At 63.7% G+C, this 57671-nt stretch carries 38 protein-coding genes and 1 pseudogene (1 of these 39 only partly in view); 32 read left to right on the top strand and 7 right to left on the bottom strand.

Going from position 1 to position 57671, the window contains the following annotated elements:
- Window positions 1–1039: 1039 nt before the first annotated feature.
- Window positions 1040–2158, top strand: a complete 1119-nt coding sequence (locus tag HH310_RS30025) for an acyl-CoA dehydrogenase family protein (RefSeq protein WP_169179058.1) — start codon at window positions 1040–1042, stop codon at window positions 2156–2158.
- A 344-nt stretch (window positions 2159–2502) separates the two neighbouring features.
- Window positions 2503–3621: an IS630 family transposase gene (locus HH310_RS30020; RefSeq protein ID WP_312034411.1), complete on the top strand. Its 1119-nt coding sequence runs from the start codon at window positions 2503–2505 to the stop codon at window positions 3619–3621.
- Between the two features lie 10 nt (window positions 3622–3631).
- Here HH310_RS30020 and HH310_RS30015 read toward each other — a convergent pair whose 3' ends face one another.
- Window positions 3632–4135 (bottom strand): helix-turn-helix domain-containing protein, encoded by a 504-nt coding sequence (locus tag HH310_RS30015; RefSeq protein ID WP_169179056.1) that lies wholly within the window; start codon window positions 4133–4135, stop codon window positions 3632–3634.
- 1070 nt (window positions 4136–5205) lie between these two features.
- Between HH310_RS30015 and HH310_RS45000 the strand changes: the two genes are divergently transcribed.
- Window positions 5206–5337: a hypothetical protein gene (locus HH310_RS45000; protein ID WP_282438569.1), complete on the top strand. Its 132-nt coding sequence runs from the start codon at window positions 5206–5208 to the stop codon at window positions 5335–5337.
- Between the two features lie 171 nt (window positions 5338–5508).
- Complete coding sequence (locus HH310_RS30010) at window positions 5509–6612, top strand: NAD(P)/FAD-dependent oxidoreductase (protein WP_312034410.1); 1104 nt, start codon at window positions 5509–5511, stop codon at window positions 6610–6612.
- Between the two features lie 322 nt (window positions 6613–6934).
- Here HH310_RS30010 and HH310_RS30005 read toward each other — a convergent pair whose 3' ends face one another.
- The gene (locus HH310_RS30005) at window positions 6935–7111 is read right to left on the bottom strand and encodes a hypothetical protein (protein ID WP_169179054.1); all 177 of its coding nucleotides are present in this window, start codon (window positions 7109–7111) and stop codon (window positions 6935–6937) included.
- Between the two features lie 181 nt (window positions 7112–7292).
- On the opposite strand from HH310_RS30005, the gene HH310_RS30000 reads away from it, so the two are divergent.
- Window positions 7293–8186, top strand: coding sequence for an alpha/beta fold hydrolase (locus tag HH310_RS30000; protein ID WP_396027553.1), 894 nt, complete (start codon window positions 7293–7295; stop codon window positions 8184–8186).
- 442 nt (window positions 8187–8628) lie between these two features.
- Here HH310_RS30000 and HH310_RS29995 read toward each other — a convergent pair whose 3' ends face one another.
- On the bottom strand, window positions 8629–9051 hold the full coding sequence (locus tag HH310_RS29995; RefSeq protein ID WP_169179052.1) for a nuclear transport factor 2 family protein: 423 nt from the start codon (window positions 9049–9051) through the stop codon (window positions 8629–8631).
- Between the two features lie 783 nt (window positions 9052–9834).
- Here HH310_RS29995 and HH310_RS29990 point away from each other — a divergent pair.
- From HH310_RS29990 to HH310_RS29970, 5 genes are all read left to right on the top strand, one after another.
- A complete protein-coding gene (locus HH310_RS29990) occupies window positions 9835–11229 on the top strand; it encodes an FAD-binding oxidoreductase (RefSeq protein ID WP_312034409.1) in 1395 nt (464 codons plus the stop codon).
- Between the two features lie 123 nt (window positions 11230–11352).
- Window positions 11353–11661 (top strand): hypothetical protein, encoded by a 309-nt coding sequence (locus HH310_RS29985; RefSeq protein WP_169179051.1) that lies wholly within the window; start codon window positions 11353–11355, stop codon window positions 11659–11661.
- A 303-nt stretch (window positions 11662–11964) separates the two neighbouring features.
- Entirely contained in the window at window positions 11965–12297 is a 333-nt protein-coding gene (locus tag HH310_RS43310; protein ID WP_211192780.1) for a cupin domain-containing protein, read from the top strand.
- A 312-nt stretch (window positions 12298–12609) separates the two neighbouring features.
- Window positions 12610–13242, top strand: coding sequence for a TetR/AcrR family transcriptional regulator (locus HH310_RS29975; protein WP_169179050.1), 633 nt, complete (start codon window positions 12610–12612; stop codon window positions 13240–13242).
- A 657-nt stretch (window positions 13243–13899) separates the two neighbouring features.
- Window positions 13900–14526 (top strand): LUD domain-containing protein, encoded by a 627-nt coding sequence (locus HH310_RS29970; protein ID WP_169179049.1) that lies wholly within the window; start codon window positions 13900–13902, stop codon window positions 14524–14526.
- A 1289-nt stretch (window positions 14527–15815) separates the two neighbouring features.
- Here the strand turns inward: HH310_RS29970 and HH310_RS29965 are convergent.
- Window positions 15816–16664 (bottom strand): helix-turn-helix transcriptional regulator, encoded by an 849-nt coding sequence (locus HH310_RS29965; RefSeq protein WP_169179048.1) that lies wholly within the window; start codon window positions 16662–16664, stop codon window positions 15816–15818.
- A 141-nt stretch (window positions 16665–16805) separates the two neighbouring features.
- On the opposite strand from HH310_RS29965, the gene HH310_RS29960 reads away from it, so the two are divergent.
- A complete protein-coding gene (locus HH310_RS29960) occupies window positions 16806–17825 on the top strand; it encodes an aldo/keto reductase (protein ID WP_169179047.1) in 1020 nt (339 codons plus the stop codon).
- Between the two features lie 150 nt (window positions 17826–17975).
- On the opposite strand, the gene HH310_RS29955 is transcribed toward HH310_RS29960, so the two are convergent.
- Complete coding sequence (locus tag HH310_RS29955) at window positions 17976–19019, bottom strand: methyltransferase (RefSeq protein ID WP_169179046.1); 1044 nt, start codon at window positions 19017–19019, stop codon at window positions 17976–17978.
- Window positions 19020–19158: 139 nt separating this feature from the next.
- On the opposite strand from HH310_RS29955, the gene HH310_RS29950 reads away from it, so the two are divergent.
- Window positions 19159–21027 carry an AfsR/SARP family transcriptional regulator gene (locus HH310_RS29950; RefSeq protein ID WP_169179045.1) on the top strand — a complete coding sequence of 623 codons (1869 nt, stop codon included), beginning with the start codon at window positions 19159–19161 and terminating at the stop codon, window positions 21025–21027.
- A 34-nt stretch (window positions 21028–21061) separates the two neighbouring features.
- On the opposite strand, the gene HH310_RS29945 is transcribed toward HH310_RS29950, so the two are convergent.
- Window positions 21062–21676: a TetR/AcrR family transcriptional regulator gene (locus HH310_RS29945; protein ID WP_169179044.1), complete on the bottom strand. Its 615-nt coding sequence runs from the start codon at window positions 21674–21676 to the stop codon at window positions 21062–21064.
- A 118-nt stretch (window positions 21677–21794) separates the two neighbouring features.
- On the opposite strand from HH310_RS29945, the pseudogene HH310_RS44260 reads away from it, so the two are divergent.
- The 4 genes and pseudogenes from HH310_RS44260 to HH310_RS29930 form a co-directional block, all read left to right on the top strand.
- Window positions 21795–22128: pseudogene (locus tag HH310_RS44260) on the top strand (transposase); the annotation flags it as partial.
- 340 nt (window positions 22129–22468) lie between these two features.
- A complete protein-coding gene (locus HH310_RS29940) occupies window positions 22469–23476 on the top strand; it encodes an alcohol dehydrogenase catalytic domain-containing protein (RefSeq protein WP_169179043.1) in 1008 nt (335 codons plus the stop codon).
- A gap of 93 nt (window positions 23477–23569) precedes the next feature.
- Window positions 23570–24697, top strand: coding sequence for a serine hydrolase domain-containing protein (locus HH310_RS29935; protein WP_312034408.1), 1128 nt, complete (start codon window positions 23570–23572; stop codon window positions 24695–24697).
- A 273-nt stretch (window positions 24698–24970) separates the two neighbouring features.
- Entirely contained in the window at window positions 24971–25921 is a 951-nt protein-coding gene (locus tag HH310_RS29930) for an MsnO8 family LLM class oxidoreductase (protein WP_169179042.1), read from the top strand.
- Window positions 25922–26004: 83 nt separating this feature from the next.
- On the opposite strand, the gene HH310_RS29925 is transcribed toward HH310_RS29930, so the two are convergent.
- Window positions 26005–27198: an MFS transporter gene (locus HH310_RS29925; RefSeq protein WP_169179041.1), complete on the bottom strand. Its 1194-nt coding sequence runs from the start codon at window positions 27196–27198 to the stop codon at window positions 26005–26007.
- Between the two features lie 124 nt (window positions 27199–27322).
- Between HH310_RS29925 and HH310_RS29920 the strand changes: the two genes are divergently transcribed.
- The 16 genes from HH310_RS29920 to HH310_RS29845 form a co-directional block, all read left to right on the top strand.
- The gene (locus HH310_RS29920) at window positions 27323–27643 is read left to right on the top strand and encodes a helix-turn-helix transcriptional regulator (RefSeq protein ID WP_169179040.1); all 321 of its coding nucleotides are present in this window, start codon (window positions 27323–27325) and stop codon (window positions 27641–27643) included.
- Between the two features lie 324 nt (window positions 27644–27967).
- Window positions 27968–28783, top strand: a complete 816-nt coding sequence (locus tag HH310_RS29915; protein ID WP_169179039.1) for an SDR family NAD(P)-dependent oxidoreductase — start codon at window positions 27968–27970, stop codon at window positions 28781–28783.
- Between the two features lie 107 nt (window positions 28784–28890).
- Entirely contained in the window at window positions 28891–30384 is a 1494-nt protein-coding gene (locus HH310_RS29910) for an amidase (RefSeq protein WP_248294558.1), read from the top strand.
- Between the two features lie 181 nt (window positions 30385–30565).
- Window positions 30566–31699, top strand: a complete 1134-nt coding sequence (locus HH310_RS29905; RefSeq protein WP_169179038.1) for a DUF418 domain-containing protein — start codon at window positions 30566–30568, stop codon at window positions 31697–31699.
- Window positions 31700–32018: 319 nt separating this feature from the next.
- Complete coding sequence (locus tag HH310_RS29900; RefSeq protein ID WP_312034407.1) at window positions 32019–32630, top strand: GNAT family N-acetyltransferase; 612 nt, start codon at window positions 32019–32021, stop codon at window positions 32628–32630.
- Window positions 32631–32955: 325 nt separating this feature from the next.
- Window positions 32956–33903, top strand: a complete 948-nt coding sequence (locus HH310_RS29895; protein WP_169179036.1) for an RICIN domain-containing protein — start codon at window positions 32956–32958, stop codon at window positions 33901–33903.
- 1077 nt (window positions 33904–34980) lie between these two features.
- A complete protein-coding gene (eccCa, locus tag HH310_RS29890; RefSeq protein WP_211192779.1) occupies window positions 34981–38919 on the top strand; it encodes a type VII secretion protein EccCa in 3939 nt (1312 codons plus the stop codon).
- A gap of 151 nt (window positions 38920–39070) precedes the next feature.
- Window positions 39071–40570 carry a type VII secretion integral membrane protein EccD gene (gene eccD / locus HH310_RS29885; RefSeq protein WP_169179034.1) on the top strand — a complete coding sequence of 500 codons (1500 nt, stop codon included), beginning with the start codon at window positions 39071–39073 and terminating at the stop codon, window positions 40568–40570.
- Window positions 40571–40573: 3 nt separating this feature from the next.
- On the top strand, window positions 40574–41965 hold the full coding sequence (gene eccB / locus HH310_RS29880) for a type VII secretion protein EccB (protein ID WP_312034406.1): 1392 nt from the start codon (window positions 40574–40576) through the stop codon (window positions 41963–41965).
- Between the two features lie 39 nt (window positions 41966–42004).
- Window positions 42005–42370, top strand: coding sequence for a WXG100 family type VII secretion target (locus HH310_RS29875; RefSeq protein ID WP_169179032.1), 366 nt, complete (start codon window positions 42005–42007; stop codon window positions 42368–42370).
- Window positions 42371–42386: 16 nt separating this feature from the next.
- Window positions 42387–42677: a WXG100 family type VII secretion target gene (locus tag HH310_RS29870; protein WP_169179031.1), complete on the top strand. Its 291-nt coding sequence runs from the start codon at window positions 42387–42389 to the stop codon at window positions 42675–42677.
- A 79-nt stretch (window positions 42678–42756) separates the two neighbouring features.
- Window positions 42757–43155, top strand: a complete 399-nt coding sequence (locus HH310_RS29865; protein ID WP_169179030.1) for a hypothetical protein — start codon at window positions 42757–42759, stop codon at window positions 43153–43155.
- A gap of 102 nt (window positions 43156–43257) precedes the next feature.
- Complete coding sequence (locus tag HH310_RS29860) at window positions 43258–45378, top strand: WXG100 family type VII secretion target (protein ID WP_169179029.1); 2121 nt, start codon at window positions 43258–43260, stop codon at window positions 45376–45378.
- A 15-nt stretch (window positions 45379–45393) separates the two neighbouring features.
- The gene (locus HH310_RS29855) at window positions 45394–45822 is read left to right on the top strand and encodes a YbaB/EbfC family nucleoid-associated protein (protein WP_169179028.1); all 429 of its coding nucleotides are present in this window, start codon (window positions 45394–45396) and stop codon (window positions 45820–45822) included.
- A gap of 2 nt (window positions 45823–45824) precedes the next feature.
- Window positions 45825–46175 carry a hypothetical protein gene (locus tag HH310_RS29850; protein WP_169179027.1) on the top strand — a complete coding sequence of 117 codons (351 nt, stop codon included), beginning with the start codon at window positions 45825–45827 and terminating at the stop codon, window positions 46173–46175.
- Between the two features lie 77 nt (window positions 46176–46252).
- Window positions 46253–57671: the 5' portion of a hypothetical protein gene (locus HH310_RS29845; RefSeq protein ID WP_169179026.1), read on the top strand. 1298 nt of this gene lie beyond the right edge of the window; the window shows 11419 of its 12717 coding nt (coding positions 1–11419); the start codon lies at window positions 46253–46255; its stop codon lies off the right edge, out of view.

The following is a 57671-nucleotide window of genomic DNA, read 5'->3' as shown; positions in this document are numbered from 1 at the left end:
CTCTGCCGTACGACAGGCCAAGATCCACAAGAGCCTCAGCAATGCGACCCTGTTAGATGTCGCATTGCGGAAAGGACCTTTCATGACCCGGCACACCGGCATGCCTGTGCGACGCGCCTCAGGCACGGGTGACATGGCCACGGCGCCACCCTGATTAAAGACAGCCTCGTCGACCTCGACATCGTCTCGTTTCTGCTGCTCGATCCGGCCGGGCGCGGACCTGGTCTCAGGCCGGGTGCTGGATTCTCATCGAGAACGCAATCATCGGGGACGTCGAGGCCCTGATGACCGACGACAGCACTGTGGGCCACCATTTTCGGGTAAAGCGAGCTCTGCAGCACCGGCGTGGTGTGACCCCGCCGGCTCTTTCTCCGAGCGCGAAAGTACGTGACTTGGCTCGCTGAACCTGCCGGTACTGATCGGGCCCACTCGAGCACGTTGATGTGTTGATCGTGCCCATCGATGCGGTCGAACCACGCTGGCACCCGCTATTTCTCGCTGTGCGTGCTGGCCGCAGAACTGATGCAGGGATAACCGGCTGCTCGACCACACCTGCACTCGGCTCGAAGCTACCGGGCACCCCGCTTACCTTGAAAGCCACTGGCCTCGACAACAAAGCTGCACGAGCGGCACGGCTACTACGCCGTGACGCGGCCCCGCCTCCACCGTATCCGGCGGCCTGCCCTCTGACCTTTCAGATACCGGTTGCCTGTACCTATGTCACGCCCCGGAGGTGGTGTGTCGAGTCGTCATCGAGCTCGCCCAGCGTTCAGTGGTATGTCTCGGCGTCTCGTACCACACAACAAGCGCCCGCGAAACCGTTGCCGGAACGACGACGACGGTGTCTTGACCCCGCTGACTCCGCACTCTGGGCCGAAGAGCGCCGTCATGTGAGGCATCGAACATCGGACGGGGCGTGCCTACGTGATCGGCGTTCACCCATGGGATATCAGCGTCGACGCCGAAGCCCCGAGTCAGGATCCCCGATCATCAATTCGACCGGGCCACTCGTATGAATTGCTCAGACTGGAGGTATCTTATGACGAACGATGTTGAGAAGATTCCCACCCTGCTCGCGCCGTTAATCCGGGCCGCTGCTGCGGACATTGACGCGGGCAGCGACCTTCCCGCGAGGCTGCGTACCGAGCTGCGGGAGGCGGGAGCATTCCGCATGCTCACGCCGAAGAATCTCGGTGGGGCCGAGGCGCCGCTGACCACTACAATGACGGTGTACGAACAACTCGGCCGCCTCGATGCCTCGGTCGCTTGGGTGGTGTGGAACGCAAACTTCGGCTTTATCGGAGCAATGATGGAGGAGGCGGGGACCGCGCGTATTTGGGGCGAGTCAGAGCCCGTCTTCGCCAACTCCGGAATGCCTGGTGTGGCGGTACCGGTCGAGGATGGCTACCGGGTGTCGGGTAGCTGGCGGCTCGTCAGTGGTGTCAACGGCGCTGACTGGGTGATCGTAATCGCCGGCGTTGTGGAGGACGGATCGCCGCGACTCACCGAAGCTGGTACACCAGACGTCCGGCTCTTCCCGGTGCGCCGGGACCAAATCACTATAAAGAACACCTGGAATGTGAACGGTCTACGGGGTTCTGGCAGCGACGATATCGTCGTCGACGGCGCGGTGGTCGCCGAGGCCCTGGTGGTCCGGCTCGACCGGCCAGCTGTCATCGACCGGCCGCTCTACCGGGGGTTCATCCCGGCACTCGTCATTCCCGGCTGCACCGCGGTGGTGGTCGGTCTGGCCCAGACTGCTATCGACGAGACCGTGAAGCTTGCGACGGTAAAGACGGGGATGAGCGGGTCACGGCTTGCGGAGCTCGCACACACCCAGTCGGTTGTCGCACGGTCGCAATCCGCCCTCGATGCCGCTCGGCTGCTGCTGTTCGACACGATCGCGAACGTTGACTCTTCCCTGCGGCGTCGAGCCGCCATGCGGTCAGCGATGAGTCACGCCGCTCAGGTTGTTCGCGAGGTGCTAGTCGCGATGTATGAGCTGAGCAGTTCCTCGTCGCTCTACATCGGCAATCCGATCGAGCGGCTGTTCCGCGACGGGATGGTGACGCTTCAGCACGCGAACCACTCAGCCACGCTGTTCGACGCTGCCGGCCGTGTCAGGTTTGGTCTCGATCCGGGCGTTTCCTTGTTCTGAGCTGCCTTCGATAGAGGCTGGGATGACGTTCACGCCATAGGCGAGTGTCATCCCAGCCAAGGGAACCGGGTCGCGGGAAGTGCGTGGAGCGCATCGCCACAGAGGTAGGAGGAAAGCGACTGAGAGGGATGAGTCGCGAGTTGCCGCCGGGTCTTCATGACGCCGGCGATCAACGCGTTGCTGGCTGCGCCTACCGCGCTTCCTCGGCACCAGTCGCCTGGGGAAGATTTCCGCCAGGGTGATCGCTGCTCGAGCTAGTGCCCTGACCAAGAACGTTCACGGTGTTGGATGACACGCCGTCCGGGCTGGTGGCCGGATGGCGGTGCGGCGGTCAGGCTGTGGTGGTGGCAGATCCAGTACGAGTGCGGCGGCTCAGCGACCAGGAAGGTCAACAGCTGCTGCGCATTACCCGTCGAGGCACCGGCTCACCGATCCGATTACGGCGGGCCATGGTTGTGCTCGCGTCGGCAGGCGGGAACACGGTGCCGGCGATCGCCCGCCTCGTGCAGGCCGATGAGGACACGATCCGGCAGGTCATCCACCGGTTCAACGAGATGGGGATGGCCAGCCTGGACCCTCGGTGGGCGGGTGGCCGTCCCCGCCTGATCAGTAGCGACGACGAGCAGTTCATCGTCACGACGGCCAATACCCGTCCCGAGGCCTTGGGGCGCCCGTTCACCCGGTGGAGCATTCGCAAGCTGGCCGAGCATCTGCGCTCGCTGGCCGCCCGCCCGATCGAGATCGGGCGCGAACGGCTGCGACTGCTGCTGATCAAGCACCAGATCACGTTCCAGCGGACCAAGACGTGGAAGGAATCGACCGACCCGCAGCGCGACGCGAAACTCGCCCGCATCGACTACGTGACCACGCATTTTCCGCAGCGGGTGTTCGCGTTCGACGAGTTCGGGCCACTGGTCATCCGTCCGCAGGCCGGTTCCGGCTGGGCCCGCAAAGGCCATCCGCGCAGGCTGCCCGCGAACTATCACAAGCTGCACGGTGTCCGGCAGTTCCACGGCTGCTACTCGCTCGGCGATGACCAACTCTGGGGCGTCGTGCGGCGACGCAAAGGTGCCGCGAACACCTTGGCCGCGCTCAAGTCGATCCGTCGGGCACGCCCGGACGGAGCACCGATCTACGTCATCCTCGACAATCTGTCCGCGCACAAGGGCAAAAGGATCCGGGCGTGGGCAGCGCGGAACAAGGTCGAGCTGTGTTTCACACCGACCTACGCGTCCTGGGCGAACCCCATCGAGGCCCAGTTCGGGCCGCTACGCACCTTCGTGATCGCCGGCTCGAACCACCCGAACCACCCCGCGTTGACCCGTCACCTGCACAACTACCTGCGCTGGCGCAACGCCAACGCCCGCCACCCCGACATCATCGCAGCCCAACGCCGCGAACGCGCCCGCATCCGCAGCGAACGCCAACGACGCTGGGGCCAACCCGCCACCCGAGCAGCCTGACCCCAACACCTCAAACGTTCTTGGTCAGGGCACTAGCTCGGTTGCTGTCCATGATGATCGCGATGTCGTTGAGGGACAGGTCGGTACCGGAGGCGCCGCGTGCCACTATTCTCACAGGCTCTCCAGTGGCGCGCTCTTCCAGTCGCAAGGGCCTGGTGCCTTCCGGCTGGAGATAATTATCGCCCCATTGCAGGAGGGCGAACAGCGCTGGCAACAAGTCCGAGCCTTTGTCAGTTAGTACGTATTCATAGCGAGTGCGCTTGCCGTGGTCTTGGTATGGGTGCTTGGTGAACAATCCCAGGCCGGTGAGGTGCTTGAGGCGGACGGCGACGTTTGCTTCGGAGCCCTGGGTGAAGCGCACGAAGTCATCAAAACGTGTGATCCCATAGAACGCCTCGCGCAGGATCAGAATTGATGACCGCTGGCCGATGGCGTCCATCGTCATCGCAATCGAGCAATGCTCGAGTGCCCAGGCGCTGCGATCCCCGAGTTCTCCTTCGAAGCTGGTATGCATACGACTCCTCCACTGCGGTGACAGGAAACTAGAAGTCCAGGAACTGGCTACTACATCATCAAGTCAGGGTGTCTGTTTACCTTGTCCTTCAGCCGAAGGGCCAGCGTTTCAGCAATTGCTCCAGCCGTCGGTTGAGTCGGCCGGCGCTGTACGGTTGCTACACGGTGGCCTACCGACTCCCGGGACGGCCGGCGTCAGTGCGTGCACTGATGGATTAGCTACCTCGGCAGGGTTATGACCTCTGGTCGCGACTGGCTAAACCCCCTGAGGCTGGCCAGCACCTGCGGTAATCAACTCGCGGTCCTCTGAATATCATGAACGGTAGCCAGAACCAGGTCTGATCTACCACTGTCTGTTCGGGAGATCTCGTCCCTTGTCGGTAGGTCTCCAATGGTGGACGGAGAGGGAATCGTCCGGGTCGTCCAGTGAGTGGAGCGGCCGGGCTGTCAGCGACACTGGTATGCCGAGCGCGATATCCCTTGTATACGCCTCATTCCAACCGACCGATGGTCGCGATTCGCGTGGCAGCCGGCCACGGCGTCAACCGAGTCGGGTCCGGCATCGCGGTAAACCACATGCCGTACGCGCTTGCCGGACAGTTCACGACCTCATACTTTTTGGCACATATCGATCTGGGGATCGGCCACTGTCGGGGCACATCGTATGAACCGGCCGCCCGGGTTCTTGCGTCGTGGTACCCATCCAGCCGCCAACGAGGAATATCGCCAACCGTCACGGGGATCATGGATTTGGCCGGGCGGAGAGCCAGAAGCTCGGATCTAAGCGTCCAGCTTACGGCAGGCGCAACGCTGGCCGCGGAGCCGGGTCTGCCGATGGTCTTCGCCTACCACATCAGGCTACAGCACGCGACCGAGTCGATATCTCGCGATCGGCCCTCATTCTGGCAGTGTAACCAGGTCCGTCCGTGTGGGTCCACGACCGCGCGTGCTGACGAACTGCCAGCCCGTAGCAAGAGTGCGGCCGCCGTCTTGGCAACAAACCTTGACATGGCGACGTCGCGTGTCTTAGTTTTTTAGCGACCAGTAAAAATTAGTCCTGAGGAGATCGTCGTGTCGCACGGCAACGAACAGCTCATCCACCACCTGTACCAGGTTGCCGAGGATCAGGACGGTGCGGCCTTCCACTGCATGCTTCGCCCGAACGGCGTATTCACGAATATGGCCTTCGGGGCTGAAGGCTGAGGGTCGCGACGAGCTGGCGAAGGTCATCGCCGACGGACCCCACTGGTCATCTGTCCTTTTCGGCCACGTATCTGCCCGGCGTGTCGAGCGCCTCGGGACATCGTTCGTCGCCGCCCACTTCCATCTGGTTGTGTCGTCGTACAAAGGAAACCTATATTGAGAGCCGATTCTGTGCTCGTCGCTGGCGGGGGCGTCGCTGGCTTGGCCATCGCTCGCGCGATACGCAACCGAGGTATACGCGCGGTGGTCGTGGAGCGGGCCGCACGTACTTCGGCACCGGGGTTGGCCATCAACCTGGCGGGCAATGGGGTGGCCGCGTTCGCCCATCTGGGTCTGAGCGACCGCTTGAACAAGGTCGGTCAACCGACCCGCCGCCGCGAGTACCGGTCGTCCGGTGGAACACTCTTATTTGAGATTAATGAAGACGAATTTTGGGGTCCACACGCCCGTCCGCGCTGCGTGCGTCGGTCTGATTTGCTAGCGATGCTGGACATGCAACACGATGACACCCGACGGTCAGCGGCTGTCGAATCGGTACGTCCACGCGATGGTGGCGCTGAGGTCACGTTCGTCGGCGGTCAGGTGGAACGGTACGGGTTCGTTGTCGGCGCGGATGGCGTACGGTCCGTAGTCCGCGGTTCTGTTTTCCCTGGGCATCGATCACGTGCCGCGGTCGTCAGTACCGCGGCCTTTCGCATCATGGCGCCTAACCCTGGACTCGATTGCTACACGATGTGGTCAGGTGCGGGCAGCACATTTCTTCTGATACCGGTTGATGGCGACGAGGTTTACGCGTTCGCCTCCGCCACCGGGGGCGGACAGGTCGACGCGGATCCGTCATGGCTGGACCGAACCTTTGTGGACTACCCCGAGCCGGTCAAGGCGGTCTTGGCATACGCACGGCATCATCGCGAGGTCCTGCACCATTCACCGATCGAGGAGGTCCGGACCGACGAATGGTCGCGTGGACGTGTAGCGCTGATCGGTGACGCCGCGCACGCAACCGCGCCCGTGTGGGCACAAGGCGCGGCTCTCGCCGTTGAGGATGCACTCGCGCTTGCCAAGGTGCTGAGCGAGGGCGATTGGGATACCGCGGGGGTGCGATACCAACAACGGCGCCGCGAGCGCGTCCAGCATGTCCAGGTCATGACTGATCGTTTCTCTCAAGCATTGGCGTTGCCTGCGAATGTGCGTGAACGCAATATGGCGATCGCGGGGCCCAAGGCCTACCACGAGGTGTTCGGACCGCTTCGCGATGGGAGAGCATGGCGCTAACCCGTGTAGCACTCTCGCACGCACGCGTTGCGAGGCCGAGCACGACGGGGCCCGACGGCTCTGCGCGCGTAGTTGATTCGCGATCTCCGAATTTGCCGGAGACTGCGTAGCCGCAGCATCTGGCCCGGGGCCGGCTTCAGCGGGTTCCGCGATGCCGGACCCGGATGTCGCAGGAGAAAAAACGGCCAGGCACTTGTCTGTCACGCCACGCGGCCGCACATGTCGCGCTGGAGCTTCGGGTCCAGCTGACGTTGTTGGCGCGGTGCTCGTTGCGCTCAGCACCAAGCGCCGTTGATCAACCCTGCTACGAGGGAGGCGAAGGCTACCGTGGTGAGGGGATCTTGCGGTGGTCGACGAAGGCCGTGGTGTCCAGCGGCAGCGTGATGCTGAGCACAGCAGTAGCTGGCCGATGCAATTCCGCCTCCGCTGGCGCGGCGGCTGGGAGGGAGTCGGTGGTGGCCGCGAGCCCGGAGGCGGCCGAGGACGTATCGATGCCCAAGTAGGGAAGTTGCAGACTATTAAACTTGATAGTTAGGCGCGTGATGGGTTAGTGTGGATGCGTTAACCGCCTCCGAAGAAGTGCCCGTGCCGCGACGGCGCGTGTCTTCATCTGCTTTGCAGCAGATGCCAATCAAGCTGATTCAGTCACTTGACTCAAGCATCATTCGCGCCACACCTCGATGCTGGTATCACATCAGTGTCGGCGTGGGGCTTCTATTGGTGAACTTCTCGTTCAAGACAGCTCGGCTCTTCGTGATCGACAGGCAAGAGTCCGCACATATCGCACCAACTTGAGGATCCTCATGTCAAAGCACTCCGATTACCAAGATCAATTTTCCCGGAGCGGGTCGCGAGTAGTTCCTACGGTCGTGCTGGTGCACGGAGCGTGGGCGGACGGCTCGAGCTGGGCAGCCGTCACCGATCAGTTGCAGCGTGAGGGCTACACCGTCGTCGTCGCGCCCAACCCACTACGCGGGATCGACTACGACAGCCGATATCTGGAGGACTATCTCGCCACGATTGCTGGACCGATCGTGCTGGTCGGCCATTCGTACGCTGGCATGGTCATTACCGCGGCCGCCGCCAACAACGAGCACGTGAGCGCCCTCGTCTATGTCAACGCGTACATACCGGTGAATGGTGACACCGTCATGAAGCTCACCGCTTCTCAGCCAGGATCGACTCTGGATCCGGAGCGGTCGGTCACCGCGGTGCCGCTCCATGACGCCTCAGGAAACACGATCGACGTTGACGTCTACGTCAAGGCCGACTATTTCGGCCAGCTCTTCGTGAGCGGCCTCGAAGGCGCAACCGTTGCAGCGCTTGCCGCGAACCAGCGTCCACTGACATTGTCGTCACTCTCCGAGGCGTTTACAGGCATACCTGGGTGGACAACCATCCCGTCGTGGGCCTTCGTGGGGACGACCGACCAGGTAATCCCGCCGGCGGCACAACAAGCGATGGCCAAGCAGGCAAACGCACGGGTGGTCAACGTCGACGCGCCCCACCTATCGATGGTCACCCATCCGCATGCGGTCGCCGACCTGATCGGTGAAGCCGTTCGCGGCAACTAGGCTAGCTCATTTCATCCCTTGATGACGGCATCGGCATCGGCACGTCATGACCCCTGAGCCACTGCTGGTTCGTCCATGAGGCCGCCGAAGTCGGTGCCGGCCGAAGTACGCGGCACGTCGTCGGGACGCCGTGTTGACTGTCAGGTCGTCTCGCAGCCGCGCCGGCACCGGAGAGGATTGATGATCAGCAGATGCCGACGGCGGGATCAGGATTACCCGTCGGGCATGCGGCGGCGATGTCGACCGGAAGCGGATACCGGCACCTCGCCGGGGTGCGATAAGAAACGCAAACGGCGGTCAGCGAACGGCTTGTGTGCATGACGCCGTCGCACCGGTTTGAAGGCGGGCGGCGGTGTCAGCCGCACCCGTGGGTCCTTGGGACGCCGTCGGAACTTACATAGTCGAGAAGCAACGCTGGGCGCGCGTTTGCTATGGCCTCTCGTCAGATCGAGAACGACCGGGAGACCAGGTAAGTGTCCTCGTACAGGTGAAGGCGAACGATCTTCGAATCCTTGACGCGCAGGAGCATGATCAGCGGCGTAGTGAAGCGTTTGCCGCTACGTGTGAAGGTATGTGTGGCTTTGGCGACGACGACTGCATCGTCGTCTTCCACGATGATGTGGTCCACGGCATATTCGCTTTGGCCAGGCCGAAACGCCGAATTCATGGTCTTAAAGAAAGCCGGCACGTCGGAGCCTCGGGTCCGTGGGCCGGTCCAAGGCAGATCAGTATCGCCCGGTACGTACCAGTCGATGCTTTCAGCGAAGAGGTCCTTGATACGGTCGACGTCATCCCCGCCGAGGAGATGTAAGAACTCTTCGGCGCGTTCGCGGGTGTCGTCCGATTGAACCCTTGCGTTTACCATAGTGACCCTCCGTTGTGAATGACCTATCGAGGCTATGTCACGGTGAGCCGGACTGTCGTCAGTCAGCCGACTGAAAGCGTCAGACACGGACATTGAGGGATCTTGGACCTACCCAGCGAATCAGTCGATTGTCGGTGATGGGCCACTCAACGAACCGTGACCGGTCTGCAACGTTTCGGCATTCGCCGCAGTCTGGTGATCAGGAGGGCCCCGGTCCACTTCGGTCGGGAGCTAAATCGAGCTCACCGTAGCCGACAAACTCCGAGGCGCCGTAGTGAATCTTTGCGCGCTTCCAGTTGCCGCCGGCCTCGGCTACGAGCCGCGTGATCAACGAGAGGTCTGACCGGGAACCTACCTCGATCAACTGTCCAACCAGGGTTACCGAGCCGCCGCCCCACGCATGGCCATGACAATGGGAAACGCGTGTTCAAGCCCAGCTGATCGACCGATGGTCGAGAGCTATCGCTTGCTGGGACGCGGACCGCCGTGTCTAGGGCGCGGGCGTCGCCACCATCAGGGAGTACCTCAAGTAACGGATGGTCATCGTCAGCCCGGACGGGCTGGATCGACCATCCGGCAGAGTCCGTCCCTCGTGTTGTCGACATTGCCGAGGCCTAGTTTGCGTGCCGAGTAACGACAACATGTGCCATTCGATGTGACTTAAGACTCCACGACAGACGTGGCCTAACCGTTAATAAGTATAGTTAGGACGACGATCGGCGATCCGCATCACCGTCGGTCGCCGATCGGATTGACCAAGTGCTGAGAGCGGGGATCCGGGCCGTGACGGTAGAAGGATTTGATGTTGTTGGACTGCGCCGGGTAGTCGAGGGGCCGGTACTGCTTCCCGGGGACGACGGGTATGCGACCGAGGTCTCTTCGTACAACCTGAACAATAAGATCGAGCCGGCCGTCGTCGTCGGCGTCACCAACGCCGACGACGTGCAGGCCGTGGTGCGGTTCGCCGCCGAACACGACCGGCCGGTGGCCGTACGGGCAACCGGGCATCAGGTAGTCAACAACGCACACGACGCTGTTCTGATCAACACCTCCAGGATGCAACGCGTCTGGATCGACCCGGACACTCGCACTGCCCGGGTCGAGCCCGGCGTCCGCTGGGGCGCCGCGATCGCGGCGGCTGCTAAGTACGGCCTCGCCCCGATTAGCGGCTCGTCTCCAACGGTCGGCGTCATCGGCTACACCCTCGGCGGTGGCCAGAGTCCAGTATTGGGCCGATCGCACGGGTACGCGGCGGATCACGTTTCACGGATCGAGGTCGTGACCGCAGATGGAGAGTTGCGACGAGTCACCGCGGATGAGGATCCGGATCTGTTCTGGGCGTTGCGCGGTGGCAAGGGCAATTTCGGTGTGGTGACGGCGATCGAGTTCGGGCTGTTTCCGATCTCAGAGTTCTATGGCGGCGGGGTGTTCTTCGCTGGTGAGCGGATGGCTGATGTGTTGAGCGCCTGGAGCACCTGGGCACCCACGCTGCCGGAGCAGGCGACGACATCGTTCGCGGCGCTACGCCTGCCACGTCTGCCGGAGCTGCCGCAGCCACTGCAGGGCGCGTTTGTACTGCACGTCAGGTTTGCCCATCTGGGGTCCGCCGCCGACGGCGATCGACTGCTTGCACCGATCCGCGCGGTCGCGCCCCCGGTACTCGACATGATCGCGATACGCCCGTACACCGAGACTCCGCTGATCCACCTGGATCCGGCAGATCCGCTGCCGTACGTCGACCGCACCTCCACGATGAGGGAGTTCTCCGCAGAGGCGGTCGATGCCATGGTGGAGTTTGCCGGCCCGGGAACGAACAACCCGCTGTTGATGGTCGAGATCCGTGCTCTCGGTGGCGCGTTAGATCGTGAACCCTTGGTTGCAAATGCGGTGCCCAGCCGGGGCTTTCCGTTCGTGCTGTTCGGTCTCGGGATGGGCGGGCCCGATCAGGCCGGTGCGCTGCAGGGCTGGCTCGAGCGCATGGTCGACACGTTCGAGCCGTGGGTGGTCGACAGTCGCCGCGCGCTGAACTTTCTCTCCAAGGACGAAGCGACGACGTCTGAGGGGGTGCGCCTCGTATATGGCGCCGAGCGTTATGACCGGCTTGCTGGTATCAAGAAGCGCTTTGACCCACACAACATGTTCCGCATGAACCACAACATTCGGCCGATGTCGAGTTAGACGCAGCAGTGCCGGAAGCTCGTTCACGAGTCAATGACGTGTGGCAACAGGTAGGCGACACCCGGAGAGCCTGTCTGAGAAGCGCTTCGGGTTGAGTGTCAACGGGCGCGTCGGCTGGCCGTGATGATGATCATTGACCGTTGGATGATGGTGGTTCTGCCGGACCGCGGCGAAGGTCTCACCTCCGCACCCGGAGCGTATGGAAATTCCAGTTTCGTGGACGCTCGCCGCGTGAAGAACGATTGGATCATTGCCACCGGCTACGCGTGGGCCCGCGGCGACGTGCGCCACGAACCTGCACCGGAACGTGCGCTACCGGGTCGCCGTCAGGTCGGCGACCGCCACCTCGCGGCATTGCACGCCTGTGTCCACTCCAGATCCCTGCTCGCCGATGTCGGTCATGAACGGGGCAGGCCACCCAGCTTTGACTGACCACACCGCTGAGACTTGACAACTGTCAAATTGAAGATATGTTGACAAGTGTCAAGCCGCTATCTCCGTGATCGAGGGCAGCTGGTACCACATGTCTCACCGTAGAATCGAGAGACGTCCCTATGACTTTTTCATTGGCTCAACTCCCTGCCAATGACCCGCAGTGGAACAGGCGGGGCGCGCTCTACGTCCCGTCTGGCCAGGGCCCAACGGTGTGGGCGGTGGGCGACGTCTACACCATTAAGGCGACCGGGGCACAGACGAACGGTGGATTTGGTTTCATCGTGGCCACGGTGCCTGCCGGTGGTGGTCCTCAAGCCCATGTTCACCCCGAGGAGGAGGATCCTTGACGGTGAACTGGAGTTTCTCGACGGTGACCACGTCTTCACCGCTCGTGCCGGGGACTTTATCCACGTTCCGCGGGGGATCCGCCATCGTTTCAAAAACAGGGGCGCCCACGCAGCGAGGATGATCTTCATGTTCACTCCTCCTGGGCCCGAGCAGGTCATCGCCGACTACGCCCAACCGGTCCAGTACGGCCAGGCGCCGCCGTCGCAAGTCGACGACGACCAGCTCGCCAGGTATGAAGAGATGGTCCGGTTGACAGGGGTGATCAACGTTCCGGAAGCAACATAATCCTGTTCTTGGCGCTGAGCTGATTCCAGCGAATCAACTTATGTGTCGAGCCGATGCCTTTCGCTTGAGGCGCTCACCTTATGGGGAGTCGATGTCGGTACCAAGGCTGCCGCACGACGTTTCGAGCGCTCGAGGGTTCGCGACGGTCCGTCGAACGTCAGGACGGATGCGAGCGATGCATACACCACACGGACCGACCGGCCGCACCTCGGGCTCACCCAAGACGCTCTGTCCCAAACGCGTCGAGTGGAAGCGGATGCCTTGAAGCAGTACCCAAGAGCATGTGACGGGGCGGGATGAAACAATACTCGGGTGGCAACCCCTGGGGAGCGTAACGCTCCGATCACCCTGTCTGAGGCAGATATCTTGAAGCGCGGCCTCGAGGCTTTCGCCGAGTTGGGTTACGAGGGTGCGTCGGTGCGGGTGCTGGCCAGGCGGCTTGGCGTGAGCCATAACTTTATCAATGTTCGGTTTGGCTCCAAGGGCAAGTTTTGGCGGGCGGTGGTGGACGCCGCAATGACTTCTCTTCGTGATGATTTGGTTTGGGCGGCCGATAAGTCGTTGCCGGACGACCAGCTCCTGCGCGGTATTGTGTTCGAACTCTTTCGTCATGCAAGCAAGGTACCGGAGGTGAACCGGATCATCGCGGATGAGTCGGCACGTGAGTCGGATCGCCTGGACTATATAAATGTGCTGTACATTCAGCCCTTCTTTACCGTTCTGGAACCTATCCTCAGGCGGCTTATGGTGGCGCGCCAGATGCCGGACGCACCACTCGAGGTGGTGTTCGCCGCGATCAATGGGTCTGCGTTGGCATTGACCCACGATCCGCTTGTGCGACGGTTGGGAATTTCCTCGACGCCTGGACGTAGCGAGCGGGCGGAGCTGATGGCTCGTCTGCTCCTAGACGGGCTGCTACCACGGACAACCGGCGCCGCAGTGTAGGTCCGTCGGCCGGCAGCGTCTACCGGGACGCGGAGCCGCCCCTGACTGCTGACCGGAGCCGGCTGGCAACCGAGGCGACACACCTCCGACAGGGATTTGTCCACATATCCGGGCGAGACGGCTGTACCGGCGATTGGAACCTCAGCCGACCAGCTCCGAGCCAGGCAAGCGCGCAGCGGGATCCGTGTTTCCTGCGGCCGGAGCGACGACCACCGGTCAACTGCCGGACCCCTCGTGCTAGAGCGCATCCTGACGGATACGTAGGTCGATGTTGTTGTGTTGCGGCGCCTGAGCTGCCGGATCAGAAGTGGGAACGGCGGGCGCCGATAATGCTGAAAGGCGACGACGGGGATCACGCCTGCTGTCACGGCATCCGCCGGCGGGCGCTCGATGCCGAGTTCCATCGTGTTGGCGTCGAAGTGGATGGTCGGCGCGTGGCCACACGGGGTCGGGGTTGCGTCGCACCTGCGTGCTGCGGGCTGTGAGCGAGAGTGCTTGTGAAGACAACAATGCATACTTGACATTTGTCAAGTCAGACGTAATCTGGTGATCGACCGACTTGACAGCTGTCAAGGACCAGGAAGCGCCCGCTCGGTGCAGTCCTCATCGGGACGGACTTCAGCCCGATCGCGCGTTTCGTTATGAAGAAGGTAAGCCATGACTTCAGCGCAGCAATCAGAACGCTTTGCGACCTTGCCCGATGACCAGACACTCACGAAAACCGTGGAGGCCCTCGAGCAGAGCGGATTCAGCGTCGAGGTTGTCGACAGTCCTGACTCTGCGCGCGACGTCGTTCTCGCTCGGATCCCGCACGGGGCGTCCGTGATGACGAACTCCTCTGTCACGCTCGGCGAAACAGGGATCGTCGATGCAATCGACAGCGGCGGTCCCTACGTCTCGGCGCGTGCCGAGATGGCTCGTTTAGACCCCGCAACGCAGGCACAGCAGATGAAGGGCATCAGCGGCCACGCCGATTTCGCGCTCGGGAGTGTGCACGCGATCACCCAAGATGGAGCCCTCTTGATTGCCTCGATGTCTGGCAGTCAGCATGCCTCTTATGCCTGGGGCGCAGCCAACGTAATCTTCGTCGCCGGTGCACAGAAGATCGTGCCCACGCTCGAAGCCGCACGTGAGCGAATCTACGAGCACAGCTTGCCACGCGAAGACGCGCGGGTCATGGACGCGTACGGGGTTCATAGCTTCGTCGGCAAGATCCTTGAGATCCACCGCGAGCAGCCCGGCCGAATCCACATCGTCCTGATTCGCCGGCACATCGGGTTCTGAAACGCTACGCGGCTGTCCTACGGACGCGCCAATCCTCGGCCCACAGCACCAAGATGACGCGTGATGACACCGACGGAGGGTGACCACTCGGCCGGCCCGCGCGGTGGCGGCACTGCGGTCGCTCCGAGATGGGCCGAGGCTCAGGCTTCGTCTGCCGCACGCACCACCAGCATCAAATATCTCCGCCCAGTGTCACGCTATGAGCTGCCGAACTTAGTCGTTCGGTGGAATAGCCCGGAACGGACTCCCGGGTCGGCATGCTTCGTTCGCCGACCCGGGAACTGCCGGCGGCGGCGAGACCATCGAAGTTGACTGTCGGGTCGATGAAGGCGACGAGGCCGGCCAGATCGTCCTTCCTTGGCTGATCTAACCCGGACGTACCGCTTACCGCACATAGGACTCGGAGTCACTCCGGTTTGCCACACCGCGACGGCGATACATTCGTGCCCCGGGCGAGCAGAGCGCGCGTCGGACGTCGTCGATGGCGTGACGACACCAGTCATCGCAGCGTCATCTCCGCGGGGCAACGCGACGAAACAAGCCCGCAGTCCGTCCGGTTTGCATAGGTCAGCACTCATGACCGCCCTGCGACGACCTGCTGCGGCCACTACCGCTACCTGAGGAGACGTCCGCGAACTCAACTTGCGTCCGCGGTCAGCAGGCGCACCGCGCGGTGTGCAAGCGCTTCGTTATGCGACTGATTAGCGGATGATCAGGATCACTCACCATCTGGCTTGATAGACAGGTAGCCAGAAGATAACTTTCCAACCAGGATGAGGACGATCCATCCGTCGCCTGCCGATGACATCTGCTACCTCGGTGACCCTGCGAAACCCACTGGATGTCGCAACCCGAAGGAAGCCTGCGTGTCAGCCTATACAGCCGAGCAGTTGCGGTTTGCCTTTCGGGCCTACCGCCAGTACCTCGACGACCTGAACAATCTTGGCGTTACTAGCAGACACGGATCTGCCGCCGTTCCCAAGCCTCCGCACGACGCTCTCTTCGCTTCGGTAGACCTATACCAGTGGTTCTACCGCGCGACGAGGGGCCATCTTCCACAACCGGAGGTCGAGCACGACGCGGAAGAAATACTTCACATCACTTTTGCAGCGGGAAAGTGGCGCGGGCTGGACAGTGGTCCGCTTCCCACTTTTCGAAGTACCTATGGGTACAGGGTTCCCGCGCCGGCCACGGCTCGAGCACGGGTGCTCGCGCTACAGAGCGGGGCGGGAGGTCGGCCCGCTAAGGTCAGCACATAGCCGGGACAGTTCTCCCTGGGGTCACGCCGGTTAGATCCTTGACGGCGTGGTTGTACAACTCGCGAGACGGCGCAACGCCTGTTCCGAGGAAGAGCCCGGCTCGGCGGTGTAGAGCCCGATGAACTGTTCCGGCTCGGCGGTGTTCGCGAGTGTCTCATAGTGGAGGGTCAGCGCACCGATGGCCGGGTGGCGAAGACGGTACGCTCCGTGGGTGTGCTGGTGTACGTCATTGCTGGCCCACCAGCGGCGGAAATTCGCGTCCCGTGCCGACAATTCTTCGACAAGTTTCGCGAGATGACGGTCGTTCGGATTGCGGCCAGCGTAGAGCTGCAGGCCTGCAACGGCGTCGCGCGCAGCTTCTTGCCAGTCGACGTAGAGGTCCCGTGCGGCATCATGGAGAAAGAGGAACCGGACCAGATTGCGTTCGCCCAACGGCAGCGAATCGAAGTCGGTATAGAGATTGCGGGCGAGTGCGTTGCTGGCTAGCACGTCGCAGCGGCGGCCGATCACCAGTGCAGGTACGTCGGTCAGTGCGTTGAGAGTCTGCAACAGGCCGCGTCGCACGTGCTGCACTGGCATCGGTCGGTAGCCGGACCGTTTGACCGTCGCCAGGGCGAAGAGGTGGGTGCGTTCGGTCTCGTCGAGTCGCAGCGCGCGAGCTAGCGACTCCAGCACCGACTCCGACACGTTGAGCCTCCGGCCGCGCTCCAGGCGAATGTAGTAGTCCGTGCTCACACCGGCGAGGCGGGCGACTTCCTCCCGGCGTAACCCCGGCACTCTGCGGATGCCTTGCTGCGTGGCGAGGCCCACCTGTGCAGGCGCCAGCCTGGCCCGTCGCGTACGCAGGAAGCTCCGAAGCTCCGTATTGCTCTCGCTCATGACCGCCAGCGTATGTCGCCCGGCTGCGCGGGCCGCCCTGCCAGACCACTCAGAGGGGGTCCGTTGGTGCCTCTCACGCACAGGCGCACCGACCTGTTCCGGTGATTGACTGAACGAAGCCAAGACACCAGTGGAGACACCATGAAACACAGAATCCTCGGCGGCACGGGCATGTCAGTGAGCGAGTTCGCCCTCGGCACGATGATGCTCGGCTCGATGGGCAACTCTGATCACGATGAATCGGTCAACATGATCCACACAGCGTTGGATGCCGGCATCAACGTGATCGATACCGCGGATGTCTACTCCGCTGGCGAGAGTGAGACGATCGTCGGGAAGGCGATCAAAGGACGGCGTGCCGAGGTCATCCTCGCCACCAAGTTTTCGATGCCGATGGGCACGGACGGCAACAGTCGCGGTGGATCCCGCCGGTGGATCATGCAGGCGGTAGAGGGCAGCCTGCGCCGACTGGGTACTGACTACATCGATCTATATCAGATGCATCGGTGGGATCCGGTCACCGACCTCGACGAGACGCTCTCCGCACTATCGGATCTGATCCAGGCCGGGAAGGTGCGTGCCATCGGCTCGTCCTTATTTCATCCGGAGCAGATCGTCGAAGCGCAATGGCTGGCCGAGCGGCGTAACTACCGTCGCATCCGCTCCGAGCAGCCGCCGTACAACATCTTGTTACGCGGCATCGAAGGCACGACGCTGCCGACCGCGCACCGCTACGGCATGGGTGTGTTGACATTCGGCCCGCTGGGCTCCGGCTGGCTATCGGGCCGGGCCGACCCTACGCGAGGCCATCGCAACGCAGGCCCGGCGACACCGCTGTTCGACCCGGCCGAGCCGGGAAACCAGGCAAAAGCGGCGGCCGTCGCAGAACTCGCCAAGTTAGCGGCCGAAGCTGGGATGACCATGCCCCACCTCGCTCTCGCCTTCGTTCTGTCTCACCCCGCGGTCACCTCCGTTCTCATCGGACCGCGCACGCCGGCACAGCTGGCCGATCTGCTGTCCGGTGTCGACATCGTGCTTCCTAACGATGTGCTCGACGCGATCGACGAGATCGTCCCCCCAGGGGTCAACCTTAATCAGCGAGACATCCTCTTCCAGCCGTCGACTGTGGGGGATAAGCACACCCGCCGCCGTATGCGCTGAGCTCACCTGGCGCCCCGGCGGGTTGATTCGTAGACGCGCCGTCGCTGCCCGTGCCATCGGTGCCTTGAGGTACGCCGATTAGTCCCGGGAGTGGTGAGCAGCCCGGCCGGGCCAATCCTGCTGGTCTGGCCTGGCCGGGCCTCATCGGCCTCAGAGCCTGGTCGCCTCAAGTATCGAGTAGAAGGTTGCCGTCGGGACAACACGGTCGAGTCGGAAGCCGGCGGCCGTGAGCAGAGTGCGGAACTCAGCCTCGGTCCGTTCCTTACCTTCGAGCATGCCGAGCATGGTCAGGTCGGCAGCCTTCACGGGGTGCGGTTCGTCGCCAGGCGGAATGACACCTTCAATGACGATGACTCGGGCGCCAGGCTGCGCAGCCCGGCTGATCGAGTTCAGGAGCCGAACGCAGTTCTCGTCGTTCCAGTCGTGGAAAATGTACTTCAGCAGGTACGTATCTGCGGTGGGGACGGACTCGAAGAAGTCGCCGGCGATGACGTGGACCCGGCTTTCGAGGCCTTCGGCCCTCATCCGGGCCTGGGCCGGCGCCGTCAACTCTGGTCGCTCGAGAATGATTCCTTTGCGGTCCGGTTCGTCTTTCAGGAGTGCTGCGATGAGGCTGCCGTCGCCTCCACCGAGATCGACCACGAGCCGGCCCGGGGGTAGCTGATAATCACTCAGCAGCGGGGTCAGCACGCCTTCCGTGAAGTTTCGCATGGCTCGCGTGAAGTAGCCGAGCTGTTCGGGGTCTCCTTCGAGCCACGTGAAGAAGTCTGTGCCGTTTAGCGCACGGAAGCCGGGTTCGCCGGTACGGATTCGCCGGATGAGGTGTCCGAACGTCTCGTAGTGGCTCTCCATCCAGGTGATGAGCAGGTCTGCCATGGAGCCCTCAACGTCGGCGGCAAGGCGTCTTCCCATGCTTGTCGCCGAGTAGGTGTCGTGAGAGACCTCACGGAACAGCCCGAAATTCGCCGCTATGCGCATCAACCGCCGCAGCGAGTCGGTGTCGGCCCCGACGGCGGCCGCCAGGTCCGGAATGGTGCGGGGGCTTTCCAGCATCTCGTTGGCGATCCCCATCCGGGCGATGACGTACAGAGCCTGCGAATGCATGAAGCCTTGCGCCATCAGCGTCAGGCGGATGGCTTCTGCGGAAGCCTCCTCGTCGGGGCTGGTGGCAGGCGTTCGAGTTGGGTTCGTCACTGCTTGTCCTCGTGCTGCATGGTGGAAATGACGCCGCAACCGCATCAGTCGAGGGTTGTCGCTGGTCTGTGAGCTGATTGTGATCGGTCGCCGGGCCGACGGACGTCGGTGCGGGGCTTCGGCGAGAGACGATTGGCAAGTGGGCAACGTTCTGACTTTCGGAGTTCTCGGCCCAGTCGAGGCGTGGCAGGGGCAAAAGATGGCGGTCCGCCTCGGTTCACCACAGCAGCGAGCGGTCCTGGCGGCCTTGCTGCTGCACGAGGGGGCCCAGGCCACGGTCGAGGAACTCGCCTACGTCGTCTGGGGTGACCGGCCACCGGCTTCCGCGGTCAAGACGGTGCGTACCCACGTCTCGCGGCTGCGGGCCGCGCTGGTCGCTGACCCGCAAGCGGTCGAGACCGTCGCGAACGGCTATTCCATGCCGGTGTCGTCGCAAAACCTGGATATGCTCCGGTTTCGTGAGCTTGCTACTCATCTTCCGATCGGCATGAACGACGAGAGGCACCTCGCCCGTCTTAACGAAGCCCTCGCCCTGTTTCGCGGGGAACCACTGGCCGGCGTCGACGGTATCTGGGCCGACACGCAACGCAGCCGGTTGAAATATCAGCGTGCGGCCGTCATGGAGGAACGTTTCGGTCTTGAGTTGCAGCTCGGCCGCCACCGCGAGATTCTCGCGGAGTTCCCTACCGTGATCGCCGTGTATCCCTTCCGTGAGCGTCTCCACGAGTTCTACATGGTGGCGCTTTACCGATCCGGCTTACGTGCGGAAGCGTTCGAGGCATACCGAGAGCTGCAACGCGATCTGCGGCAGGAACTCGGAGTCGAGCCGGGGCCGGAGGTCCAAGAGCTGCACACCAAGATGCTGCGAGGAGATCCCACATTGCTCCCCTCGGGCGCCGTGACGAACACCGTGGCCGTCCGCGCAGCCCCATCGCCATATACGAATCGCGGACCGCGGCAGCTTCCATCAGATGTGCCGGACTTCGTCGGGCGATCATCACTTGTGGCCGACCTGACCGAGCGGCTGACCCGGCCGCACGGAGTGCCGCTGGTCGGGCTGGAAGGCCTTGCCGGCGTCGGCAAGACGGCGCTGGCTGTGCATGTCGCCGCCAAGCTGAGCGATGCTTTTCCCGACGGGCAACTCTTCGTTGATCTGGGTGGCTCAACCGCCAATCCTGCCGATCCACACGCCGTGCTCGGCTCGTTCCTACGCGCGTTCACGGCCGCCGACGCCGCGATGCCGCATCGAATCGCTGATAGGGCAGCGCAGTGGCGGGACGTCCTCGCTGCGCGCCGAGTTCTCATCGTGCTCGACGACGCCCGCGACGGTGAGCAGATACGCCACCTGTTGCCCGGTGGTGCCGGCAGTGCCGCGATCATCACCAGTTTCACGAGGCACTGGCATCCGGCAGGAACGGAGTGGTTCACCATTCCGCAGCTCAGCGATGACGAAAGCTGGACGATGCTGGCGAAAACGGTGGGCGTTGCGCGGCTGCGGAACGAGCCGGGCGAGGCCCGCGAGATCATTGAGATGACCTGCGGAAACCCGATGATGATCCGGATCGTCGCCAACCGGCTCGCGATACACCCTCATCTCCCGTTGGACGCGGCGAAGCAGCAAATCATCAACGAGCTGAATTCCTCCAGCGCTGAGCAGGACGACTGTATCGAAGCAGAAGAGCGGGCTCGCCGACCTTATCGGCGCCTCATCCCTTCCCACGCACGAGTGTTTCGGCTACTTGCCTGGCTTGACGCCGGCGACATCACCCCTGCGTCGGCTGCAGATCTGCTGGGCATCACGGCCCATGAGGCAGCTGCGGCGCTGCTGGCCATACATCGCCTTCATCTTGCGCGGAGCAACGGACCCAACCGGTTTCAGTTCCCGGCCCTGGTCCGCGGGCTCGCCTATCGCCTCAGCGTGGAGATGGACAGTTCCGAGGATCGGCAGAAGATCCTTCTCAGAAAATCCGCATCCGCGGTCGCACCGGAGTGGCCCTCGAACGGTTGATGGCTTCGCTGCGTGTCCAGGGTCTGCCGGCGGGTCATTGAGTAGAGCTGCCGAGGCTCCGGGCGAGAACAAGGCTGACTCCGGCGTCGACCTCACGGATGAACGAGCCTGGCTTGAGGTCGTCGCCTATTCGTCGAAGAAGTGCGCCCTGATAGATGTCATAGAGCATCTCCGTCAGGAGCGTCGGATACGTCATCCCCTCCGGGAGGGAGCTCCCGGGCCACGCGTGCGCGGTCTCCTCGAGCCAGTCACGCAGCTCTTGAGGCATGTGTGGTCGATGGCTCGGCGACCCGTAACTGCGTAGCAAGCCTCTGGTGAGTTGCCGGGTCTGTTCCCAATTGCGCTCGTTCATGGCGGCGAGCTCGTGGAAGTAGGCGCGCACCCGATCAGTGCCTGTTCGCTTATGGCGTGCCAGGCCAAAGGCATCGTGGGCGCGCCTGACTGCCCACTCGACTGCGATGTCGGACTTCGCGGGAAAGTGGTTGAAGGCGGTGCGACGAGCAACGCCTGCTTTCGTCGCGATGTCCTCCATCGTCGCCCGGTCGTATCCCCGCTCGGTGATGACTTCGATCGCGGCCTCGAACAGCCGTTCCCGTGTCACCGGCGCCGACCCGGCGCCGACCGGCCGTCCAGTTGTGTCCAGCGTCATCGTGCGAGCTCCTCGTTCTGTATTGCCTCCATCCTCGCAGACAAGAGTATGGTGCACTCGAGTGCAGTTCTGCACCCGAGTGCAGATTCAGTACGGGCGATGCTCCTCAAGGAAGGTTCCGATCTACGTCATCCTGGACGATCTGTCCGCGCACAAAGGCGCAACGATGGGGGCGTGGGCGGCCAGTAACAAGGTCGAGCTGTGTTTCACCCGACCTACGCCTCCTGGGCCAACCCGATCGAGGCTCAGTTCGGGCCACTACGCACCTTCGTGATCGCCGGCTCGAACCACCGCAACCATCCGGCCATGACCCGTCACCTGCACCGATACCTGTGCTGGCGTAACGCCAAGCCCGCCACCCCGACGTCCTCGCGGCGCAACGCCTCGAACACGCCCGCATCCGCAGCGAACGCCGATGCCGCTGGGGCCAAACTACGGCCCGAGCAGCTTGACCCTCGACACCTCAACGTTCGTGGTCAGGGTACTAGCAGGGATGTTCGAGGCGAAGCTCAACCAATAACCGTGGCAGCACGGTGTCTGAGCTGCGGCGAACTCCGCCGGTCGCCGGTTGCTCGGCAGACACGATGCTTCGTCGCAGCTCATCGACGTCCATGAGGTTGGGTACGGCGTCTTCGATTGATGATGTGACATATGACTCGTCGGGCCGCAGCGGGCTGAGTAGTAAAGTGTAAAGTCAGAGCTACCGCAAGTAATCCGCACTGGCGAGGTTGCGATTGGTGTTGTCGGTAGTGGTCAGCCAACCCACTGGTCACAGTTTCGGAGAAGAACTAGATGACAGCGTCGATGCGCGTGGTACAAGCTCAGGTAGCTGGCAAACCGTTTGTCCTTGCCGACGTCCCCGTGCCTGACCCTGGGCCAGGGAAAGTGCGCGTGAAAGTGCACGCGTGCGGGGTTTGTGCCGGCGACGAAATCCCTCGGAACGGATTTCTCGGTACGCAGCTGCCGAGGGTGCCCGGTCATGAGATTGCTGGCGTCGTCGACGCGCTCGGTGATGGCGTCGATATGTGGAATGTTGGAGATCGCGTCGGTGTCGGGTGGTTCGGTGGAAGCGATTTAACGTGCGATTATTGCCGGCGCGGTGACTTCCTGAATTGTGTCGACCGGAAGATTGTCGGCAGCACGTACGATGGCGGTTACGCCCAATACATGGTCGCGCCGCAGGACGCGGTCGCACGCATGCCCGAGGGCCTAGACTTTCCCGAGGCGGCGCCGATGATGTGTGCCGGCGTCACTGCATTCAACGCCTTACGGCGTTCGCATGCAGGGCCGGGGGATCTCATCGCGATCCACGGCTTCGGCGGACTCGGCCACCTGGCTGTGCAGTTCGCGAGGGCGATGGGTTTCCGTACCGTCGCGATCAGTCGCGGACGCGTCAAGCAAGAACTCGCTCGGCGACTCGGCGCGGACGAGTTCGTCGACAGCACCGCCACCGACCCCGGCGACGCCTTGCATGCTATGGGTGGTGCGGTGGCGATTCTGGACACAGTCTCCTTGGGGGGCCTTCAGTCCGCTCTGGTCAACGGCCTCAAACCGAACGGACAATTGCTGGTGCTGGAGGGCTTGGACCCGATTCACGTCACCGGCCATAACCTGGTGCAGCCCCAGCTGAGCATCTCGGGCCGGTATGCCGGACACGCACGCGACAGCGAGGAGACGCTGAACTTCGCTGTCCTCAGGAACATCCGCCCGATCATCGAAACGTATCCCCTCGATCGGGCCGAGGAAGCATTCGAGAACCTCAGTCAAGCCAACCTGCGTTCGGTACTCCTACCGCAATGACGACGACGTTTTGATTGCTCGAAGCTTGATGATTGTCCGCGTATCGCTGGACAAGTTCGTTCTGATGTTCGATCCGCAGATCAAGGAGTCGAAGTGAGCAGCGGAATGGTCCAAGGATTCGCGCACGACCGGTATGCGAAGGTGCGTGCGGTATTCAGTGAACACTTGGCCCACGGCGCGGATGTCGGTGCATCGTTCTGCGCGACGGTCGATGGTGAGACCGTCGTGGACCTCTGGGGCGGGTATGCGGACGCGAGCCGGACTCGGGCGTGGGACCGCGACACCATCGTCAACGTGTTCTCCACGACCAAGACGATGACCAATTTGACGGCGCTGCTTCTCGCCGATCGCGGAGCCCTCGATCTCGACGCGCCAGTGGCTCGCTACTGGCCCGAGTTCGCCGCCAACGGGAAGGGCGGTGTGTTGGTTCGCCACGTGCTGGGCCACACCGCGGGGTTGTCCGGCTGGAGGGAACCGGTTAGCGGTACTGACCTGTACGACTGGGAGAAAGTCACCGAACTGTTGGCCGCCCAAGCGCCGTACTGGGTTCCAGGAACGGCGCCCGGCTATCACGGGACGACCCAGGGTTATCTGGTGGGTGAGGTGGTCCGCCGGGTTACCGGGCAATCGCTCGGTTCCGTCTTCCGTCAGGAGATCGCTGAGCCACTCGAGGCGGACTTCTACATCGGACTTCCGGAGTCCGAGGATTTTCGCGTCGCTGACCTGATCCCACCGGCCGACCAGCGGCACAGCGGCAGCCTTCCCTCTCTACTGGACAATATGCTAACCAATCCTCCGGTCGATGTGGCAGCGACCCGTACGCGAGCCTGGCGCGCGGCAGAGATCCCGGCTATCGGCGGCATGGGTAATGCACGGGCGATCGCTGAGGTCCACGCCATTCTCGCCAACGGCGGTGTCGCCAAAGGCCATCGATTCATGTCGGAAGCCGGCGCCCGCAAGGCATTCGACCTTCAAGGCGAAGGGCTTGATGTGGTCATGGGCATCCCCGCTCGCTTCGGCCTTGGCTTCGGTCTCGGCGACGGAAGTACCTTCGGTCGAAACACCTTGTACTGGGGTGGTTTCGGTGGCTCGATGGCTGTCATCGATCCGGAGGCCCGCGCCACGTATGGCTATGCCATGAACAAAATGGTTCGGACAACAACCGGCGATAACCGTGCTCTATCGCTGATTCGGGCCGTGTCGGCGGCGATCACCGGATGAAAGCTGTTCGTTGAGAGGTCCTGCAAGAGCCTGCCACACCACGGGTGGCGACCTGCCGTCGGCTCGCTCCGGCAGCCAGCAGCGATGGACTAAACGCGACGCCGGGACCACGTTGGCCGAACCCGGGGGCAGCGGCTCACGGGTGTTGATCAGCAGCCAGGGTACCGATATCTAGAGTCAGGATGTGTGAGCAACGATGGTAAGCCCGCGATGTGCGGCTGCCCGATGTGACTTCGGGCTCCGGTGTCTGCCGCAATTGATGGAGTCGCGGCGATGATGGATTTCCCGGTTTCGGTCCTGGAGCTCCTCTCTACCGACACTGCCCACCCCGCCGTGGACGCGCACGGCTTCGTCGACGTGGCCCAGGCCGCGGACCGCGCCGGCTACCACCGGATCTGGTACACCGAACACCACGGTGAGCTGTCGTTCATCGCGTTCCCTCCGGCGGTGGTCATTGCCCGAGTGGCGTCCGTGACCACATCTATCCGAGTCGGTTCGGGTGGCGTGCTGGCGGTCAACCACGCCCCGCTCTCGCTCGCGGAACAATTTGAGGCTCTCACCTCCTTCTTTCCCGGGCGTATCGATCTCGGCATAGGACGTGGTCCGGGAGCTCCCGAAGAGGTGGCACGAGCCCTACGGCGGCGTCGGGACCCGGCGACCGAGGAGGAGTACCACGCGAGCGTGGCGGAGATCCTCCGCCTGACAGCGAACCATCAGTATGCGGCTCAGCCGTGGCTTCTCGCGTCCAGCCCAGCCGGTGCCGCACTGGCGGCAAGGCTGGGCCTGCCGATGGCCTTCGCCCACCACCTCCGGCCGCAGAACGCCACGGCGGCGGTGGATCGTTACCGCACGGAGTTCCGGCCGTCCCCTTGGAACGATGCACCCCGGCTGATGCTCGCCGTCCACGCCATCGGCGCCGACAGCGACGCTGAAGCCGAGGTACTCGCAGGTCCAGCGAACGTCATCCGTGCCCGGCTCGCCACCAATCAGCCGAGCATCGGTGTTCTCGGGATTGACGACGCCGCCAAGTATGAGTTCAGCGCAGAGGAGCGCCAGGTGGTCGCCGCGTTCCGCAAGCATTCCGCGCAGGGCACACCGGAGGTGGTCCGCACCCGTCTGGTCGAGCTGGCCGGCAGATTCGGGGCGGACGAGATCATGATTCACAGCCCGATCATCGATCCCGGAATGCGTGTGCACTCATATGAGCTAATTATGGGGGGCTGATCGGGGCCGAAGGTTCCTGCCGCCGGATGGGCAATTCGGGGTTGACGCGATCGTCTGGTGTAGTGCCCGGCTTCCGTCAACGTTTAGTGCGTGGGCGTAGGTTGAGCCGGAGCTGGTACCTCGCTTTGGCCGGACCGGATCGCGATCAGCTTGGCGGATAGGAGCGACGCGACAAGGCCGAGTGCCAAGAAGATCAACGCGAACGGGCCAAGATTATGGACGCCCACGAGCCCGATGCCGGCAGCTCCGGTCAGACCGGATGCAGCGGTTGCCAGGTAGATTGCTGAACCGTTGAGGCCGAGTGTGACTGGTGCGTGTCCCGGGGCGACGCCGACGAGGCGATGCTGCAAGGGGACGAGGTGGGCCCAGCCGCAGGCGCCCCAGATGAACAGTGCGACAACGGCGGTCGCAAGATGCTGATTGGTCAGCGGGAGAAGTGTGAAGTCGATGGCGACGATGACCAATGCTGTGACGATGATGCGTTGGGTCGAGATGCGGTCGGCGAGGTGGCCGGCGGTCAGGCTGCCGATGGTGGCTCCGGTGCCCCAGACGAAAAGAAGGATCGCGAGTGTCAGGCCGTTTCCCCTGGTTGCCCGGTCGAATGATTCCGCAACGAAGGTGTAGTTGGTGAGCAGGCCAGTGAAGACCAGCAGCGTTGTCAGCAGGGTGAATCCGATCCGGGCATCCATGGCTGTTGCCAGCCTCTCCTTGAGCCCGATGGTCGGTGCGGCGGGCAGCGCAGGAAGGATGAACGCGATGCCGGTTGCGGCGAGCACGGCCAGTGCTGCCACGAAGACCAGGGTGGTCTGCCAGTTGGTCTGGCTGCCGATGGCGGTGCCGATCGGTGCGCCCAGCGCGGTGGCGGAGCTGAGCCCGGCGGTGACTATTGCCAGTGCTTTTCCGCGCTGATGTGCGGGTGCCAGTGCGGCGGCGGCCGCGGTGGCGGTCGGGGTGAACATGCCGGCGCCGAGGCCGGCGACGACGCGGCTGGCCAGGACGAGGCCGTAGGTAGGCATCGTCGCGGTCGCGATATTGCCAAGTGCGAGGACGACGAGCCCCGCGATCAGTAGTTGCTTACGGGGCAGGTGCGACGCTGTCGCCGCGATGACCGGCGAAGAGATGGCGTAGGTCAGTGCGAACGTCGTGACCAGCAGTCCAGCCGAGGTTGTGTTCACGTCGAGTGTTCGAGACACGTCCGGCAGGATCCCGGCGACGACGAAGCCGTCGGTCCCTACTGCGAAGGTTCCCAGGGTGAGCATGAGCAAGCGGCGGTACACGTTTCTCCTCAACAACGCCAAGGTTTGAGCGATTTCAAACCGTACGCATCCAGGAGGCGATTAGTCAATCAAAGGTTTGATGAATGTGGTACAGTGTTGTCGGTGGCACACGGGAGGAGTCGCGATGGCGCGTTACCTGGTCGAGCCGGATGTCAAGGACATTCGATTCGATGACGTTCTGCGTGCGATCTCAGACGACGCGAGGATGCGGATCCTGGTGACCTTGCAAGACGGTGAATATCATCCGTGTGGTCCGGAGGGCCTGCTCGCGGCTTTTCACAAATCGACACTCTCGCATCACAAGAAGATTCTTCGCGAAGCTGGTGTGACGAGGACGCAGCTCGTCGGACGGAACTACCTCGTTCGTCTACGGCAGGAGGATCTGGACTCCCGCTTCCCGGGCTTCCTCGACGCGGTGCTCGACGGACTGCACCGGATCTTCTGACGTCTTCAGTCGACTGACTGAAGACGTCATTGCTCGTCGTGACCTAGCGTCGCAAGGACCTGGATGGCCAGATCGTGGCCTCGGCCGTGGTCGCCATGCCGGCGGGTGCTCGATTCTCAGCTGAAACCCTCGCGTGACTTTGGCCATGGTGAACCTGGCAGGGCAGTTCGATAGTGTCAGTTACGGACCAATCGGTCCGGCATCGCTTCATCCGGTTCAAGAGCCATCTGATGACGGCGTGTGCCTCAACGCGACAGTGGCCCACTCTCGGGCCACAAGCGATCGAACTGCGGACCAGCAGCAGGATGGAAGGTTCTCACGCATATGAGTAAGACCTGGTTCATTACCGGCGCGGGGCGGGGCCTCGGACGCGAATACCTGGCGGCCGCACTCAGTCGCGGGGACCGGGTCGCCGCGACCGCGCGCGACACGGGTGCTCTCGAGGAATTCACCGAGCGCTACGGCGACGCGTTCCTGCCGCTGACCCTCGATGTCACCGATCGCACCCAAGCGTTCGCGACGGTCGAACAGGCTGTCCAGACCTTCGGGCGTCTCGATGTGGTGGTCAACAACGCCGGCTACCCGTTGTACGGCGCGGTCGAGGAGATCAGCCCGCAGCAGCTGCGTGACCAGTTCGAGACCAACGTGATCGGCTTGCTGAACGTGACACAAGCGGCCTTGCCGGTGCTACGCGCGCAGAGTGCGGGCCATCTCATTCAGATTTCGAGCATCTATGGCGTCGTGTCGCTGCCACTGCTCGGCGGCTACCAGGCAACGAAGTGGGCGACCGAAGGCTTGACGGAGGCGTTGGCCGCGGAGGTCGGCGGAATGGGCATAAAAGTAACGCTGGTGGAACTCGGCGCGTACAAAACGGGGTTCAACACCGAGTCCGCGGTCTGGGGAGAGACCATGCCTGCCTATCAGCCGGTCAAGGACGAGTTCTTCGCTACGGTGCCAAGCCTGCCCGTGGGCGATCCGGCCGGCGTTGGTCCCGCCATGCTCAAAATAGTCGATGCCGAGGTTCCTCCGTTGCGGGTTCTGTTCGGCGCGCTGGGCCCCCAAGTGACCAAGGCGGCCTATGCCGAGCGATTGGCCGAGTGGTCCGACTGGGAACACCTCGCCATCGAGGCGATGGGGTAACTAGCAGGCAAGTTCATCGGTCGGAGCGTGCTCGTCTAGGTGTGGCCACATCGGCCACTGCTGGTCCGGGCGAGCACAGCCGAGGTCCCGCCGAGGTCCGGCCCCAGATGACGGGAGAGGCGAAAGCGATCGTCATGGTTACGTCCGATTACACATACGCGACCGCGGCCGAACTGACCGCCGCGATGGATAGCGGCTCGGTCTCCGCCGTCGAACTCACCGTGGCCGCGATCGACCGGATCACCCGACGGGATCACGACCTCAACGCCATCAGCGTGCGCGATTTCGACCGCGCCGTCCTCGCAGCACGTCACGCCGATGAGGCCCGCGCTCGCGGGGAGCGGCGTCCGCTTCTGGGAATCCCCACCACGGTCAAGGAGTCATTCAACATCAAGGGGTTGCCGACGACCTGGGGCCTGCCGCCGTTCAAGAATTTCGTCGCGAGCGAAGACGCCGTCGCGGTTGCGCGGCTCAAGGCCGCCGGCGCGGTGATTCTCGGCAAGACCAATGTGCCCGTGGCCCTCGGCGATCTCCAGACCTACAACCCCTTGTACGGCACGACGAACAACCCATGGAACCTCGCCCGAACCCCCGGTGGATCATCCGGTGGCTCGGCTGCCGCGTTGGCCGCCGGATTCGGCGCCGTGTCGATCGGATCCGACATCGCCGGATCGTTGCGCGTGCCGGCGCACTTCTCCGGTGTGTACGCGCATAAGAGCTCATGGGGTCTGCTGCCGGTTCGGGGACACACCGCACCGGGCGAGCTACCCCTGCCGTACGACCGCGACCTGACCGTGATCGGGCCGATGGCCCGCAGCGCCGCCGACCTCACCCTGATGCTCGATGTTCTGGCCGCTCCGGATGACACCGGGACGGGGATTGCCTACAAGCTCGCCTTGCCGGCCGCACGCCATGAGAACCTCGCGGGGTTCCGGGTCCTTGTGCTGGAGACCCATCCACTCATCCCGACCTCATCCGAGATCCGCTTGGTCATTCAACGACTCGCCACCGCGTTAGGCGCGGCCGGTGCGACGGTTCGTCGGCAGACGTCTTTACTGCCCGATCAGGTGGAGGGGGCTCGGATCTACATGCGCCTTCTATACGCCTCCATCGCGGCCGCATACACTCCAGATCTCTACGGGCAGGGGGTCGTCGCGGCAGACCAGCTTGAACCGGGTGATCTCACGCTTGCCGCCGAACGTATCCGGGGTGTTGCGCTGAGCCACCGCGATTGGATCATGACCGACACCATCCGGGCACGGCATCGCGCCGGATGGAACGAACTTTTCAACGAGTTCGACATTGTGCTGTGCCCAGCGGCACCGACGACTGCCTTTGTCCACGATCACAGCCTCGATCAATGGAAACGCACGATATCAATCGACGGAGTGGAATACGCGTATCCCGACCAACTCGTGTGGGCCGGCGTCGCCACCGCACCAGGCCTACCGGCGACTGTCGTACCTGTCGCCACCTCGTCAGAGGGGCTTCCGATCGGCGTTCAACTGGTCGGGCCCATGTTAGAAGACCGTACGCCTCTACGCTTCGCCGAGCTGATGGAGAAGGAGTTCGGCGGGTTCGCGCCTCCGGCAACCTTCTGAGAATGGCGACCCGAGAACGCTCGGGCGCCACCGTGGCGGGCCTCGCAACGTGGATCCACATCGTTGGCAATGCAAATAACCGGCATCAGCGACTGAATTGTGACGTGGGCGATCGCAAGTTCGCCGAGAATCACACTATATGATCTTGACCGTGTCGGGACATTGTTGATTCTCTTGACCAATGCTCGCCCGAGATGGCCGCCTCGTCACCGTCGACGCTCTTCGTGGCTTTGCCCTTCTTGGCATCATTATCGTGAACCTTCCCTATGCCGCCTCCGGTTACAACTACGCCGTCGCCGACCCCACCTTCGTGTCGGTCCAAGATGAGGTCGTGCGATGGCTCATCCTCGTGTTCTGTACGATGAAGTTCAACCTCCTGTTCTCGTTTTTGTTCGGATACAGCTTTGTCCTTCAACAAGCGCGATCCGGGCCCGCATTCGTGCCACGGATGTGGCGGCGGCTTGGCGTCCTGTTCATATTTGGTATCATCAACATGATATTTCTCGTCACCGGCGACATTCTCACCACGTATGCGGTATGGGGAGCCGTGTTGTTGGTGCTGCGCGATATCGGCAACCGGACAGCGGTCGCGTTGATCCTCGCGAGCTACATCCTGATCGCTGGCGTAGGGTTGGCGGCGACGCTGATCGAAACGACTGACGATGCCGACACGCTTGACCGGGGTGCGACGGCTGCCAGAAAGTTGGCGGGAGGTGTCGGCTCTGTCCTGAGCGAGCATCTCACGGGTCTACCGCTCTACAGCAGATCCGAGCTGGTCATGCGTGGCATCGCAATATTTGCAGCCTTCCTGATCGGTGTCCTCGCGGCCCGGCATCGCCTGCTCGAGGGGCTCGACCGTCGCGAACGTATAATCCGATGGGCTGGCATTCCGCTTGGCCTGGCCGGCGGCATCTTCTATGCCTCGGCAGGGGGTGATACCAGCCCGACCGGGATCCTCGTCTCTGTGCTGACGGCGCCGTTGTTGGCCGCCGCGTACGCTGCCGGCGTGATGAGGATTGTCAGCAGTGGCCGTGGACGTTGGCTCGGGTCAGTTCTTGCACGTGCGGGCCGACTGTCACTCTCAAACTATCTCGGCCAGTCACTCATCACCTTGTTCCTCTTCACAGGACTGGGCCTCGGGCTGGTCGGCCGGCTTTCTCCGTTTGCCATGCTGGTCACGGCGATGGCCATCTTTATCAGCCAGGTCGCGATAAGCAACATCTGGTTGAGGAAATTCCGATATGGCCCGGCGGAGTGGTTGGTGCACCGTGTCGTCCAGAACAGAGGATCTATGGCGTGGCCGCCGTCACGGTGATGCTAGCTTGAAGAACTGGTAGCTAGGGGCTAGCTTTCTGCTACCAAGAACTTCGGGACCGACGCTCCCACGGGCTGCAGCTTATTCGTCGCCGCTGAGGCGACTTGAGCGCTGACCAGAAGAGGCTGCCTCGTGGGGCGCCGGCGGTGGTCCATGTCAAGGTCTCAGTACGACGAGAGAAGTAACACGAATCATGAGTCGCTTGCCGCTGCCGAGCACCGCCATGACTGTTCTGGACAACCCACTGTGGCCTGCTCTCGTCGGTCCCCAGCGTGGATTCGCAGAGGTTCATGGACTAGCAGCTCGGTACCTGTCTGACGTGTCACCGTTCTATGCACTGGCCGACACCGCTGATCCGCAGGCGTGGGCTGACGCGGCGGTTCTCGCGGAACCGGGAGAGGCAATCTTCGTTCCGCATGGGCCGCGGACCGCTCCACCCGGCTGGGAAATGACGTTCCGAGGGGAGGCCGTCCAGTTCGTGGGCAATGACGTCGATCCGGGGGACCACCCGGAACCAATCGTCCTGACCACTGCGGACGTGCCGGAGATGATCGACCTTGTGCGCCGTACCGATCCGGGTCCGTTCCTGTCCCGGACGATCGAGCTTGGGAGATATGTCGGCATCCGTCGAAGGGGAGCGCTCGTAGCCATGGCCGGCGAGCGGATGCGGCCGTCCGGCTGGTCCGAGATCAGCGCGGTGTGCACCGATCCGGCGTATCGCGGGCAGGGCCTCGCATCCGGTCTGGTCGGGTCAGTGATTGCGGCCATTGACGCCCGCGGTGAGGTGCCTTTTCTGCACGTCAAGGGAGATCATCCGGAGGCCATTGGGCTCTACCACAAGATGGGATTCACCGAGCGCAAGCGGTGCATCTTCGGTATATATCGGCCCATCGGCCAGCCCTGGAATGCGGCCGCATCCGCAGGGAGGTGATGATGGCTGAGCCGGTCGCCGCTGGGGTGGGTCGCTACCGAGTCGCTGAGGGCGTTCAGGAATGCTGTGGCTGTACTTGCGCTTCTCGTAGCGATTGATCCGGGTACCTCGAGCCACGGCGACGCATCTCTGGCTCGACAGGTGACCGGAGCGTTTCAACAGGCCGCCGAGTAGACCACGGAGTTCATGAGCCTGCGGACGTCGCCGCGATCGACGATTTTCGTCGGTGTTTCCGCTGGAGCCGTCTCACGGGGGAATGGTGATATGCACATCGACGCGCGCACAGTTGCTCTGTCCTACTAGATAGAGAGAGGCCTGCTACTCCATGCCGCAGCGGTTTCCGGTGCACGTCGACGAGCCCTCCGAGACGCGCAGCGGCATCGTCGGCGCTTTCGTCCGCGGTGTCCGACGGAGACTACGGGTGTCCTGTGCCGGCACCACGGTGATCGTGGTTCTGGTCGTGGCGATGACGGCAGGTGCCGTGGTCGGCCTGAGCGTGCTGCTAGGCAGTGCCGCCACGCAAGACGCCACGGTCCGCCCGCTTACAGCGCCCGGAAGCAATCTGGGAGAAATTCCCCTTGGTTCAGCCCGTCCGGGAACCGAGCAAGGGCTGGATGGCAAGACTGGGCGAGGCGGACCCGGGATCCCAGGAGATCCCGGCGTCGACGGCACATCGGAGGCCCCAGTCGTGGTGGGCGCCCCTACCCCACTTGCCACGCCCGGTGCGGTAACGGACCCGCCTGGCAATGTTGCGCCAAGCGCTGGTTCGGACGCCACTGCGGTCGGGCCCGCGGATCTGAGCAGCACGGCCAATGGACCCCGCACCTCGACAAAGTCTCAGGCATCGGTCGCCAGCGCGGGACTCAAGGTGTCGCGTGGTCCGACGACGATCACCAATTATGGAAGCAACCGCTGTATCGACGTGACAGATGGCCACGTCGGCGCGCGACTTCAGATCTACGACTGCAGCCCGGTCAACACAAATTCCCATCAAGCATGGGCCTTCTACACGGACAAGACGGTGCGGGCGAAGGTGACCGGCCAGTGCATGACGACCAGTAGTTGGTCCAGCGGCGCGACGATCACGGTTCAGAACTGCATTACGGGTAACCCCTTGCAGAAGTTCGTGTTGAACAGCTCGCACGACCTGACCAACTACAGTTTGTCGGCCGGCCAAGCCAAGTGCGTGGACGTCGTGGACAAGGGAAACGGAAACGGCGCCAAGCTTCAGCTGTGGACGTGCGAAGGCACCTCCAACCAGAAGTGGCGCTGAACCCCGGTATGGTCAGGCTGGCGGGACGCTGCAGGCGCAGGTGCGGTGAGCTCGGCGGCTGGGACGACCCGCGAACCAGAACTGCCGGCACCGGCAGGCATCGCGGCGATGCTACGAACGGTGATGACGGGCGATCGTCAACCATGCCGGCACGAACGGGCTGCGACTCACCATGGACCGACGCCGAACGCAGGCCTCATCAAGGCTTCACCTGCGGATCTGTGATGTCGAACTCTGGGCGCTATAACTTTCAAAGGATAAAGTCAGGCGGTGACATCGTGCCGGCTGTAATCGCTGACCCCCTTGCATGCCTGGCGAGAAGATCCGAAGCGACGCTGAGGTCGTGTCGGCGTCGGCATGGCCTGTGTGCCGTGTCGATCCCTGCACGAACCGTTCGCGCGGGGTGTCTTGGGCAGCTAGAAATCGCGGGTTCGACCGGAAGGGTGTCCGGAACCGCACAGTGAACGTTACTCATGATGGCCCAGGGCCGAGTGCGCCTTCCCCCGACGCGCACTCGGCCCAGGTCCATTACGTCGCCTATTCCTGTTGGCTCGGCGCTGATCGGTGCACCGTCGACTGCTGTCAAGGCGCTCGACACCACATCCTGGGAGCTTGCTTCCATGCGGCGTTGCCTGGCCGTAGAGGTGAACCTCTTCCCACGTGTACCGCCCGTTAAGGTCATTCGACGGACTTCTCATCCAATAGCGTGGATACGACGGCCGTTTGTGCCCCCTTCGGGGTGCGAGCGAGTCCCGTTGGGGTCATCCGGGGTGAGGCTCGTAGCGATATGCTCTTCGTCACTGCTCCCTGACTTGATCGTCTGATAGCCAGCCGCTAGCGTGGGCTCCATGACCCTCCTCTCAGGACTTTCGGAGGGACGCGAAAGTGATGTGGAGGATTGCCGTGGCCGGCGGATCCGAAATATCTCTGGATCCTGTCGAGGATGGTAGCTGCCTCGGCTCCAGAAGCACGGAACCAGCAACATGACGGCTCCTTATCGGAGAGACGAACGTCTGTAAGGGTTGGCCATTGAGTACCGTCCTTTTTCGACGACCAGCTCGGCGTAATGGTCCGGCGATGCCGTCCGGTGAGATCAATCTCCAGGAACCACCGGTATTGCCAGAGGTACAGCCCGCCGGGATGAGGCAGGCCATGACGGTCTTGCCGATGTTGCTGATGTCCGGTGTCATGACCATGATGTTCGTGAGCCGCTCGGGCGGCCGGCTGATCTGGGTGATGCTCGGCCTGACTGTGGTAGCTATGGGCGGCATGCTGGTCGGCCAGGTCGCTTTCGGCGGTGCGGACCGTAAGCAGAAGCTCGGCGGCGACCGCCGGGACTACCTGCGATATCTTGCACAGAACCGCAAGCGGGTCCGGCAACATGTGTCCGGCCAGCGTGAGGCCAGCGCGTGGCAGCACCCGGACCCGGAATCTCTGTGGTCGCTGGCGATGACGACCCGCCGCTGGGAACGGCGGCCGACGCATCCGGACTTTCTGGAGGTGCGGGCCGGCACCGGGGAACAGCGACTGGCTGTGCGGATCACCCCGCTGCAGACCAAGCCAATCGAAGACCTCGAGCCGCTTGCCGCGAAGTCGCTGCGCCGTTTCATCAGGGCCTACACCACCATCGAGGACCAGCCGGTGGCCCTGTTTCTGCCCGGCTTCGCGCAGATCCGATTTTCCGGGGACAAGGAGCGGACCCGGGCGATGGCGCGCGCCCTCGTCGCGCAAGTGGTAACAATGCACGCGCCGGAGGAAGTCCAGATCGCCCTCTGTGTCGCTAGCGACGGGATAGAGGCGTGGCAATGGGCCAAGTGGCTACCGCACCTGCAGCACCAGACTGCGCAGGACGCCGCCGGCCCCCTGCGGCTGGCCGGCGCGACGATCGAAGAGCTGGAACGGCTTTTCGGCGACGACTTCGCCGCGCGGCCCAAATATGAGTCGGGTGCGACACCGAGCCAGGACGAGCCTTTCGTACTGGTGATCCGTGACGGCGGCCGGTTGGGCAACGGCGCGCGGATGGCAACCACCGGCTACCGCAACGCCGTCCTTCTCGATCTCGACGATGCCACACCGTCCGCGACCAAAGGTGTTCTCACGTTGCACGTGGAAGGTGATGACCTGTTCATGCTGCGCCGCGACCGGGTCGGCAACGAAGAACGAACGAGGCTGGCAAGGCCCGACCGCCTGAGTGCAGTTCGCGCCAACGCGATCGGTCGTATCCTCTCGCCGTACCGGCTCGGAATCGTCACCGAGAGTGTGGACAGTCTCAAGTCCAACTTCGACTTGGGCACCATGTTGGAGATCCCCGACCTGCAGCGGCTCGACCTCGCGGCGTTGTGGGCGCCGCGCGGTGTCAACGAGAGGCTGCGGGTGCCGATCGGCGTTGATGCCGACGGCAACCAGGTCGAGCTGGATATCAAGGAATCGGCGCTGGGTGGGATGGGCCCGCACGGCATGCTGATCGGCGCTACCGGCTCCGGCAAGAGCGAGCTTCTCCGTACGCTGGTGCTCGCGCTCGCCACCACCCACAGCTCGGAAACCTTGAACTTCATTCTCGTCGACTTCAAGGGTGGCGCTACCTTCCTCGGCCTCGACCAGTTGCCGCACACCTCGGCGGTCATCACGAATCTGGCCGATGAGGCCGCGCTGGTCGGCCGGATGGAGGCCGCCCTGCGCGGCGAGATGGTGCGCCGGCAGGAACTGCTCCGCCAGGCAGGCGGATACAGCTCGCTGCTCGACTACGAGAACGCCCGCCGGCAGGGCGCGCCACTGGACGCGCTGCCGACGCTGTTCGTGGTGGTCGACGAATTCAGTGAGCTGCTCGCCGCGCACCGCGATTTCATGGACCTGTTCGTCACGATCGGACGACTCGGCCGCTCCCTCGGTGTGCATCTGCTGCTCGCCAGCCAACGTGTCGACGACGGGCGGATCGGCCAGCTCGAATCCCACCTGTCCTACCGGATCGGGTTGCGGACCTTCTCGGCCATGGAGTCGCGCTCGGTGATCGGGGTCCCGGACGCGTACGAGCTGCCGCCCGCACCCGGCAACGGCTATCTGCGCACCGATGTGTCCACACTGATCCGATTCAAGGCCGGCTACGTCTCGGCGGCATTCCAGGACAAAACCGTGCGCGTACGCCAAGAGATCGTGCAACAGCAGGTGGTGCCGTTCCGCCTCGACTATATCGAGACCCGGCTACCACAATCGCCCGAGCCTGAACCCCTGCCCGAGCCGGACGAAACCGCGTCCGGACGAAGCGTGCTCGCCACCGTGGCCGCGCAACTGGTCGACCAGGGACCCGCCGCCCATCAGGTGTGGCTACCGCCGCTGGGCGCGTCACCGTCGCTCGACCAGCTGCTCCCGGCTCTGGTGCCCGACCCGGACCTCGGACTCAGCGCGATCGAATGGCCGGGCAACGGGCAGCTGGTGGCACCGGTCGGGTTCGTCGACAAGCCGTACGAGCAGTTGCGGGACCTCCTGCTCGTCGACCTTTCCGGCGTCGGCGGTCACGTCGGCATCGCGGGCGGGCCGCGCAGCGGCAAGAGCACCCTGCTACGCACGCTCATCACCAGCCTCGCCCTGACCCATAGTCCGCGGCAGGTGCAGTTCTACTGCCTCGACTTCGGTGGGGGCACACTTGGTGCGTTGGCCGATCTGCCCCACGTGGGCAGCGTCGCCGGGCGGCTCGACACCGACCGGGTCTCCCGCACGGTCGCCGAGGTCACCGCCCTGATCAGCCAGCGTGAGCGCCGCTTCGCCGCGCTCGGCGTGGACAGCATGGCGACCTACCGCCAGCGCCGGGCCAACGGCGAGATCACCGATGACCCGTACGGTGACGTCTTCCTCGTCGTGGACGGCTGGTTCACGCTGCGGCAGGAGTTCGAGGCGTTCGAGGACGCGATCCGGGCCATCGCCGCGCAGGGCCTCAACTTCGGTGTCCACCTGCTGATGACCGCCGCCCGCTGGTCCGAGGTCCACCACGCGATGCGTGACCAGATCGGCACCCGACTCGAACTGCGGCTGGGCGATTCGGTCGACTCCGTCGTCGACATCCGCCTCGCGGCAACAGTTCCGCAGCTAGCCGGGCGCGGACTGACTACGGACAAGCTGCACTTTCTGGCCGCATTGCCTCGCATCGACGGGATTTCCGACCCATCCAGCCTGGCCGACGGCGTACGGGCTCTGGCCATGATGGTCGCCGATTTCTGGCCCGGTGAGCCGGCGCCGCCGGTGCGCACGCTGCCGGCCGTCCTGCCTGCGTCAGCCCTGCCCGAGCCGACCGGCGATCTGCGAATAGCGCTGGGCCTGGACGAAGCAGCGATGCAGCCCGTGTGGCACGACTTCGCTGACCTGCCGCATCTGACGGTGCTCGGCGACAACGAGAGCGGGAAGACAAGCTTGCTGCAGTACATTGCCAGGTCGGTGATGTCCCGGTACACACCGGCCGAGGCCCGCATCATGCTGGTCGACTACCGGCGCCAATTGTTCGATACGGTGCCGCCGGAGTATCGACTCGGCTACTCGGTATCCGCCGACTCCACCAAAGAAACGGTGTCCGACGCGATCGCCGGTCTGGCCCCTCGGATGCCCGGCGCCGACGTGAGCCCCGAACAACTGAGGCGACGGGACTGGTGGACGGGGCCGCGGCTTTTCGTGCTCGTCGACGACTACGATCTGATCGCCGGTGGCGACAATCCACTGCTGCCGCTGATGCCTTATCTGTCGCACGGCGCTGACATCGGATTTCATTGTATTCTGACCCGCGGCGCTGCGAATGTGCTGCGCATGTCGATGGACCAACTGATCCGTCGGTTGCAGGAGACGAACAGCCCAGATCTCGCTTTTTCTTGTCCGCCGTCGGAAGGTCCGCTGCTGGGCAATGTGAAGCCCCGGCTGCTGCCGCCTGGACGTGCTCTGCTTTGTACTCGGCGGGGTGCACGTCTTATCCAGGCGGCTTACAGCGAGTCCGACTCCGAACAGGGCGAAGAAAACCGAAGTCAAGTACGAGTGTGAGCGACGAGACTCGGTGACCCGATTCTCGTCAACCATCATAAACATTTCCAGAGCCGCGGTCCCCGGATGTTCTGCTCTAAGGCCAAGCACTGCGGGACGGTCGGAGATTGGTTCGGGCCTGTTTATGAAGTGCGTTGTTTCACTCAATAAAATGTATTTCTTCTTGAACCTTTCAGGGTGCCGAGCCGTCTATTTTCACGTGAGCATCACTCCGGATCTGAGTACGCGAGCGGCGCCTTTCAAGGCGACTATCTCAAGCGCCGCCACCGCCACCGAGTTGTGCCGCCTCGTCGTGATCGGACCCGAGCGGCAAATTGAGGCGGCTGTGCCGGCCAACGTTTTGGTCGCCGACCTGCTGCCCGCGCTGTTGCACCACCTCGGGGACAACCTGGCCGACGCCGGGTTGGCGCATGGAGGCTGGGTGCTCCAGCAGTTCGGCGGTGTGGCACTGGACGAGGACCGCAGTATCGCAGACCTCGGCCTCGACGACGGCGAGACCATATACCTGCGGCCGCGGTCGGACCAGATCCCGCCGGTGCATTTCGACGACCTGGCCGACGGTATTGCCGCGGGTGTGCGCAATCGAGCGGGGCGGTGGCGGCCGGAGATGATCCGGTGGGTCGCGATGGGCGCGCTCGCTGCCGTCCTGATGGTCGGAGCCGCGGTGCTGAGCTTGAGCGGACCGCCGTCGGCTCGTGCTCTCTGCGCGTTGGCGGTCGCCGTGTTCGCCATGGCCGCCGCCGTCGGGCTTACCCGTTCCATGGGGGATAGCGGTTTCGGTGCGGTTGGCGCAGTGGCCGGCATCGGGTACGCCGTGCTCGCCGCGATGGTCATTCCGGACCTGACCGGTGACAACGTGGCCCTGACTTTCGCTGCGCCGCAGGTGTTCGCCGGCTCGGTGGCCGCTCTGGTGTTCGTGGTTCTGATCGCTGTGTTGCTGCGATGGCCGGGACCGCGCGTCGCGGGGCTCATTGTCGGCACGTTCCTGGCTGCCGTCGGTTCAGGACTGGCGGCGTTCGTCCCACTGAGCGCCGGCAAGGCTGCGGCATTGGTCGCGGTGGTCGCGACCGTGGCGACGGTCCGGGTACCCTTGCTCGCGTTTCGGCTCGCCCGAATCGATCTGCCGCCGCTGCCGTCTGAACCTGAGCATCTGCAGGAAGACATCGATCCTGAGCCCAGCTCGCGGCTGTTGCCTCAGACGGTTCGTGCGGATGCGTACATGACCGGCCTTTACGCCGGACTGGCCTCCGTGGTCGCGGTGAGTATGGTCGTCGTCGCGCTGGTGGGTGGCTGGGCATCCGGTGGCCTGGTCGTGGTGGTTGCGTTGGTACGGCTGCTGGCGTTGCGGCCGATGAACAGCGCTTGGCACCGGCTCGCGCACGCCGCCCCGTCGGTTGCCGGCCTGGCCGTCGTCGTCGTGGTCACGCTGGCGGATGCCATGCCCCTCGTCCGGGTGGTCCTTCCCGTGGTGGCCGCTCCGCTGGCGGGCGTCGTGTTCGTCGCGATCGGGCGCAGTTTGCCACGGCGTCGGCTTATGCCGTACTGGGGACGGATCGGCGACATCGTCCAGCTGGCCGCCACCATCGGCATGCTGCCACTTCTGCTTGCCGTACTCGGAGCGTACGGCGCTGCCAGGGCGTTGGGGGGCTGAGTCGTGCAGTCACGCCGTGACCAGGTGCAAGCACAGGCGTACGTGATGGGCAGGTTGACCGGGGCACTGGTCGGCGCCGATCCGGACGGCCTGGAGAACCCGCATCGTCGTATGGTGACCGGCACCATTTCCGGGGTACTGATCGCCGCTCTCATAGTTTCCGGCTTCGCCGTCTTCGGATTCGTCGTTCCGGGTGGTTCTGCGAAGTGGAAGAAGCCGGGCGCTCTGGTGCTGGAGAAGGAAACCGGCAGCCGATACATTTACATGGGTGGGCGGTTGCGCCCGGTACTCAACTACACCTCGGCATGGATGTATTTCGGCAAGAAGCCGCAGGTTGTCGGTGTCTCCAGTAAGTCTCTGCATGGGGTCGCCCATGGGCAGCCGATGGGCATTACCGGTGCGCCGGACGCGCTGCCGACCGATGCATCGGTGACCGATCAGGCATGGACGGTCTGCGCTCCGGCTGGCTCCGAGGGCATGACGCTGACCGTTGATCGACCCGGTACCGGGCCGAGCCGTGACGTTGCGTTGGAACCGGATTCGGCCGTCGTGGTCAGCTCTGGTGGTCAGAGCTTCCTGCTGTGGCGAAGCCGCCGGTTGCGCCTGACTCAGCCGTGGCTGCCCAGGGTGCTCGGCTACGACGGCACTCCCGTCGCGATGCCGGCCGCCGCGCTGGACTCCGTGCCGTTCGGGCCGGAGATCGCCCCGCCGTCTATCACCGGCCGGGGCGAGGCCGGTCCGAAGATCGACGGTCACCCGAGCAAGATCGGCCAGCTCTTCGTGGTCCGTACCACGGGTACCCCGGACCGGTACTACTGGCTGCGGCGAGACGGCCTTGTCGAACTCGGTCCCACCGCGTACTCGATGATCGCTGCTGATCCGCTTAGCACACACGCCTACGACGGGCCGGTGCGGGCGATCGAGCTGTCGCCGGCCGGACTGGCGCAGCTGCCGGTCTCGCACGGTGCTGTCCTGCCCGATGGTGTTCCGGACACGCCGCCGCGGGCAGCGCAGCTGCCGCCTGGTGACGCCTGGTGCACTCGCCAGACGATGGCGGACGGCCGGATAGAGATAGTCTTCGGCAAACCGGTTCCTTCGGGCGATGTGGGGCGTGACACGTCCGGGGGGATTACCCGTACCCCGGACACCGCGGCTGCGGTCGCGGTGCAACCGGGCGTTGGCGGACTGGTCACGACGCGCGCTGGCCTCTACCTGCTCACCGATGCCGGCATCAAATTCCCCATCGGGTCGAAGATCGCGGGGGTGCTGGGCTATCCCCCTGACAAGGCGAAGCCGATTCCCGACCGGCTACTGGCGATGTTGCCGACCGGTCCCCCGCTCGGCACCGGTGCCGTGGAGGGGGTGGTTCAGGCTACGACTACCAGCGTCGATTAAGTGCAACAGGCCCTCAGTATCAAGGTGAAAGGAAGACCAATGGCAAACGGCAGGATAGTTACCGATGAGGTGAGCACGACCAATCTCATCAACGCTTTCGCCCAGGCGGCCGACGATCAGGCGGCAGCGCAGCAGCAGGTGGGCGGCGCGGGTGCGGAGCTGGCCGAGTTCTGGACGGGCGACGCGTCGAACAGCTACGGCGGTGGTCTCGCGGAGTGGCAGGCAGGCCTGACGAAGGTTCAGCAGGCTCTGTCGAGCATCAGCGACAGCATGGTCCGGTTCGCTAGGGATACCGCGTCCACTGAAGACGACAACCTACTGCAGGCGCGGTTGACTCCCGCCAGCGCGCTGACCGGCGCCATCTCGGCGATTCCGGCGACGCCCGCGTCGGCGAGCTGGACCTGAGAAGGAAGGACGAACGATGGCCAACTATGCCGTAGACCCGCGGGCGATGGATGACGCCGCCCAGAAATTCCATACCGTCACCAATAACCTGGACGAGTCTCTCCGAGCATTGCAGCGCGCCGCGCAGACCTTTATGGACAACAATGAAGGTCAGGCGATCGACGGCTACACCGAAGCCCAGCAGCAATGGTCGGCCGGAATGCAGCAAATGCATGAAGCGCTCGGTGATCACGCAGTTTCGTTGAGTAATATCAACCTGCGCTACGTTCATAACGACCAGCGCGGCGGATCTTACTTCCGACGCTGAAAACGTGGTCTGGACGGGACAGCGAGGTGGCTCGGCCAGCCGCTGTCCCATCCCAAACAGAACGAGAGAGTGATACACCATGCCAGGCAAGATCAAGATTGATGACGGCTTCATCAAAGAGGTCCAGGCGACACTGAAACAACTGCGTGCGCAGATCACGGACGTCAAGTCTGGCGTGGACCCAAATGACGGAAAGCGCGCCCGTGGAGGCCACCTCACCAACCTCACGATCGCGGCAGGTGGGGACAAGTTCGCCGAGGGTGCGAACCTGAAATCCAAGATCAGCTCACTGGCCACCGCGGCCGATCAGAAGCTGTCCGGCTTCGACCAGAAATTCTCCGGGTACGACCAGGGACTGTCGCACATCATCGCGTCGAGCGACGCCACCGAGGACGCGAACAGTTCGTACGCGTCATTCGGCGGATACCTCACGGGCTCCGGAGCGCCGCCGTCGCTCAGTCCACCGCCCACACACTGACGCAATTCCTGAATGATCCCTGGGTGCGTGAGGAGGCCCGCGATGTCCCAGCCCAACTCAGATCCTAATAGCCTTCCTGCCTGGGAGCAGGGTCTCACGACCGTGCTTAACGCCGACAGCATGGACAGTCGCCAGTTCGTCAATCGATCCTGGCTGACCCTGCTGAACGCCGGGTACTACATCAAGGCGAAGGGGAGCAATCCTCAAAACGATCCGATGGGAACCCAGGACAAGAATGAATTCACGCTCTATCGGCGCACGGCCGAGGACTACGACGGTGTACAAAGCCATATTGCCTACTGGATCATTAAAGGTACTGTCAGCTGGTACACCAAGGATGGTGACGCCTCACCACACGACCACTTCCAAAATGAATGGAAAGGGCACAGTAATTCTGTCCTGAACACACCGCCAAGCCCTCTGCCGTTGGACCCGCAGTCGTTCTACACGGCCGCCAATTCGTTCTACAACCTCGAGAGGTGGCTGGAAGACTCGGCCAAGCGGCTGCAGAACGAGATATCGAAGATCGACTCCCATGCATCTGGATTCAAGGGATCGTCGGCTCAAGCGTTCCAAGTGGCTCTGACCGATCTTCAAAATGAGATGAAGCTGTTGCGCGACGACCTCGCCACGTCTGATGAATGGGCGCGGATGCTGAACGCTAACGGCGACGCGGCGAAGGAATTCTGGGAACAGGTCCGGCAGGCCTGGGCGGACTTCACGAGTCATCCGGAGTACGAGCCGAACAATATGATCGCCAAGACGATGGCCGACATCGAGCGGGCCATCGACGAGCTCGGTACGCAGACCTCCAGCTGGAACAGGAAATCGTTTGACGATGGCTCTCAGGTCGTCTGGCAGGACTTGAAGAACTGGTGGATCGACATAGATTTCGGCAACGGACCGAAATCATACGATTTCCGTGATCCTGGCACGGCAATCGGCGCGCTGGACACGGATATGCACAACTATTTCCATACCGGTGTCGCGTCGTTGCATGAGAAGATGGCTCAGCAACTGCAGAAACTGCGGGAAAGTTTCGAGCACAGCTACCAGAACATGTCCGACCTCAGGACCTATGTCCCCCTTCCGCCGCCGAAGCAAGACCCCAACGTCGGCGGTGCTGGCACCGGAGGTGGAGGTGGAGGTGGGATCGATCTTTCCGGTCTCTTCAAGCACGGCGGTGACAACGGCGGCTCCGGTGATGGTGGCGGGGTCGATCTCGGTGATCTCCTGAGCCATGGCGGCGGAAGTGGCGGTGGTGATGGCGCCAACCTCGGCGATTTGCTCAACCGTGGTGGTGGAAGCAGCACTGGCGGGGGCGGCCCTAACTTCAACGATCTGGTGACCACGGCCGGCGGGGGAGGGGGTCTCAACGGTGGCCAAGGCAACGGAGATCCGGACTTCACCACGTCGGATTTCGCGGGGGATCCGGGCGGATCATCAGGCGGGTTCTCCGGCCCGAACCTCGGCTCCGGTGGGATCGGTGGAACCGGTGGGGGCGGTGCCGGGCTGCCGGACTTCCTGCCTCCACCGATCGCCGGCTCCGGCAAGCCGAATGACACGAAACCTGGTGGCGTCGCCGGCGGGCTCGACGAGGGCGACTTCGACCAGGGCCCGAGCGCGATCGGCGGATTGCCGCACGGTGACGACAGTGGCATCACGTTGCCTTCGTTGGGTGGCTCCTCGGGTTCCGGTGGTGCGCTTGGTCCCGGCAAGGACGGTGGTGTGCTCGCACACCTCGGCGGCGCCGCCGGACCCAGCAGCGTGACCGGCCTCGGCGGTGGTGCTGGCAGCGCCGGGGCTTTCGGTGGTAACACGCCCGCTGGCGACACCGGTGGGATCGATGCCCCTCTGCCGCCCAACGGGATCCGCACCGGTCCGCTGGGATCGGCTCCGGCTAACACCGGGATAGCGGGTGACGATGGCCTTTTCGGCGCCGACGGTGATACCGCGGAGGCGGGTGGGATGCCGTTCATGCCGCCGATGGGAGGCCTTGGCGGCGTCGGCGGTCAGGACAAGGACAAGGACCGTGAACGGACAACCTGGCTGGCTGAGGAGGAAGAGGTCTGGGGTACCGATCCGGACCTCGCGCCCTCGGTGATCGGGCGCGACCAGCAGCCGGACGGATCGGCCGAAGATCGTGTCCCGCGGTCGCCCGCCTCCAGCTCGCCGTACGGGCCGGCCCGCGGGACCGGTCGGCAGACTGGCCGCAGCCACTGAACGGGGGGTAGTGACATGTCCAGCCCGATGCACGACCGGATCGAGCAGGCATACGCCGAGTTCGAGAAAAAGAAGGAAGCGATAGCTGGTTTCGAGAATGCGATCGGGACGGCGCACACGACCGTGACTTCCAAGAACCGCGAGCTCAACGTCACCGTGGACGGCCGGGGTGACCTCACCGAGATCAAATTCCCGACGAACGCGTATCGGAGCATGGCGCCGGCGGAACTGGCGAACCTGCTGGTCGACACCGTCAGGTCGGCTCGGGAGAAGGCCCGAGCGGAAGCCGCGAACATGCTGGAATCGTTGCTTCCGGCGCGCGCGCCGATTCTCAGTATGTTGAACAACCCGGGCGGATTCGACCAGATGATGCGGGAAGCGGTACGCATCGTGAGCGAACCGTTCCCCGGCTCTAAGCCGACCGCCGACGGCGAACAGGAGTAGCGATGAGCGACAAAATCGGAGCGGACACCGAGCTGCTGAACGGCCGTGCACTCGACTTCGCCATGCAACACATGAACCGGGTCGTGAATGCCTATCAGACGGCCATCGCAATGCATACCCCGCTGGGCCAGCAGCGTTCCGACACCGACAAGGCGATTACCGCGTCGGTGAATCAGATGAGGGATTTGGTGGGTCAGGTTTTGGGTGGTATCACCGACCTGTCCAAAGGTGACATCAGCAAGGTGGATAGTTTGCGGTCTCTTTTGGAGAATGCTGAGGATGACAATATTCGTGAGGCGGGTGGTAAGGGGGGTAGGGCTGGTGCGGGTAGTGACAAGAATGGTCATCGTTAGGTAGTGCTAGTGGTGGGGTCATGCCGGGGGAGTGTTGGTGTGGCTGTGGTGGGTGGGGTGGGGATGGGGCGTCGCCGGTGATCGAGGTGTCGAACGGGGTCGCGGAGTTTTTGAAGTGGCTTACCGGGGAAGAGTTGCCGGGTACGGATCCGGATTTGCTGCGTGTGATTGCGGCGGCGCATGGTGATGCTGCTGATGGTGTCGACGAGGTCATTCCGATGTTGGTTGCGGGGATTAATCGGATTCGTGAGGGGGTGATGGGTGAGTCCGAGCGGGCCTTTGTCGACACGATGAAGGATTATGTGTCGGACGATGGGTTCCTTGCGGTTGCGTCGAAGTATGTGCGGCGTATGGGTAACGGGTTGGATGACACCGCGAATCAGGTGGAATACACGCAGATTATGGTGGTGCTGACCGTTATCGAGTTGATGGTCGAGTTGGCGGTGGCGCTGGCGATCGCCTGGTTTTATCCGGGGATCATGAGTGAGATCGCGGCGCGGCTGGTGATCGGCCGGTTCGTGATCGCGGAGTGGCTTGCCCAGTTGATCGTTGCGGTGGTCGCCAGTCAGGTCGTCGGTATCGGTTTGCAGGTGCTGATGGATGTGATCGCGCAGTTGAGCATCATGTCCGACACGCATGGCTGGAACGTCAACTTCACCCGGGAGGCGGCCGGGGTCGGGGCGTGGACCGGCATGGTCGGGTTGTTTCTGGGTGGGGCCGGCGGTGTGGTCGGTGGCTCGCTGGCCAAGGTTTTCACCGGTGCCGCATCCCGTTCCGGCGAGGCGGTGGTGGACAAGCTGGTCACGACGGCGGGTGGGGGTGCAGGTCACGCCGGTGGCGGACACAGTGTTGCTCGCACGCTGGGTCATGGTGTGGGGCATGTCGGCGAGGAAGGTGTGCACGAGACCGCGGGGGAGACCTCGTACAACGGGATGAAGCATCAGCAGATCACCGGGATCGGTGTAGCGATGACCGCGGTATCCGGTGGAGTCTCCGGGCTGGCGACCTTCACCGGAACGAGCATCGGTACCTCCCTCAACCACCTCACCCAGCCACACGACTCACCCACCAACAAACACGACGAGCACTCCTCGACAGACCAGCACTCGCCCACCAAGACAGACCACACACCCCCACCCCCATACGAAAAGCCACCGCCCTATGACGAGCCCGCCTCGTTCGGCGTTTCGCCTGGGCTGAACGCGCCGCCGCACTACGAGAGCCCGATACCGTCCAGATCCAGCATTGGACCCGGGCCTTCCGCACCAGCCGGTCCGGCCGGGGGCGAATCGGTCGACATCGGAGGACCGACCCCGGTCGGCGAATCGTCAACTACTGGTCTGGATTCTTTGTACTCGGGGACTGGCGCGACCACAGATAGGCCAGACGGTAACGCGTCGATCGGCACGTGGGCTGCGGGCAGCTCGACGGCCACTGAAACCCCGCCAGATACCTCGGCTTTCGGACCGGTCAGTCACGACCTCGGCAGAGCAGGGAACAGCGCCACCCTCGACGGTGGTGCGGCCATAAATGTCTCGGCCACGCCTACCGGGTCGGTTGGAGATGCTGGTCCGGTCACCAACCCAGCCACAACCGGGAACGGCGCATCGGCTACAACCGTCGGTATCGCCGCACAGGCTGGCCCGGCGACCAACACCGTTCCGGTCACGAACAGCGGCACGCCGGTAATCGTCACATCACCCGCGAACACCGATGCCGCGGCGGATGGACCGGCCGAAATTTCCATCGGCACGGTGCCTGAAGCGGCGGAGCCGGGATTGGTGGACGCCGCCTCCTCGGCACCTCAGATGGCGCGTTCGGGCCCCCCCGATGCACCGGTCGCGGGCCTTACGCGCACGGATATCCCCGCGGGGACACCCGCACCGGCAGCCACCACCACACCGATCAGCAACGTACCGGCACCGCCTGCGGATCCGTCGGTGGTTCCGGCAGCGACCGACCTCTCACCGGCCGTCGAGAGCCAGGGATCTTCCGCCGCCGCCATACGGGATGCGGCGTCCGCTGTCGATTCCACCGTGGTAGGGGCCGCTTTCAGTACCCATGTGTCGCCACGAGGTGTGTCCGCATTGCGGCAGGCGACCCTTCGAGTGCTCCGCGACCAGGCCGCCGCCGTTTCGATGGACCGGCTCGAGACGTGGGTTTCCGAGGTCGAGGTCAGTTCTAAGGATGCCGCGACGACCAGCCCAGTGGATTGCCTGCCGCGGGCGCTGGGGGCATTCACAGCACTGTACGGGCGGCTCGGGAACGGGAGCAGGGCGCTCGACGACAGCGTGACCGTTACGCCGACGGTCGCCGATCTAGAGATGGCGCTAGGTGGCGAGTTCTCGTCGGCGCACGATGTCGTGCCCAGCAGGGTGTTTGAATTTGTCGGGAGGAATCCGGGCGGGATGGTGCTGGTGCACACGCGCCGCCCGAACGGGACCAGCCATGTGTACGGGTTGGTGGGCGACGGCCGTACAGGCGAAGTCAAGCCGCGATGGGTGGACTCGCAGCACAGCGGGATGTTTCGTGACGTGGCCGGGCCGCGCGATGCGCGAGCGGCCGACCTGAGCGCGGTCGGAACGCAACTGCTGGCGTTCGACGGAGATGGCCGGCCTATTTCCTTGTCCGTCCTGAATGGGCGGCCTGCGAGCGTGCCCGATGCCACGGACCGCCGCGGTGACGGCCGAACGGTGGAGGCTCTGGTAGACCCGAGCCTCGTCGCCGGCTCGCCGCATGGCATCGATGATGCTCAGCTGTCCCCACCGCGTCAGCCGGGAGGACTCGATCCGAGAAGTGTGGCCCCGCCAAGCGCGCCGGCGCCGATCACCCTCGACCGTGGACGGATTCCGGGGGATTGGGCGATCTGGGAGACCCAGCTTCCGCACGAGTCCGTCATCACGTCGACGCGCCCGGCCGAGACGAGCGGGAAGACATGGTGGTCGGAAGTTGCAGCGCTCACGCCGAGGGTCGATCGGCTGTCCCGCTCCATGATGGCGCGGCTGCGACGGGTAACCGGCAATTCGTCGCGCTTCGTAGTACGGCTGGTGCGAAAGGTGGTCGGCAACTCGTCACGGTTTGTGATCCGGTTTGGCGCATACGCGACCGAGGTCGCGTCCGAGGCCGCGCGCCTCTCTCTGGATACGGGTTACTACCTGAAGAATAGGGCGACGCGCGATCGCAAAATCAATTTGCTGAGGGAGATGAAGTTTCATCCCGAGGAGACCCACATCGCAGAGCGGTCGAGCCGCTGGCGCGCCATCAAGTTCATTCTGATGCCTCACCCGGACGTGGTCTTCGATACTGACATTCAGCGACGCCCCGAGGAAGTCCCGAAGATCGAACTGCCGGCGCTGCGTCGTGTCACCGATTTGACGACACGACCGGTCCCGAGGGCTCGACGAAAGCTGCGCAAGCCAATGTTGCATCTGCGCTCGTCGGCGCATGACACAGACTCCGACGGACACATGATGCCGTTTGCCGCCGCGGGAGCACCCGGGCAGACGCGTGAACTCACGTCAACTTCGGTGGTGCGTGCGGAGTATCCCTGGCTACCCGCAGTCAATCCGGACCGATCGACGACGAACTGCGTGTTGGCGGCGATCGTTACAGATATGAATTTGCTGGATGGGGGAAGGTCCGTCTGGCAGGCGCCGGCGGCGGATAGTGCCCTGCCTGAGTCGGACGTCGTCGAGTATCAGCGCCAGCAACTCAATCTGGGTGATTCCGGCTCACGGATCTTCCGGGCTGGGCAGGAAGCCGTGACCGCGGTAATGCAAGACGCACCGGTTGGCTCGCGTGCCATCCTCCTTGTTCGGCCGGTACGAGCGACCACAGCGGGATCAGGCCAATTTTCGCATGCCTTTAATGTCGTGCATCATCGTACTGGCGTTTTGTTCCTCGATGGGCAGGCCGGAGAAGCTGCCAGAATACCTGACGAGGTTGCGGATCTGCTATTCCTTCCGCTAGACGATACGATCAGCGACCCGCTCGGCGGGATAGCCGTCATGCCGGGAGAACTCGACGAAAGGCGGGCGGCTGGCGGTGGTTTCGAAAGCGAGTTCCACAGGTATGAGCTAAGAGGTATTCCGGACGATTTTCCCTCCGGGGCTCCGGTCATTCGAAACCCTTTCTTCGACGTCGTGGTCGATAGGGGTTCGGGTTTCGCCAAGCTGGAATTGAAGACTTCAGTCGCTCAGCTTGTGCAGGGAGACAGCGGACGTGTACCCATACCGGCCATGTTGCAGGCCGTATTCGAATTCAGCGATCAGCTGAAGCGGTTGTCCACGGGACAGAGCAGAACCCTTGGGCAGCTTTTCGGCGACAAATTTCTGGTAGCACCGGCTGCCCGCGACTTCAATGTTCTGGATAGGGGCTCCGGATACGTGCAAATGCATTTTACTATGGGAATACCGATGGGTCGGGGTGGTATCCGAAGGTATATGCAGGCGGTGCAGCAGCTGACCTATTGGGCGACCGCCCGAAATAATCTCCATGATGGGCTCTCATTCGCGGCGGATGAGATACATCGATTCCGTGATGCAACGCGTGACGCAACTGTCGATGAGGCCGAGTATGTCGGAGATTACCTGGCGCTCGCGTACGTCCAATTCACCGGAGTGGTCAAGAGGTCTTCCGGCGCGTCTGGGAAAGATGATGCTGGCCTCATTTCTCGTGTTGCTCCTCACCGGCTAAGGAAGGCGCTTCCTGAGCCAGTCGGTCGATACCTGAACCAGAATGCAGAGGCGATCATCCAGCGCCTCACCCAGGCATATTCGGTTCGATACCCTCTGTTCCATGAGTCGATGCTCGGCAAGAAACTCTTCCACTCTACCGAATACAATGTAAGGGATTACCTGGACAGTATCTTCCTTATCGGTGGACCCCCGATCAGCCAGGCTGATGCGTTGAACGTGCACACCGAGCTCTTGTTCGACGATAACAGCGGGAACGCCGACCCTAAGTTGATACCGCTAGAGGCCCGCGCAGCCGGTTCCAACCCTAGAGGCAGCACCATGACCCAGGGTGCCGAACTCTTTGTTCAACTTGGATGGCTGGCCGCTGGCATCTATGAGGAAGACCGGCAAAGCCGGGGACTCCCATCGCACGCTCTCTCTGCCGAACACTTCGAGGTGCCAAGCAACGATCATGTGGCCACTCCACGAAGCCCGGTCTATCGATCAGCCGACTTCGACTTCCAATTTTTGATTCCTCCTGGACCGGCCACCCCCAAAATGCGCTTCAACGAAGTCCTGGCGCGATTCGATCTGTCCGATAAAAACGAGATTGACGGTGGCCAGAACAGCTCACTGGATTCTCTCGCGCAGATGATCACACGGACAGCTATAGAAACAAAGCTCGCCATTGAAGGCGACGAGCCTCAATATGACGGGGCGCTGCTGGTTGTGAATATCGAGGGGGGTGGCAACGGCAGAAGATTTTGGTGGGGCGGAGCGATGGAAAGCGGTTTTTCGCGGGCCGAGACGACATCAGCTGCGCTCATACCACTTTTGCAGCCGCTATTTGAACAGGTCGAATTGGACATGGCCGACATCGCAATTAGTCTCGTCTCTAGGGGCGCAGGCGAGTCGTCCGCCCCAGGGTCACCGTCAACTGCGACCGCTGAAGCGAGACGTCAGGTGTTCGTGTGGCTGGAACGAGGCGGATGGCGGCCTCGCCGCTCTGGTGGCTCCGCGACCGCTGATACCTACCGCGCCGCAGGTTCGGTGGGCACTGAGAGGCCATTTGATTCGCTCATGGCCGGAACGCGCTCCGCGTCCTCGCCGACGATGTCCGACCAACTGGCGTTGGCATCGGTGACCGGACTGCCGCCGCGGATCCTTGCCAGGCGAGCCACTGAACCCCCGGCCCAGCTGCGGGCACCGGCCGCTGACGGGGATGCGAGGTCGCTCCCTGACCATGTCGGCGAGCGGGCGTATCTCGCCCGACGGGTCTGGCAGTTCCTCCAGGACGACGGTTCGGGGGTGGCCTCCGAGGTAGTCGATCGCCACCTCGACGCGTCCATCGCCTCCGCGGCGGCAGGATTCGCAGGTTTTGACGTGCCAGAGGAAACGGTCCGCGCCATCGGACTCGCGGTGAGGCTGCGGGCCGGCGCGACGACAGAGCTGCTCCGCAGCGGGGAGAGGACCTTCCGAAGGGCCCGTGCCGGTCGCGAGATGGACCCTGAGGCCAGCACCGAGGAAGACGAGCGTCTCGAACCCCTGGCCCCGGTCCAGCAGAACCGGTCGATGCCGGAACCGTCGGCGACCAGGGAACCTCTGGCCATGCGCGGGCGCTCGCTGCCGAATCCGCCGGCGCTGGACGTGCCGCCCCCACCCGTGTCCGTCTACCACTCCACCGACGCGGGTGTACGTGTCGACGTAGTCGTGGTGGACGTGCTGCAAGCGCGGCCCGCGGAGGTCGAGACGATGCTGAACGACCTTGTCTCCAATCCGCAGCGCATCCGAGGCTTTGTGGTGCTGACCGGCACCAACCAGATCCGAGCGACTGAAGAGATCTACATCGAGCTCGCCATGGACCGGGGCCTGTGGTTCGTCCAGCCGGCCGCACCGGACGGCCAGACGGTCGCTGCCCACCGATATAGGCCGAACGAGCTGAACTCGCCGACCGGCTGGCTGGTCATCAGCGAGATAGGGCGTTTTTCGTTCATCGAGCCCACGATTGCGGGGGCGCCCCTCGACCAGTCGAATGCGGTGTCGCTGTTCAATGACACCACGGAACGATTCCAGCAGGAGAGCCGCGACCAGCAACTGAACCCACCGCGTAATTTCGGGGTAGAGGCGTTCTGGGCCGTGGGACCTGACCGGCCGGGTCGGCTGACCGAGGAACCACAGGATTTCCGTGAAGTGGAGCCGGTGCCCCGGCCGGCTAGCCAGCGCCCGCGGCCGTTGCCGCGCCCGCCCGCGCTACCCGCGCCCAACGGGTGGCCGATCGACACCCGGGACTACGTCGAGCCGCCGGAAGCCGACGGGCTCGCTGGCGCGCGGCAGCGGGCGACCGTCGGCGTGCGCACGCACTACTCGGTGGATCCGGTCGGGAACGTGCTTCGCCGGTCCGGGTTCGACGTACGCCGCTTCCAGCTCAGCGGCCAATGGTTCTCTGAACTGAGCACAAAGGTCTCCATCGCCGACCCTCGGGGGCTTAGCGACGACACCGGCGATCGCGTGTTCTCGGCGTTGCAGGCCGCTGCTCGACGCTTGAACACCGCGGTGAACCGGCTCCCGGACGACGGTGACCTGCTGCGCTTTCGCGTCGAGCGGGTGGAGCCAGGTGCCGGCGAACACCTTCCGGTCACGGTGGTACCGCGTACCGAGCGGATGGATCAGCTCCATTGGTGGATCGACGCTCCACCGGAGGCATACGGACATGAGTTGTTGCACACCGTCGGCCTGCCGGACGACCCGATCACCGGGAATGTGCTCGGCGCTCCTGACCCGACCAGGCTGGTTGACGCCATCTTGCAGCCACGCCAGCGGTACGTGCTGTCGCGCCTCATTCGCGAGGTCGATGATCAGGGTGGGTACAGCGGGGTCGACCAGTTGCCGCCGATCCGCGAGCTGCCCGGGGACCTGAGCGCGATCCGGACCCTTGGGGATCTGTGGGCGGCGCTCATGCCGATCACCGGCCCGGACGAGATCGTGACCGGCGACGATACGGTGCTCGACCCGATGTCGTGCGTGGTATTGCTGCGCGCGGCTTTCGCGGCACTGCATCCCGACCGAATCGCCCCGGTCGTGGCGGCTGCCCGAACGGTCGACGATGCCGTTCTCAACGGACGTCAGACGAGCGCGCTTCTCGGTGGCGCACACGGGAAGCGATTCTTTTCATGGACCGATGTGGACGCGCGCCTGGTGGCGGCAGCGCGAACCACCGGGCGAAGCACGGCGCTGATCCTGCTCGAGCGAGGCGACGGAGTCGGGCACGCGATCATGGCACACCTGCTGCCGAACAGGCAGATCGCATATTTGGACTTGCAGCGGTCTCCTGGCCGGCGGTTGATGACCGCGGCCCGTCCTGATTTGAGCACGGCGCGGGCGTCGGTGGTGATCGTGGACGGGAATGGCCACGAGGTGCCCCAAGCGCCCGCACGGTCGCTTGACGTGGACGCGGTACTCGACCCGGCGCGCGACCACCGTTACGGCGCTATCGGGGTCGAGGGCGAGACCCGTGCCTATCTGAACCTGGATCCAAACAACATCCCTTTGGTGGATCGGGTCGTCGCCACCTCACGGCTGATCGACATCCACATGGACGAGTCAAGGGGCCGCGTGGTCATCGAGCTCGTCCCGAAGCCGTACAACCTGCTTGATGGGGAGACCGAGTTCGCCGATCGTGATGAGGTTGTCGGAGCCCTCCGCACGGAGCTTGCCGAGCTGGAACGGGTGCCCGTGGGTGAGCGAAGCCGCCGGCGCCGGATCGACGGGCTTTACAGCGCGGAGCGTGGCTTCACGCTCAGTGGCGATTTCGACGAGTTCCTGATTATGGGCCCGCACGATCCGTACCGGCTTTTCATGCAGTACACGGTGGATGTGCCGATCGGCGGTCTGTATGCGCTCATGGAGTTCGCAGAGAAGAATGCGACACCGGGAGTGGATACTGCGATCGACCTGTCCCGCCAGGCGAGATCGTTCGCCGATCGCATCGCGCGCCGGTTTGCCGGATTGAACGCCTCCGAGTCGGCGGTTCTGGAGGGCGACCTCGATGCGATGTCACTGCGTGGCTTCCTCGCGACGGTCTATGCGCACGTGGTGGCAGTGTCCAGGTGGCGCGCGACTGGGCGGGGTCTGCTCAAGAACAACCTGCTCACCGCTTCGCGGGTGTCTCTGGCGCACATGCGCACCGCGTTGTCGGAGAAAGGGCGCTCCTGGCTGGAGTTGAACGCCGGTGAGATTCGCATACTGCTCGCGGACCATGCTCGTGCGAGCGATCCAGAGATACAGCAATGGATCACCAACAGCGGCATCCGCGACGTCCTGGCCGCGTCGGCACCGTATGAGATCGGCGGGGAGTTCACCGCGGGTCAGTATCTTGACAACGCGCTGCTGCCGTGGGGACCGCGAAACCCGACCATCGACCAGTCCAGCCTGGGTATCCGGACGACTCTGAAGGTTCGTACGCCCGCCGGAGGATTGCCCGTTGCCGCCCATGAACTACGTGCCTTCGGCGAACAACACGTCACTACCGACGAAGCGGTCACGAACCTCTGGATGATCGACCGAGCGGCGCTCCAGATAGACCGCGGCATGCGGAACATGCGTGAGCGTGACTATCGAATCGACTTCGGCAAGGGTCAGACCGAGGTTGATCAACAGCAGCGGCACCATGTGGCGAGGCTCGTGTACCAGATCGTGCGTGATGCGGTCCGGGACGGCAAGGCCCGCCGCAGCGAACGCCAGCGCGTCGTAGTGGAGGGGGGCGGCAACAACGCTAGCTCCGAGACGAGCGGGCTCCGTACTCGCGCGATCGCGAACGAGGCGCGCTCAGCGGCGGCGGACCTGTTGCGACGGTACCGACTCGATCCCCGCCTCCTGACGATCGAGGAGCACGATCGCGGCTCCGGTCTGTCGCGGGCGCCGGGCGCACGTAGCACCAGCTTCCTGGCTTCCCTGATCGACCGGGACGAGCGGCGCGCGGTCCGGATCTGGACCGAGCCGCTGCCGGTGGCCCCGCAGCTTCCAGCCGGTGAGTGGCCGGTCGACAACTACAGCTACAGAGATACGTTCCAGGATCCCGCCTTTGCTGAGGCTCGTGAGCGAGAAGGCGTGACGATCGGCCATCGGTGGCGGATGTTCACGGATCCGACCGGGCGTCTGCAACGGTCCGGGTTCGACGTGCGTCGGTTCCGGATCGGGCAGCAGTGGTACACCGAGCTCACCCAGAGAATGTCCATCGTGGATCCTCGCGGTCTGACCGAGGACGGTGGCGCGCGAGTCTTCTCGGCGCTGCGGGCCGGCACCGATCTACTCAACGCCAACGAGCGTAATCAATTGCCGATGGAAGATGGGACCAGTGACCGATTGCTGTTCCGGGTGGAGCGCGTACCAGCCGGTACGAACGAGCACCTCCCGGTTACCTTGGTGCCGCGATCGGAGGCGATGACACAGGACCGGTGGTGGCCCGATGCACCTCCGGAAGCCTACGCACACGAACACCTGCACGCCGATGGCCTCCCGGAGGACCCGGTGTCCGGCAATGTGATGGGCCCGCCGCGCGCGGACCGCCACGGCAACTTGATCGGTGACAAGTCTGACATGGCCCTTGGACTGCTGCGGCCGAGGCAATTGTCGGTTTTGTCCCGTATGATCGGCCCGGTGCAGGACGGGGGCTACATAGGTGATGATCCGATCAGTGCCCCGCGGCCGGTAGACCTGACCCGAGGCAGGACGGCTGCCGATGTGGACGTGGCGGCCGAGCGGGAACCGATCTCACCTGGGGGGTCCAGCCCGGACGCGGTCATCACAGCGCCGCCGCGAAGCTCGTTGATCGCGACGAACCCCACGCCGGCTTCGGCCGAGGAACCAGGTGCAGCTTCACAGATCGAGAGGGGAGGAGCGGCTCGCGGTCGTATTGGTGGACCGGGCGTAAAAGCCTCGATGTGGCGGGGCACAGCCGGCGGCCAACGCACACCTTCATCGCGTGGTGGGCTGCGGGGTGGCGCAAACTTGCACGGCCCGGGAGAGGCCAGGTGGCGTGGTGTGACGCCACGTGACGGCAGATCGGGGCAGCTCCTCACGAGCGACGGGTCGTCGGGCACGGTGGATCCTCCTATGGCGCAGATCAGGTCGGCGACTCAACTGAGAAGCGTGGTGGCAGAGAATCCCCCGGCTGTCGGACAGGATCCATCGCTAGCCCAATGTGAACCATTGGTGAATTGGGTCATGCGTAAGTTGCACCCCGGAGGGGTTTGGCCGCTGGATCGGCGGCCGTCCGATGGCACGGTGATGAAGCTAGATGATCTGCCCGGTGCGCAGGGTCGCCTGGTGGCCGGACGCGGTTGGGCGGAGGTCAGAGACCTTGCGACCCTCCAGATCTTTGTCAGCAACAGCCCCGGTGCGACTGCCGTGATGATGATGGGTGTCGGCCAGGACAGCACCGACATCGCACACGTGCTGGCGCTGGAGATGACCAGCGATGGCCTGCGCTGGGTGGATGCGCACCGACAGTCACCGGTCGGCAGGGTTTTCGCGGCGGCGAGAGCTGTTTGGCCTGTCAGCACGCCGAAGACCACGTGGGCTCTGGTAGTCGACGCGGGTAGCCGGGTGATCGAGCCCGCTCTGTGGTCGGTGGCTGTTACCACCACTGAGGCATCACCCGGCGTTCAGCAAAAAGACAACTTCGGAGACTATGACGCATGGGTGGCCACCGGGCTGGCCCGGTTGAAGCCCTGGACCGGGGCCACGGATTGTGTGGTTCGAGTGGACTCCGTGCTGACCGGGTTGGGGGTACCGCGACTGCGATCAGCCGATACCGGCAGCT

This window comes from Actinoplanes sp. TBRC 11911 (assembly GCF_012933445.1).
Classification (GTDB): domain Bacteria; phylum Actinomycetota; class Actinomycetes; order Mycobacteriales; family Micromonosporaceae; genus Actinoplanes.
Note: the sequence above shows the minus strand (reverse complement) of the source record. Positions and strands in the feature narration are given on the sequence as shown.

Coding starts and splice junctions, on each gene's coding strand:
- HH310_RS29945 (WP_169179044.1), bottom strand. CDS start 21,676: ATGACGCTGGACACAACTGGACGGCCGGTCGGCGCCGGGTCGGCGCCG.
- HH310_RS29870 (WP_169179031.1), top strand. CDS start 42,387: ATGGCCAACTATGCCGTAGACCCGCGGGCGATGGATGACGCCGCCCAG.
- HH310_RS29855 (WP_169179028.1), top strand. CDS start 45,394: ATGTCCAGCCCGATGCACGACCGGATCGAGCAGGCATACGCCGAGTTC.
- HH310_RS29965 (WP_169179048.1), bottom strand. CDS start 16,664: ATGAGCGAGAGCAATACGGAGCTTCGGAGCTTCCTGCGTACGCGACGG.
- HH310_RS30025 (WP_169179058.1), top strand. CDS start 1,040: ATGACGAACGATGTTGAGAAGATTCCCACCCTGCTCGCGCCGTTAATC.
- HH310_RS29930 (WP_169179042.1), top strand. CDS start 24,971: ATGATGGATTTCCCGGTTTCGGTCCTGGAGCTCCTCTCTACCGACACT.
- HH310_RS29905 (WP_169179038.1), top strand. CDS start 30,566: ATGCTCGCCCGAGATGGCCGCCTCGTCACCGTCGACGCTCTTCGTGGC.
- HH310_RS29865 (WP_169179030.1), top strand. CDS start 42,757: ATGCCAGGCAAGATCAAGATTGATGACGGCTTCATCAAAGAGGTCCAG.
- HH310_RS30015 (WP_169179056.1), bottom strand. CDS start 4,135: ATGCATACCAGCTTCGAAGGAGAACTCGGGGATCGCAGCGCCTGGGCA.
- eccD (WP_169179034.1), top strand. CDS start 39,071: ATGTATTTCTTCTTGAACCTTTCAGGGTGCCGAGCCGTCTATTTTCAC.
- HH310_RS29920 (WP_169179040.1), top strand. CDS start 27,323: ATGGCGCGTTACCTGGTCGAGCCGGATGTCAAGGACATTCGATTCGAT.
- HH310_RS29850 (WP_169179027.1), top strand. CDS start 45,825: ATGAGCGACAAAATCGGAGCGGACACCGAGCTGCTGAACGGCCGTGCA.
- eccCa (WP_211192779.1), top strand. CDS start 34,981: ATGCCGTCCGGTGAGATCAATCTCCAGGAACCACCGGTATTGCCAGAG.
- HH310_RS29960 (WP_169179047.1), top strand. CDS start 16,806: ATGAAACACAGAATCCTCGGCGGCACGGGCATGTCAGTGAGCGAGTTC.
- HH310_RS30000 (WP_396027553.1), top strand. CDS start 7,293: ATGCTGGTATCACATCAGTGTCGGCGTGGGGCTTCTATTGGTGAACTT.
- HH310_RS29940 (WP_169179043.1), top strand. CDS start 22,469: ATGACAGCGTCGATGCGCGTGGTACAAGCTCAGGTAGCTGGCAAACCG.
- HH310_RS29995 (WP_169179052.1), bottom strand. CDS start 9,051: ATGGTAAACGCAAGGGTTCAATCGGACGACACCCGCGAACGCGCCGAA.
- HH310_RS29895 (WP_169179036.1), top strand. CDS start 32,956: ATGCCGCAGCGGTTTCCGGTGCACGTCGACGAGCCCTCCGAGACGCGC.
- HH310_RS29910 (WP_248294558.1), top strand. CDS start 28,891: ATGACGGGAGAGGCGAAAGCGATCGTCATGGTTACGTCCGATTACACA.
- HH310_RS29970 (WP_169179049.1), top strand. CDS start 13,900: ATGACTTCAGCGCAGCAATCAGAACGCTTTGCGACCTTGCCCGATGAC.
- HH310_RS29875 (WP_169179032.1), top strand. CDS start 42,005: ATGGCAAACGGCAGGATAGTTACCGATGAGGTGAGCACGACCAATCTC.
- HH310_RS29985 (WP_169179051.1), top strand. CDS start 11,353: ATGATGATCATTGACCGTTGGATGATGGTGGTTCTGCCGGACCGCGGC.
- HH310_RS29915 (WP_169179039.1), top strand. CDS start 27,968: ATGAGTAAGACCTGGTTCATTACCGGCGCGGGGCGGGGCCTCGGACGC.